General features: G+C 59.1%; 56 protein-coding genes, 1 tRNA gene and 2 pseudogenes (2 of these 59 only partly in view). 20 read left to right on the plus strand and 39 right to left on the minus strand.

Going from position 1 to position 56519, the window contains the following annotated elements; translation table 11 throughout:
• From HHJ18_RS01615 to HHJ18_RS01645, 7 genes are all read right to left on the minus strand, one after another.
• Positions 1-36 (minus strand) — tRNA-Lys (locus tag HHJ18_RS01615) (it extends 40 nt beyond the left edge of the window).
• 79 nt (positions 37-115) lie between these two features.
• The gene (locus tag HHJ18_RS01620) at positions 116-958 is read right to left on the minus strand and encodes a tRNA threonylcarbamoyladenosine dehydratase (protein ID WP_296910869.1); all 843 of its coding nucleotides are present in this window, start codon (positions 956-958) and stop codon (positions 116-118) included.
• A 22-nt stretch (positions 959-980) separates the two neighbouring features.
• A complete protein-coding gene (locus HHJ18_RS01625) occupies positions 981-2096 on the minus strand; it encodes a YeeE/YedE family protein (RefSeq protein ID WP_296910871.1) in 1116 nt (371 codons plus the stop codon).
• A gap of 38 nt (positions 2097-2134) precedes the next feature.
• A complete protein-coding gene (ybgF, locus tag HHJ18_RS01630; protein ID WP_296911884.1) occupies positions 2135-2890 on the minus strand; it encodes a tol-pal system protein YbgF in 756 nt (251 codons plus the stop codon).
• Between the two features lie 21 nt (positions 2891-2911).
• Complete coding sequence (gene pal / locus HHJ18_RS01635; protein ID WP_296910873.1) at positions 2912-3448, minus strand: peptidoglycan-associated lipoprotein Pal; 537 nt, start codon at positions 3446-3448, stop codon at positions 2912-2914.
• Positions 3449-3499: 51 nt separating this feature from the next.
• Positions 3500-4849 (minus strand): Tol-Pal system beta propeller repeat protein TolB, encoded by a 1350-nt coding sequence (gene tolB / locus HHJ18_RS01640; protein ID WP_296910875.1) that lies wholly within the window; start codon positions 4847-4849, stop codon positions 3500-3502.
• On the minus strand, positions 4800-5573 hold the full coding sequence (locus tag HHJ18_RS01645; protein ID WP_296910877.1) for a glycosyltransferase family 2 protein: 774 nt from the start codon (positions 5571-5573) through the stop codon (positions 4800-4802). Before HHJ18_RS01645 ends, tolB begins: the two co-directional genes overlap by 50 nt.
• Before the next feature lie 72 nt (positions 5574-5645).
• Here HHJ18_RS01645 and HHJ18_RS01650 point away from each other — a divergent pair, with 72 nt between their 5' ends.
• The 4 genes from HHJ18_RS01650 to HHJ18_RS01665 all read left to right on the plus strand — a co-directional run bounded on the left by HHJ18_RS01650 (position 5646) and on the right by HHJ18_RS01665 (position 10792).
• On the plus strand, positions 5646-6743 hold the full coding sequence (locus tag HHJ18_RS01650; protein ID WP_296910879.1) for a glycosyltransferase family 9 protein: 1098 nt from the start codon (positions 5646-5648) through the stop codon (positions 6741-6743).
• 54 nt (positions 6744-6797) lie between these two features.
• Entirely contained in the window at positions 6798-8084 is a 1287-nt protein-coding gene (locus tag HHJ18_RS01655) for an O-antigen ligase family protein (RefSeq protein WP_296910881.1), read from the plus strand.
• Positions 8081-9850 (plus strand): lipid A export permease/ATP-binding protein MsbA, encoded by a 1770-nt coding sequence (gene msbA, locus HHJ18_RS01660; protein ID WP_296910883.1) that lies wholly within the window; start codon positions 8081-8083, stop codon positions 9848-9850. Before HHJ18_RS01655 ends, msbA begins: the two co-directional genes overlap by 4 nt.
• A 69-nt stretch (positions 9851-9919) precedes the next feature.
• Positions 9920-10792, plus strand: coding sequence for a glycosyltransferase (locus tag HHJ18_RS01665; RefSeq protein ID WP_296910885.1), 873 nt, complete (start codon positions 9920-9922; stop codon positions 10790-10792).
• Between the two features lie 12 nt (positions 10793-10804).
• Here the strand turns inward: HHJ18_RS01665 and HHJ18_RS01670 are convergent, their stop codons facing one another.
• The 11 genes from HHJ18_RS01670 to HHJ18_RS01720 form a co-directional block, all read right to left on the minus strand.
• Positions 10805-12040: a glycosyltransferase family 4 protein gene (locus tag HHJ18_RS01670; RefSeq protein WP_296910887.1), complete on the minus strand. Its 1236-nt coding sequence runs from the start codon at positions 12038-12040 to the stop codon at positions 10805-10807.
• Positions 11995-12744: a polysaccharide deacetylase family protein gene (locus HHJ18_RS01675; RefSeq protein WP_296910889.1), complete on the minus strand. Its 750-nt coding sequence runs from the start codon at positions 12742-12744 to the stop codon at positions 11995-11997. The genes HHJ18_RS01670 and HHJ18_RS01675 overlap by 46 nt, the downstream gene beginning before the upstream one ends.
• The gene (gene rng / locus HHJ18_RS01680) at positions 12741-14240 is read right to left on the minus strand and encodes a ribonuclease G (RefSeq protein ID WP_296910891.1); all 1500 of its coding nucleotides are present in this window, start codon (positions 14238-14240) and stop codon (positions 12741-12743) included. Before rng ends, HHJ18_RS01675 begins: the two co-directional genes overlap by 4 nt.
• Before the next feature lie 38 nt (positions 14241-14278).
• The gene (locus HHJ18_RS01685) at positions 14279-14881 is read right to left on the minus strand and encodes a Maf family protein (RefSeq protein ID WP_296910893.1); all 603 of its coding nucleotides are present in this window, start codon (positions 14879-14881) and stop codon (positions 14279-14281) included.
• A 142-nt stretch (positions 14882-15023) separates the two neighbouring features.
• On the minus strand, positions 15024-15491 hold the full coding sequence (gene rlmH / locus HHJ18_RS01690) for a 23S rRNA (pseudouridine(1915)-N(3))-methyltransferase RlmH (protein WP_296910896.1): 468 nt from the start codon (positions 15489-15491) through the stop codon (positions 15024-15026).
• A complete protein-coding gene (gene rsfS, locus HHJ18_RS01695) occupies positions 15488-16318 on the minus strand; it encodes a ribosome silencing factor (protein WP_296910898.1) in 831 nt (276 codons plus the stop codon). Before rsfS ends, rlmH begins: the two co-directional genes overlap by 4 nt.
• Positions 16319-16345: 27 nt before the next feature.
• On the minus strand, positions 16346-16957 hold the full coding sequence (gene nadD / locus HHJ18_RS01700; RefSeq protein WP_296910900.1) for a nicotinate (nicotinamide) nucleotide adenylyltransferase: 612 nt from the start codon (positions 16955-16957) through the stop codon (positions 16346-16348).
• Positions 16958-16986: 29 nt separating this feature from the next.
• On the minus strand, positions 16987-17904 hold the full coding sequence (gene hemF, locus HHJ18_RS01705) for an oxygen-dependent coproporphyrinogen oxidase (protein WP_296910902.1): 918 nt from the start codon (positions 17902-17904) through the stop codon (positions 16987-16989).
• Entirely contained in the window at positions 17901-18551 is a 651-nt protein-coding gene (locus tag HHJ18_RS01710) for a 1-acyl-sn-glycerol-3-phosphate acyltransferase (protein ID WP_296910904.1), read from the minus strand. Before HHJ18_RS01710 ends, hemF begins: the two co-directional genes overlap by 4 nt.
• Positions 18551-19858, minus strand: coding sequence for a phosphoribosylamine--glycine ligase (gene purD / locus HHJ18_RS01715; RefSeq protein ID WP_296910906.1), 1308 nt, complete (start codon positions 19856-19858; stop codon positions 18551-18553). The genes HHJ18_RS01710 and purD overlap by 1 nt, the downstream gene beginning before the upstream one ends.
• 61 nt (positions 19859-19919) lie before the next feature.
• On the minus strand, positions 19920-20645 hold the full coding sequence (locus tag HHJ18_RS01720) for a YebC/PmpR family DNA-binding transcriptional regulator (RefSeq protein WP_296910908.1): 726 nt from the start codon (positions 20643-20645) through the stop codon (positions 19920-19922).
• Positions 20646-20723: 78 nt separating this feature from the next.
• Between HHJ18_RS01720 and HHJ18_RS01725 the strand changes: the two genes are divergently transcribed.
• The 11 genes and pseudogenes from HHJ18_RS01725 (at position 20724) to HHJ18_RS01775 (ending at position 32147) form a co-directional block, all read left to right on the plus strand.
• Positions 20724-22253: a helicase HerA-like C-terminal domain-containing protein gene (locus tag HHJ18_RS01725; protein WP_296910910.1), complete on the plus strand. Its 1530-nt coding sequence runs from the start codon at positions 20724-20726 to the stop codon at positions 22251-22253.
• Between the two features lie 79 nt (positions 22254-22332).
• Positions 22333-22962: a uracil phosphoribosyltransferase gene (upp, locus tag HHJ18_RS01730; RefSeq protein WP_296910913.1), complete on the plus strand. Its 630-nt coding sequence runs from the start codon at positions 22333-22335 to the stop codon at positions 22960-22962.
• Between the two features lie 2 nt (positions 22963-22964).
• Positions 22965-24200: a hypothetical protein gene (locus HHJ18_RS01735; protein ID WP_296910915.1), complete on the plus strand. Its 1236-nt coding sequence runs from the start codon at positions 22965-22967 to the stop codon at positions 24198-24200.
• Entirely contained in the window at positions 24197-25330 is a 1134-nt protein-coding gene (locus HHJ18_RS01740) for a HupE/UreJ family protein (RefSeq protein WP_296910917.1), read from the plus strand. The genes HHJ18_RS01735 and HHJ18_RS01740 overlap by 4 nt, the downstream gene beginning before the upstream one ends.
• A gap of 163 nt (positions 25331-25493) precedes the next feature.
• A complete protein-coding gene (locus tag HHJ18_RS01745; protein WP_296910919.1) occupies positions 25494-26834 on the plus strand; it encodes a GTP cyclohydrolase II in 1341 nt (446 codons plus the stop codon).
• A gap of 27 nt (positions 26835-26861) precedes the next feature.
• Positions 26862-28145: a URC4/urg3 family protein gene (locus HHJ18_RS01750; RefSeq protein WP_296910921.1), complete on the plus strand. Its 1284-nt coding sequence runs from the start codon at positions 26862-26864 to the stop codon at positions 28143-28145.
• Positions 28146-28171: 26 nt separating this feature from the next.
• Positions 28172-28813, plus strand: coding sequence for a uracil phosphoribosyltransferase (gene upp, locus HHJ18_RS01755; RefSeq protein WP_296910923.1), 642 nt, complete (start codon positions 28172-28174; stop codon positions 28811-28813).
• A 336-nt stretch (positions 28814-29149) separates the two neighbouring features.
• Positions 29150-29980, plus strand: a pseudogene (locus HHJ18_RS01760) (BMP family protein); the annotation flags it as partial.
• Between the two features lie 269 nt (positions 29981-30249).
• On the plus strand, positions 30250-30666 hold the full coding sequence (locus HHJ18_RS01765) for a hypothetical protein (protein WP_296911934.1): 417 nt from the start codon (positions 30250-30252) through the stop codon (positions 30664-30666).
• Positions 30602-30841 (plus strand): annotated as a pseudogene (locus HHJ18_RS01770) (ABC transporter permease); the annotation flags it as partial. The gene HHJ18_RS01765 and the pseudogene HHJ18_RS01770, both read left to right, overlap by 65 nt.
• A gap of 31 nt (positions 30842-30872) precedes the next feature.
• A complete protein-coding gene (locus tag HHJ18_RS01775) occupies positions 30873-32147 on the plus strand; it encodes an amidohydrolase family protein (protein ID WP_296910925.1) in 1275 nt (424 codons plus the stop codon).
• A 49-nt stretch (positions 32148-32196) separates the two neighbouring features.
• Here the strand turns inward: HHJ18_RS01775 and HHJ18_RS01780 are convergent, their stop codons facing one another.
• From HHJ18_RS01780 to HHJ18_RS01810, 7 genes are all read right to left on the minus strand, one after another.
• On the minus strand, positions 32197-32610 hold the full coding sequence (locus tag HHJ18_RS01780; RefSeq protein WP_296910927.1) for a type II toxin-antitoxin system VapC family toxin: 414 nt from the start codon (positions 32608-32610) through the stop codon (positions 32197-32199).
• Between the two features lie 5 nt (positions 32611-32615).
• Positions 32616-32873: a type II toxin-antitoxin system Phd/YefM family antitoxin gene (locus tag HHJ18_RS01785; RefSeq protein ID WP_296910929.1), complete on the minus strand. Its 258-nt coding sequence runs from the start codon at positions 32871-32873 to the stop codon at positions 32616-32618.
• Between the two features lie 78 nt (positions 32874-32951).
• Positions 32952-34283: an ATP-binding protein gene (locus tag HHJ18_RS01790; protein WP_296910931.1), complete on the minus strand. Its 1332-nt coding sequence runs from the start codon at positions 34281-34283 to the stop codon at positions 32952-32954.
• Positions 34280-34951 carry a response regulator transcription factor gene (locus tag HHJ18_RS01795; protein WP_296910933.1) on the minus strand — a complete coding sequence of 224 codons (672 nt, stop codon included), beginning with the start codon at positions 34949-34951 and terminating at the stop codon, positions 34280-34282. The genes HHJ18_RS01790 and HHJ18_RS01795 overlap by 4 nt, the downstream gene beginning before the upstream one ends.
• 26 nt (positions 34952-34977) lie before the next feature.
• Positions 34978-35214: a PepSY domain-containing protein gene (locus HHJ18_RS01800; protein ID WP_296910935.1), complete on the minus strand. Its 237-nt coding sequence runs from the start codon at positions 35212-35214 to the stop codon at positions 34978-34980.
• The gene (locus HHJ18_RS01805) at positions 35211-35828 is read right to left on the minus strand and encodes a glycine zipper 2TM domain-containing protein (RefSeq protein ID WP_296910936.1); all 618 of its coding nucleotides are present in this window, start codon (positions 35826-35828) and stop codon (positions 35211-35213) included. The genes HHJ18_RS01800 and HHJ18_RS01805 overlap by 4 nt, the downstream gene beginning before the upstream one ends.
• A gap of 185 nt (positions 35829-36013) precedes the next feature.
• A complete protein-coding gene (locus tag HHJ18_RS01810; protein ID WP_296910938.1) occupies positions 36014-36235 on the minus strand; it encodes a hypothetical protein in 222 nt (73 codons plus the stop codon).
• 242 nt (positions 36236-36477) lie between these two features.
• Between HHJ18_RS01810 and HHJ18_RS01815 the strand changes: the two genes are divergently transcribed.
• On the plus strand, positions 36478-37089 hold the full coding sequence (locus HHJ18_RS01815; RefSeq protein ID WP_296910940.1) for an acyloxyacyl hydrolase: 612 nt from the start codon (positions 36478-36480) through the stop codon (positions 37087-37089).
• 92 nt (positions 37090-37181) lie between these two features.
• Here the strand turns inward: HHJ18_RS01815 and HHJ18_RS01820 are convergent, their stop codons facing one another.
• Both HHJ18_RS01820 and HHJ18_RS01825 read right to left on the minus strand, forming a co-directional pair.
• Positions 37182-39389: a M1 family aminopeptidase gene (locus tag HHJ18_RS01820; protein ID WP_296910942.1), complete on the minus strand. Its 2208-nt coding sequence runs from the start codon at positions 39387-39389 to the stop codon at positions 37182-37184.
• Positions 39386-40339 carry a 2-dehydropantoate 2-reductase gene (locus tag HHJ18_RS01825; protein WP_296910944.1) on the minus strand — a complete coding sequence of 318 codons (954 nt, stop codon included), beginning with the start codon at positions 40337-40339 and terminating at the stop codon, positions 39386-39388. Before HHJ18_RS01825 ends, HHJ18_RS01820 begins: the two co-directional genes overlap by 4 nt.
• Positions 40340-40433: 94 nt before the next feature.
• Between HHJ18_RS01825 and HHJ18_RS01830 the strand changes: the two genes are divergently transcribed.
• Together HHJ18_RS01830 and HHJ18_RS01835 are read left to right on the plus strand one after the other, a co-directional pair.
• Positions 40434-40904 (plus strand): EVE domain-containing protein, encoded by a 471-nt coding sequence (locus HHJ18_RS01830; RefSeq protein ID WP_296910947.1) that lies wholly within the window; start codon positions 40434-40436, stop codon positions 40902-40904.
• An 81-nt stretch (positions 40905-40985) separates the two neighbouring features.
• Positions 40986-41498 carry a DUF1499 domain-containing protein gene (locus HHJ18_RS01835; RefSeq protein ID WP_296910948.1) on the plus strand — a complete coding sequence of 171 codons (513 nt, stop codon included), beginning with the start codon at positions 40986-40988 and terminating at the stop codon, positions 41496-41498.
• Between the two features lie 135 nt (positions 41499-41633).
• Here HHJ18_RS01835 and HHJ18_RS01840 read toward each other — a convergent pair whose 3' ends face one another.
• On the minus strand, positions 41634-42791 hold the full coding sequence (locus HHJ18_RS01840; RefSeq protein WP_296910950.1) for a PHB depolymerase family esterase: 1158 nt from the start codon (positions 42789-42791) through the stop codon (positions 41634-41636).
• A gap of 286 nt (positions 42792-43077) precedes the next feature.
• Between HHJ18_RS01840 and HHJ18_RS01845 the strand changes: the two genes are divergently transcribed.
• Entirely contained in the window at positions 43078-44061 is a 984-nt protein-coding gene (locus tag HHJ18_RS01845; RefSeq protein ID WP_296910952.1) for a rhodanese-related sulfurtransferase, read from the plus strand.
• Positions 44062-44082: 21 nt separating this feature from the next.
• Positions 44083-44769: a glutathione S-transferase gene (locus HHJ18_RS01850; RefSeq protein WP_296910955.1), complete on the plus strand. Its 687-nt coding sequence runs from the start codon at positions 44083-44085 to the stop codon at positions 44767-44769.
• A 199-nt stretch (positions 44770-44968) separates the two neighbouring features.
• Here the strand turns inward: HHJ18_RS01850 and HHJ18_RS01855 are convergent, their stop codons facing one another.
• The 11 genes from HHJ18_RS01855 to HHJ18_RS01905 form a co-directional block, all read right to left on the minus strand.
• Entirely contained in the window at positions 44969-46237 is a 1269-nt protein-coding gene (locus HHJ18_RS01855) for a two-component regulator propeller domain-containing protein (RefSeq protein ID WP_296910957.1), read from the minus strand.
• Between the two features lie 16 nt (positions 46238-46253).
• Positions 46254-47348 carry a two-component regulator propeller domain-containing protein gene (locus HHJ18_RS01860; protein ID WP_296910959.1) on the minus strand — a complete coding sequence of 365 codons (1095 nt, stop codon included), beginning with the start codon at positions 47346-47348 and terminating at the stop codon, positions 46254-46256.
• Positions 47345-47695, minus strand: a complete 351-nt coding sequence (locus tag HHJ18_RS01865; protein ID WP_296910961.1) for a c-type cytochrome — start codon at positions 47693-47695, stop codon at positions 47345-47347. The genes HHJ18_RS01860 and HHJ18_RS01865 overlap by 4 nt, the downstream gene beginning before the upstream one ends.
• A complete protein-coding gene (locus HHJ18_RS01870) occupies positions 47692-48276 on the minus strand; it encodes a tetratricopeptide repeat protein (RefSeq protein ID WP_296910963.1) in 585 nt (194 codons plus the stop codon). Before HHJ18_RS01870 ends, HHJ18_RS01865 begins: the two co-directional genes overlap by 4 nt.
• Positions 48277-48320: 44 nt before the next feature.
• Positions 48321-49739 (minus strand): sigma-54 dependent transcriptional regulator, encoded by a 1419-nt coding sequence (locus HHJ18_RS01875; RefSeq protein WP_296910965.1) that lies wholly within the window; start codon positions 49737-49739, stop codon positions 48321-48323.
• Entirely contained in the window at positions 49736-51331 is a 1596-nt protein-coding gene (locus HHJ18_RS01880) for an ATP-binding protein (protein WP_296910967.1), read from the minus strand. Before HHJ18_RS01880 ends, HHJ18_RS01875 begins: the two co-directional genes overlap by 4 nt.
• Entirely contained in the window at positions 51318-51830 is a 513-nt protein-coding gene (locus HHJ18_RS01885) for a TlpA disulfide reductase family protein (RefSeq protein WP_296910970.1), read from the minus strand. The genes HHJ18_RS01880 and HHJ18_RS01885 overlap by 14 nt, the downstream gene beginning before the upstream one ends.
• 82 nt (positions 51831-51912) lie before the next feature.
• On the minus strand, positions 51913-52959 hold the full coding sequence (gene ccsB, locus HHJ18_RS01890) for a c-type cytochrome biogenesis protein CcsB (protein WP_296910972.1): 1047 nt from the start codon (positions 52957-52959) through the stop codon (positions 51913-51915).
• 321 nt (positions 52960-53280) lie between these two features.
• Positions 53281-55314: a cbb3-type cytochrome c oxidase subunit I gene (locus HHJ18_RS01895; RefSeq protein ID WP_296910974.1), complete on the minus strand. Its 2034-nt coding sequence runs from the start codon at positions 55312-55314 to the stop codon at positions 53281-53283.
• A 2-nt stretch (positions 55315-55316) separates the two neighbouring features.
• Positions 55317-56129: a cytochrome c biogenesis protein CcsA gene (gene ccsA, locus HHJ18_RS01900; RefSeq protein ID WP_296910976.1), complete on the minus strand. Its 813-nt coding sequence runs from the start codon at positions 56127-56129 to the stop codon at positions 55317-55319.
• Positions 56130-56253: 124 nt separating this feature from the next.
• Positions 56254-56519, minus strand: the final stretch of a protein-coding gene (locus HHJ18_RS01905) for a cytochrome c biogenesis protein ResB (RefSeq protein WP_296910978.1). 703 nt of this gene lie beyond the right edge of the window; the window shows 266 of its 969 coding nt (coding positions 704-969); the start codon falls outside the window, past its right edge; its stop codon occupies positions 56254-56256.

Consider the following 56519-nt stretch of genomic DNA (forward strand, 5'->3'; position numbering starts at 1 on the left):
AAAAGTCCGCTGCTCTACCAACTGAGCTAAGGTCCCAAGGATTTCTCCCGAATAGTGCTGCGTTGCCTGCAGCACAGCCTCAAATTATAGCGTCATTTTTAAAGGCTTTGAAAAACTACCCGGCAATTTTGCTGAGCACCCACCCAGTGGCGCAAACGCCAAAGGTGGACGTGACGGTAACTACAGATCCATAGCCGTGACAATTAAGGCTGCCATCGCTTTGGATCAGTGTGTCGCCTGGTGCTTCCTTACCCGTTTCCTGCTTACTTTGCTGCGCATCAGGTGCACTCACGGCAGCAGGCTGTAGCACGGCTTCGCGACTGAACACACAAGCCACGCCGATCTTGCCAATGCGGGCTACGCCATGCTCTTTGCGCAGGCGATAGCGCATCTGCGCTAGCAAGGGGTCGTGCGTGACGAGGGATAAATCCTCAATGTCAACACGGTGTGCCAGTCGCTTACCGCCCGCAGCGCCGACGCTGATCAAGGTAACTTTGTTCTTTACGGCCCAGGCCGCCATGGCAGTCTTGGCCCTCACCTGATCACAGGCGTCTATGACGGCGAGTTGCGTCCAGTCGAAAGTGCTGCCCAATTCAAGAACCTCGGGCCAGTTGGCGGCATCAACAAACTCTTCGATGCATCCCACCTTGCACTCTGGGTTGATGTGGGCAATGCGTGCGCGCATGGCCTGCACTTTGGCCTGCCCCAAAGTATCGTCCAGCGCATGAACCTGTCTGTTGATATTGGATTCGGCGATGTGGTCGAGATCGACCAGCGTCAATCTGGCCACACCGCTACGCGCGGCGGCCTCCGCCGCCCAGGAACCGACGCCACCCAGCCCCACCACCACAATATGCGCAGCACGTATGCGACTGGCACCGGCCGTACCGTACAACCGCGCCAGGCCGCCGAAGCGCCGATCAAGATCGGCAGGAATGGACGCTGCGACGGATGTCATGCTGCTGCGGGAATATCGAGCTTCAGAGCGAGCGCTCAAGCCGCCAGATCTGGAATTTAAGGCCGGTGACACCGCCCGCCAATATCGCTGCCAGCGCGACAAAGCTGGTGGCACTTAAGGTCGAAATGCCGGACAAGCCCTGCCCTATCGTGCAACCCATGGCGGCCACACCGCCGACCCCCATCAGGGTGGCGCCGACCAAGTGGTTGCCGGTGTCCTGTGCATCACGAAAGCCTTCCCATCGAAAATTGCGTGACAGTAAAGCGTACAGGGCTGAGCCTGCCACGACACCAAACACCGACACAATGCCCAATGTAAGAACTTTGCTTTTGTCGCTAAAAAACATGACCCAGTCCAGGGTGTAAGCCACGGGAGAAACAAAGCTCATGGCCTCAGCTCTGCCTGAATTGGTGGCGATAAATGCTTCTTGCAGGGTTTCTGGATGCTCGGCCGCATAACCCAGCTTGGCGCTGACCCACCACATGGCCACTACCACAGCACCAATACCCAGCCCGGCAAGCAGATTGTCGAAGCGGCGAAAATCCCTGCCGCACAGGGCCCAGACGATCAGGCTTGATCCAATCAATAAGGCCAAACCCAGTCCGGCAGCGGCGGGCGCCACGCCCATGACACCGCCCAACCAGTTTGGTAGCGCAGCATTGCTGGGGAAGTCGACGGCCACACGGTCTACCGTGGCCACGCGGACCACTGCGGTGATGCCTTTGAGCGTGGCAAAAGCAGCAATACCCATGACAGCAAAAACGACGAGCGATTTGAGGCTCCCGCCACCGATGCGCACCAGTGTCTTGCTGCCACAACCGGAAGACAGCACCATGCCAAAGCCGAATATGGCGCCGCCAACCAGAGCCGAGAGCCAGATGAAACGATTAGAAGCGTACAGAGTTTTGGCGGGATCAATCAGGCCGGCTGCCGCCATGCCGAAAAATCCAATCATGGCCACACCAATCGCCATACCCCACATGCGCATACGCGTCCAGTCCCCCATGTTCACAATATCGCTGACGGCACCCATGGTGCAAAAATGGGTGCGCTGTGAAATGGCACCAAAAATTACTGAGAGGATAAAGCCAGTCCAGAGAACCTGGGTGGTTAGCGAGTTGATTCCGGAAATTTCCATGCCCCAATTTTAGGTGGGAATGGAAATCCCGGATCGGGCTACTTTAGCTTTGCCAGCCGCTCTTTGGCCACAGAGGCCGCTTCCGACTGCGGATAGGTTTTCACGAGCTCATCCAGCGTCTTGCGCGCTGACTTGACGTCCTTGAGCTCCACTTGGCAATTGGCCATCGACAACAGCGCTTCAGGCGCCCGTGCGTGGCCGGGCTCTGCTGCCACCAGACTGCGGAAATTGGTCACTGCGTCGCGATAGTTTCGCAAGGCATACTGGGCGTTGCCAAGCCAGAACAGCGACGACGATTGATAGCCGCTTTGGGGATAACGCTTCATGAAGTTCACGAAGCTTGTCTGCGCAGCAGCGAAATCGCCCTTGCGCAGGGTGGCAAGTGCAGCCTCGAATTCCTGCTTTTCAGCGGGTTCGGCAACAAATTCCTTGCCATCCAGCGCAACTTTGCCGGGCTCAAACTTTCGCAGACGTTCGTCAACGCCTTGCGTCAGATCCTTCTGGGTACGCTGAATGTCGGCAACGCCTTTCGCAAGCTGTTCGTTTTGCCCACGCAGGTTAGCCATCTCGTTGCGCTGCGCCTCAATCTGGTTGGACAGGTCGAGCATGCTGCGGCGCAGCTGGGCATTGTCGTCGTTGGCCCTTCTCAGGTCATCGGCTATGCGCTGTTGCGACGCGTCGAGCTTTTGCCGCAAATCGAGCACAGCCCGGCGCGCCTCGTCGTCTTCAAACAGGGCGGCCTGTGCGCTAAATGCGAGCACGCAGGCCGCAACTGCCGCAGCAGTCTTGAACATATTCACGGTTCAGCTCCTGGCTTAACGGTAGTAAATTTCAGCCCGGCGATTTTTGGCCATCGACTCTTCATCCGAACCGGAGGCGGCGGGCTTTTCTTTCCCGAAACTCACGGCTTCCACTTGAGCATCTGCGACGCCCAGCAATCCTAGCGCACGGCGCACGGCTTCGGAGCGCTTTTGACCGAGTGCCAGGTTGTACTCACGCCCACCGCGTTCGTCCGTATGACCTTCGATTGCCATTTTGCGGGCCTTGTTGGAAGTCAGGTATTTCGCATGCGCCTCAATGACCCCCTGGAATTCGGGCTTGACCACGTAGCTGTCGAAATCAAAATAAACGACTTTGGCCGTGTTGACGGGTCCTGCTGCGGAATCGTCCGTGGCGCCAATCTGCACCGGTGCTACGCCGCGGGCACCAGCCCCTGCCGCAGGGTCCGTTTGTTTTGCCCCGGCTGTTCTGTCTTCCACCGGAACATCATCAAGCTTGACGCCAGAGCTGCAAGCCGCCAGTGTGGCAGCAAGGACAAGGGAGGAGACGATAGAGAAAAGGACGCGCTTCATTGATTACCTCAGTTAGAAAATTAAAAAAATTTGATGAATTCAAAAGTGGTTTTACCGCTGAAAGGGGCCCCAATCGGGTTCGCGGATGTCACCGCTGGCGCCAGACAATCTGGCCTTGATCTTGCCGTCCAGGGTAGTAGTCATGAGTGTTTCTTTGCCTTGCTGATTGGTGGCATAAACAATAAGGCGGCTATTGGGCGCGAAACTCGGGCTCTCATCGCCTGCGGTATCGGTAATCGGTGTAACTTTTCCGCCGGCAAGTTCCATAACGTGCAGCTTGAATGCGCCGCCTACCCTTGAAACATAGGCAAGCCATCGCCCATCGGGGCTGACTGCGGGGGAGATGTTGTAGCTCCCCGTAAACGTCACCCTTTCGGGGTTACCTCCCGTAGGACTCATGCGGTATATCTGCGGAGAACCGCCACGATCACTCACGAAATAGATGGTTTTTCCATCAGCCGAATAGGTCGGTTCGGTGTCGATGCTGGAGGACTGCGTCAGCCTCTTGGGGTCGCCGCCATTGAGGCCAATGGCATAAATTTGCGACCCACCGTCCCGGGTCAGTGTGGCGACCAGCTGTTTCCCGTCGGGCGACCAAGCAGGCGCACTGTTGGAGCCCCTAAAATTGGCAAGCAGCCGCCGTTTGCCCGTCGCAACATCGTGCGCATAGATGACAGGCTTGCGAGATTCGAAAGAGACATATGCCAGCTGGGAACCATTGGGCGACCATGAAGGCGAAATGATGGGTTCCGGGCTGGTAAGTGCCGATTGGGCACCTTCACCATCAGAGTCTGCTACCCAGAGGTTAAAGCGCGTGCCGACCTTTGTCACGTAGGCGATACGTGTGGAGAAAATGCCTTTTTCGCCGGTCAACTTCTCATACACAAAGTCAGAAATGCGGTGCGCCGACAACCGCAAATCCGCCTGAGTCACGGTGAAGCTTTGGCCACCCAAGTCCAGCCCGCGCACAATATCCCAAAGGCGAAGCCGCACATCAAAGCGCCCGTCGGCGAGAGGTGAAACGCTTCCGGTCACCATCGCGTCCGCCCCTTTTTGCCGCCAAGCGGCAATATCCGGGCGGGTGCTTTCATCTGCCACAACACCGGCAGTATCGACTGCGCGAAACATGCCGCTACGTTCAAGATCAGCCTTGACAATAGAGCCAATTTTTTGGGGCGACTGGGCTTCTCCGCGAAAGGTGGCAATGGCAATAGGCAACTGCGTCATGCCCACGCCCGAGACCTCTACGCGAAATTGTGCAATGGCATAGCCCGCAGAACTGGCGAACAATCCCACACCCGCCAAGCCCTTGAGAGTGGCGCGACGCTTCAGCGAAGTCTGAGAGAAAAAATTACTTGTCATGTTCACGGCCCAAACAATACAACTCAAAATATTTGCCAAATGCTGATTGGGCCTGCATGGTACACACTGCAAAGCCCATAGCGCCATCTAAAAAACCCAACTGCAACACATAGCTGCGTACAAAAGCAGTGAAGGCGGACAACGCAGCGCGCGCAATGGAGGTCTTTTGCCCACGCGCATGCCGTTGGCGAGCCCAGTCCTTGCTGTAGCGCTGGAGCTTGCGCCAATAGTGTTCAGGGGTCGGATAACTGTAGTGCAAAAGCGGATGATTCAAACGGACAACAGTGGTGTTGGCGCCAATGAGCTGTAATTTTTCGTGCACAAGATCGTCGCTAAAGCGCGCCTCGCCACGCTTAAACAACCTGAGCACGTAGTCAGGTGTCCAGCCGCAGTGCCGAATCCATACGCCGCAAAATTGGGTCAAGCGTGGTATCTCAAATGCGATGCTTCCGCTTGTTATTTTAGCCTTTTCTAGGGCATCAAAAATCTCCAGGGCCAATTCAGGCGTGACGCGCTCATCAGCATCAATCGACAGTATCCATTCACCGGTCGCAGCGTCAATGGCACGATTCTTCTGCACGCCAAAGCCTAGCCAATCCGTCGTCTGCAAAACCGCAACGTTAAGATCGCGAGCAATTTTGACGGTGTTGTCCGTGCTGCCATGTTCCAAGACAACGCACTCGTCTGCCCAAGACACTGACTTGACGCAAGCCTCGAGATTTGACGCTTCATTGCACACGATCAATACGGCTGAAATCTTCATGAAACAATATCCACTCCATAGTTCATTAACGCATTTAGAGCGCGGGGATATCTTAAGGTGACACAAAAAATCATGATCGCTTACGCAACCTGGTTAAAAAAACAAGCCTTGATTTCCGTCACACAGCCGTTGTCTTGCGGGGTGGAAAGCAACGAAGTTGACTACACAAATGAGGTAGGGTACAAGAAACTCGGATGGCGCCATTTTCGCCGCACATTGGTATTTGCGTTGTCCGGTCAGCATGAGCATCTGAGCCATCGCATAGAGCGGAACTGGAGAAAGGGCCTATGGCTTTACAAGGGCATTCCGCAAATAGGCGACTCGCTGATGGATCTGGCACCTCGCAGCCTATTGCATCAACAGGGATTTTGCATTGACCTCTTCACAGATAGTCACCTCGCAAGCTTATACCGTGGCGATCCCTGGTTCAATCGCGTGCATGACGATCCCCGGGCGATTACAAATCAGCATTACGATTTTGTCATTGTGCCGAGTCACAAGGGCAGATCATTAAAGACTAAGTCTCTTTTGCTGCCAAATCACCCGTGGGTTTCGATGCACGGGTTTTACACCGGCCCGGACTTTCACCGCGCAAAATTTGCGACTCAACGCATCATTGATCTTCTTGGGTATGAAGCAAGCGAGCAAGACTTTGCCCTACATCAGGACCAAAAGCTGGCGCCCCTTGCCGGGCCGCCAGCGGCGCGCAGCACGATCAAGAAAATCGCGTTCGCTTTTGGAGGAGTTCATACGTCACGCACTTTTCAGCGCTGGGGGCAACTAGCCAAAGCATTGCTAAATGAACGAACGGAGAAAATTGAATTCACCTTGTTAGGGTCAAGTAACGCGGTAGATGCGGCCCAAATGTTCATGAACGAGTTCGCGGAAGCCTTTCAAACATTCAATCAGGTCAACAAGACTAGCCTTGCAGAATGTCGAGAGCTGATCCATCAGCAGGATTTATTCATTGCAGCCGATGGAGGCCTGATGCATTTGGGTGCAACGACGGCAACCAGGCTGGTGTCACTTTTCAATTCGGAGATCAGTCCGCACTGGCGGCTTTCAGGTGCGCATCTTCGGTCCGCCCTGCAGTCAGCAACCCGCGATGTGAGCGATATTCCGGTTAACGCAATCGTGAAGGCTGCAAGGAATGCGCTGACTGACTGCTGAACCAGATCGCGGGGACGCTCGGTGTACGCCCATGGATTCACCGATAATGCGGGCTTGTTATCCAGCACCCTTGCAACTATTTTGCCAAAAAAGACAATCAATTTCCGGCTAGCTATTATCTGCATGGCGACGGCTTCTGTTGGGTTGTCGATGGCGATCATCAGCCTATCCAAACTCTTGTTGCTACTTTGCGGCTTGGCTATTTTGGTGTTCGCCCAACGCGATCCCACGGCAGGAAAATCCCTGAATCAAGCGTACACACCGGTTGCGGTGCTATTCACCCTACTCGCTTTTTCTGCCAGTCTTTTCTGGACAGTGGCACCGCTGGCCGACGCCTTGGGCTCTGTGGCCAAATACGGCAAGCTGCTCGCGATTGTTTTGATGATGGCCCTTATTCGTGATCGGCGCGAGGCCATGTATGCGCTGGGAACATTTGTTGCTGCACAGCTGTTTCTCGTAGCAAGCTCATGGATGCTCTTCGCTCATCTGCCCGTACCATGGGCCACATCCAACATGGCGCTGACAGAGTACGCTGTGTTCTCAAGCTACCTTGACCAGGGCATCATAAGCAGCGTGTTCGCTGCAATCTGTTGGCATTTTCGCAGCTTGGCCCCAGGGCGTTTTGGCCAGCACCTTGCGATTTTTTTGGCTTTCACTTCTTTGGGGAATGTGTTTTTTGTATTGAGCGGACGTAGCGGGCACATCGTTGCGATTGCATTGCTGTCCATTGCCATCATGTGGGAACTCCCGAAGCGATACCGCTCCGCCGTTATCCTGCTGCCTTTCCTGCTGGTTCTGATTTTGTTTTTCAGCTCGCCGAAGATACGCGAGCGATTGACACAGGTCAGGACTGAAGTTCAATCGTATTCAACCCAGGTACAGCCCACGACATCATCAGGCATCCGACTGGGTCTCTGGCGCAGATCGATCCAGAGCATTGCCCAGCATCCGTTTACAGGGTCAGGTGTCGGCAGTTGGAGCAGTGAATACAACCGGCTTCAACGCGAGAACAATCCGGCCCACAAAGATATTGACGGCAATTGGAACCCTCATCAGGAATACCTGCTTTGGGGCGTACAACTTGGCATTCCAGGCATCCTCATTCTTTGTAGTCTGATGCTCGCAGTGCTTCACGACACCCTGAGGATGGAAAAACCGTATGCGCGGGCCGCCCAATCCGCCCTGCTGGCCCTGGCCATAGCCTGCCTTTTCAATTCGAGCATCTACGACGCGTTGATTGGTGATTTTTTCTGCGTACTGATTGGCTTGCTGTTGGCTCTTGGCCTTCACAAGAACGCAAGGCCGACTATTGCAACGCCTCAACAAGAGTGCCCCACATGAAGCACCCGGCAAAAACAGCTGCCATTAGACCAGCAGCAAGGCAGACCCTGCTTCGCAGAATTTCCCGGGTTTGGCCGTATTTCAGCGGATCGCGGTCAGGCTGGGCGGTTGCGATAGGCGCGACGATCGTAGCCTCGGCAACCGAGCCCTTTCTTCCCGCACTGCTCAAGCCGCTACTGGACCGTGGCTTCCAAAGGGATTCATTTAACGTCTGGCTGGTTCCACTGGCCCTGATGCTGCTGTTTACCGTCCGGGGACTTTCCGGATTTTTGGCGCAGTTTGCACTAGCAAAGGTTACCAACGACGGTTTGTTGAGACTGCGCAAGGCTATGTTTGGCAAGCTGTTAAGTGCCCGGCTAACTTTATTTTCAGACCAAAGCTCCAGCGCCATCGCCAATACCGTGGTCTATGAAGTATTCAACGGCTCCTCACTGTTGATGAATGCCATCATCAAACTCGCGCGGGACGTGCTTACGCTCTTGGCGCTGATCGGCTATTTAGTCTATTTGAACTGGAAGCTGACGCTGATCGTCGCGCTATTGTTTCCTGCGGTAGCCTCGGTAATTCAGGTTCTATCCAAGCGCCTGTACCGCCTGACCAAGGAAAGCCAGACCGCCACAGACGATTTGGCCTATGTGGTGGAAGAAAACGTCTTGGCCCACCGGGATGTTCGACTGCATGGCGCTCAAGCCAGCCAAGCCAGTCGCTTCAACGTCCTGAGCGATTCCCTGCGCCTCCTCTCAATGAAATCCACCGCAGCCTATGCAGGCATGAGCGCGATCACTCAAGTGCTGGCGGCCATCGCGCTGTCGGCCGTGATTTCCATTGCTTTGTTGCAGAGTGCTGAAAACACCACAACCGTGGGTGGCTTTGTGGCCTTCGTCACCGCGATGCTGCTGCTGATTTCGCCCGTCAAGAGCCTGTCGGACGCGGCCACGCCGGTCATCCGGGGGCTGGCCGCACTTGAGCGCGGCCTTGACCTCATGGATCTGACCCCGGACGAAACCGGTGGCACTTTCATCAAAACCAGGGCGCGCGGTGATATTAAGTTTTCAAAGGTCAGCGTCGTCTACAAAACCGATGCCACGCCCGCGCTCCAGCAGTTCAACCTCTCTATCAAGGCAGGGGAAACACTCGCGTTGGTCGGGGCTTCGGGCTCCGGAAAAACAACCTTGGTGAATCTACTGCCCAGATTTACCGAAATGACTGCAGGCACTATTTACCTGGACGGTCAGGAGATTAGAACGTGGGACCTTGCATCGCTGCGCTCGCAGTTTGCATTTGTGAGCCAACATGTGGTGATGCTCAACAGCAGCATCGCCGAGAACGTAGCGTTGGGCCAGCCGATTGATCTTAACCGAGTAAAAGAATGTCTTACAGCCGCCAATCTGGCTACGTTACTCTCTGAACTACCCCATGGCCTGGACACCGTGCTGGGCCACAACGCCATGCAACTATCCGGCGGCCAGCGCCAGCGGCTTGCAATCGCACGTGCCCTGTACAAAGACGCGCCCATTCTTGTTTTGGATGAAGCCACATCGGCGCTAGATACCGAATCCGAGCTGGCCGTGCAGGAAGCAATCAAACGGCTCACCTTTAACCGTACGTCGCTGGTGATTGCACATCGTCTTTCCACCGTTCAGCATGCGGACCGCATCATCATGATGGAGTCCGGCGAAATAATTGAATCTGGTACGCACACGGAATTGCTGGATAAAAATGGTGCTTATGCACACCTTTACCGGCTTGGTTTTCAGTCTGCCTAGCTTTTGGTCATTCCGCCGCTGTTACGCGATTTCAGCTTTAAAAATTAACGCCTGAAGGTCTATATTCAGATGAGTGCATCAATCAGTGGCTTCACCTTCATACGCAACGGCGTAGACCTAGGTTTTCCATTCGAGGCGTCCATCCGCTCCCTGCTACCACTGGTCGATGAGATGGTTGTGGCGGTTGGGCAAGGCTCCGATGACACCTTGGATCGCGTACGGGCCATTGCAGACCCCAAAATAAGAATCATAGAAACTCTGTGGAATGAACGCATGGCTGATCGCGGCTTTGTCTATGCGCAGCAAAAAATGATCGCACAGTACTCATGCACAGGTGACTGGGCTTTTTATCTGGAGGGCGATGAAGTCGTGCATGAAACCGAACTGGCCGCCATACGTGCCAGTGTCGAAAGGCATCACGCCAATCCCGCCGTGGAAGCGCTGGTATTTGATTACCATCATTTTTACGGGTCACCTCAGTGGACCTCTATCAGCCCTGGCTGGTACCGCCGCGAATGCCGCTTGATCCGGAACACCATCCGCAGCTACGCGCCTGATGGCCAATACTGGCTGGTCACCAGCGAGCACAAACGAGGTCGCAATCCTCACGCAGCACTTGCCGGCGCGCATATCTACCACTACGGCTGGATACGCCGAAACGAAGAGATGCAAAAAAAACTCGATACCGTCAGCAAATACTGGGGAGAAGCGAAGGCCGCGCAAATCACGTATAGCCAGTTTGACCGGCGCGCCCTGGCACCGTTTACGGGCACGCATCCACAGGCCGTGCAGGCATGGCTGGCGACCGAGGCCGAGCAGATTCTAAATATAGATCCGAGCTACAAGCCAACGCCCAAAGAAAACAAATATCACTTCATGCGGCAGGTTGAAACGCTGACGGGGCTGGATTTCAGCCGGGAGCATTTTAAACTGGTGGCCTGAAGCCATAGGCGGCTAAAGCGCGCTAGCAGCATTCTTCGCCTCAACCACAGAAAAATATATGGCCTCCTGCTTCAAGGCAATTTCGCGCCATTGATAGTTTTCGGCAAAGTCTATCGCCCCCCGCACTAGCTGGTCCTGAAGAGCTTGGTGTCCTAACAGTTGCTCAAGAACATGGGTTAAATGACTGACATCTTTGGGATCATCCAGAATAAGCGCGTTGACACCGTGCGTCAGCAACCCTGATATGCCGCAATATTTGAGCCCACTGACAACCACCGGCAAGCCATGCGCCATGGCTTCCAGAACCACCATCGCAAAGGTGTCTTCCAAGGTCGGATGCACCAGGCAATTAGAGGCTTCGTATGCGAGGCCAACATCTTTAAGCGGTCCCAGGAAAAAGACACGTTCAGCCAGCCTTAAAGCTTCTGCTTGCGCGCGAAACTCCGAAATATGCGAGGAGTTTCCCACCACTGCCAGCATCACATCTGAAGGCAACTGAGCTAACGCCTGCAGCAGGATCTCAAGGCCTTTCTTGCGGTAATCGTTGGCAACAAATAGCAGACACGCGCCAGCTGTAGGCAAGCCCAATTGCTCCCTCGCCCGGCTTCTTCGCAGCTTTGTGACTGGCAATTCCGGCATCGTGATTCCCGGCGTGATGACCGAAACCATTTCCCTGCAGCCCGGATAGGTGCTTGCCATGATGGACCGCAAGCTCTCAGAAGTCACGACCACCTGCAGACCGTGGCTTGCGGCATATCGCAAGCGCTCCAGACCTAGATACACCAGCAGACGCGGACTGGTCACAACCTTGATCCACCGCGACATCAGGCGCCAGCCGGTGCGCGCACGAAACAGGTTGTATTTGACCGGCAAGACGTGAACCGTCTGGACGTCACCATGCCAGGTGTTTTCGTGGGAGTGCACCACGTCAAAACCACGTCGCGTGGCCCACCAGGTGGCCGTGGAAAACCACAGCTGGTTGATCCAGCGCGGCTTCCGAAACGGCGCAGAAACCTTGTGATAGGTGACCCCCGGCCAGGCGTGTTCAATCTCCTGCGAAAACACGTGCATATCGTGCCTGGCGGCCAACTGTTCAACCAACGCGATGGAATAGCGCTCTGCACCTCCACCTGTAGAAGAAAAGGTCCGATTGAAAACAGCGATGCGCAGTTTGCGCTGAACTGAGCTTGAGGCAGGCGGGCTCACCTTTTTCGGCGATCTTCGTAGCGGGTTGCGATTTTGAGCCAAAAAACCGGCAGTGTAGTCGAGCGCAACACGGGCACCCGCGGCAATTGCAGCATGTCTGTCTGTGCATGGCAGCGACCGCGCTGGGTCGTGGTCGCGGTCACAAAGCCCAATTCACCGGCCATTGCGACGTGCTTAGATTCATAGTTCCCATACGGGTAGCAAAAATGGTGGACTGGCTGACCCAGTAAGGACTCGAGCTCGGTTTTCCCCAGCGTCATTTCAACACGGCAACCAGCAGCATCCATGACTATCAGATCCACGTGCCGGCGGGTATGCGACCCAATTTCTTGCCCTGCCGACACCCATTGGCGAATCTCTGATTCGTTCATTAACTGCGTTTGTGCAATACCGATACCTTGATCCCACACATTGGTGAGACCTAAAAGCCCACTTACCGCGTAGCAAGTGGACGAAAAACCCTGCATGACAAGCGCCGGCAAGGCATGGGCGAGGTTGTTCCGATACCCGTCATCAAAGGTAATGCCGACAACTTTTCCGCTCCGTTCCCCACGCAAGTATGGCTGCAAACCACTCATAGACAAGCCGGTGTAGCCCAGCCGTTTTAGCCATGCCATCTGCCGCGCAAAAGCCCCCGGTGCCACATACAAGCTTCTAAAAGGGCTGCCCTTGGCGGGTGCTTCAGCGATCTGGTGGTACACCAGAATGGGGATGGGCCGCCGGTTGGCGGTGTTCCTCGTCGTCATAACAAAACAATATCGTACTGTTCCTGCGCCATAGCGGCTTCGGACTGCAGGGAAATAGGCTTGCCTATGAAGTCACTCAAACTCGCCAGGTGCAAACTTTCCTCATCCAGAAAAAGCTCGATAACTTTGGGCGAGGCCACGACGCGAAATTCACGAGGATTGAACTGACGAGCCTCGCGCAAAATCTCCCGCAAAATGTCATACGTCACGCTGCGCGCCGTCTTGACCACACCTTTTCCGCTGCAAGCACTGCAAGGTTCGCACAACTGGTGAGCCAACGACTCCCGGGTTCGCTTGCGCGTCATTTCCAGTAAACCAAGTGCCGAAAATCCGTTCACCGTAGTTTTAATGCGGTCCCGTGCCAGCTGCTTCTGGAACTCCACCAGCACCGCGTCTCGGTGGTTTTCCTTGATCATGTCGATAAAATCGATGATCACGATGCCGCCGAGATTGCGCAACCTAAGTTGCCGGGCAATCGCCTGAGCGGCTTCCACATTGGTTTTGAAAATAGTGTCGTCGAAATTCCGGGCACCGACAAATCCACCAGTATTCACGTCGATGGTGGTCAAGGCTTCTGTCTGATCGATGATCAGATACCCGCCCGATTTAAGGTCTACCCGTCGCCCTAGCGCCTTGGCAATTTCCTCATCAACGTTGTTGAGGTCAAAAATGGGTCGCTCACCGCTATAAAGCTGAAGTTTTTGCACGGTTGCGGGCATGAACTCCACCGCAAAGGCTTGCAGTTTTTTAAACTGATCGCGGGAATCGATGCGAATGGTTTGCGTGCCCTCCATCACCACGTCTCGCAACACGCGCTGCAACAGGCTCAGGTCCTGGTGCAGCACCGAAGCTGGCGGTAACCGCAGCGCAGCGTCCTTGATGCGTGACCAGGTTTTGCGCAGGTAGGCAATGTCTTCTGTCAGTTCGGCATCGGTGGCTTCTTCCCCGTTGGTACGAAGAATGAAGCCCCCCCCCAGCTCTCCTGCCAGTGCCTGCACGCGCTGGCGTAAATCTTCGCGCTGGCGTGGTGGAATTTTTTGCGATACGCCGACGTGATTGTCCTGAGGTAAAAAAACCAGCAGACGGCCAGCAATGCTAATTTGCGCCGTCAACCGCGCACCCTTGGTTCCAATCGAATCCTTCAGCACCTGCACCATCACGGCCTGCCCTTCAAACAGCTGCTTCTCAATGGGATGAAGCGATGCCGGGGTTGCCCGTGCAGATCCCACTGTGAGCGGTGCACCGGCGTCCGCATGCCGGTTGTTGATGCTGCTCATCAGGTCGGCGACGTGCAGAAAAGCGGCCCGATCCAGGCCAATGTCAATGAAGGCCGACTGCATACCCGGCAGCACCCGCGCCACTTTTCCCAGATAAACATTGCCAACCAGGCCGCGCTCCAGCGTGCGTTCGACATGCAATTCCTGCACGGCACCCTGTTCAATCACGGCAACCCGGGTTTCCTGGGGAGACCAATTTATCAGGATATCTTGTTGCATTAATTTTTCTATGATTTGGCAGCGGTGTGGGTTCAAAACTAGATTTTTAAACCGGCCGCCCGCAGCAGCAACGCCGTTTCCCGAAGCGGAAGGCCCATGATGCCACTGTAACTGCCACTGATGCGACTGATATGCACTGCCACCCTGCCCTGCACCGCATAAGCACCGGCCTTGCCCATGGGCTCGCCGGTAGCCACATAATCGCGGATCTGCGCGGCAGTCATGGCATCGAAACTCACACGAGAAACACTGAGTGCCTCAAAACGACGCCGACCACACTGTATCGCCACTGCACTCAGAACGCGATGCGTGACGCCCGCCAGTTCGTGCAACATTTTTGCTGCTCCCACGGCATTGTCTGGTTTGCCGTAAATAGTGCGCCCCAGCGCTACAGTGGTATCCGAACACAAAACAGGCGCGGATGGCAGATTTCGGCGCTTCAGGCGCGCCGTGGCCGCGTCTAGTTTGAGGCCCGTGACCCGCCTGACATACGCGGAAGGGGCCTCGTTTTTCAGCATAACTTCCAGTGCTTCAGTATCTTCGTCAGCGTCGAGCAACAACAACTCATAGCGAACGCCAACCTGCTCAAGCAACTGCCGACGCCTCGGGCTTTGCGAGGCAAGATAAATAAACTGAGACATAAATGATCAGGCGACCGGAGGCGCCGGAGCAAATGATCTTGCACGCGTGGCAGCCCGCTCCGTTGACCGGCCGCCTGTAAGGGAAACAGCCCCATCGAAGAGCAGCACAGTACGCGAAGCGACAAGCTTGGAGGTTATACAGCTACTCACGATGGTACGGATGGTTGATCGTGATGCTCCAGGCCCGGTAAAGTTGCTCGATCAACAGCACACGCACCATGGCATGGGGCAGCGTCAGGTCTGACAGTCGCAGGCGTTCGTGCGCGGCTTGCTTGAATCCGGCATCGAGCCCGTCCGGCCCGCCAATCACGATGGCGACATCGTCGCCTGACAGTTGCCAGCTCTTGAGTTTTTTGGCAAGTGCCAGGGTGGTGAGCGCGGTACCGCGTTCATCAAGCGCGACTATCCGGCAACCCCGCGTGATGGCTCCTTCAATGCGCCCACGTTCAGCCGCCAGCAGGTTATCAAGGGCTTTGGATGCGCGCGGCTCGGTTTTAACGGCCTTCAGCTCTACCTTCAGTTCGGGCGGGAAGCGCTTTGCGTAATCGTCATAAGCCGTCTGCGCCCAGTCGGGCACCTTCTGGCCGACGGCTACGATCGTTAGCCTCATTGGCTCCGGGGCGCGGCTTTTTTGGCGGCGGGCTTCCTGGCCGCTGATTTGGCAGCTGTTTTAGCTGCGGTTTTCGCGGCCACCTTCTTGGCAGCTACCTTTTTAGCGACCGGTACTTTGACGATAGGCGTCTTGGCGGCAGGCCGGGCGGCTGATTTTGCTGGTGCGGTTTTAGCAGTAACCCTGGCGCTTGTCCTGTGTGGCTTTTCAGCCGGCTCAACGGCGGGCGCTGTCGCATTGCGCTTAGCGGTCCAATCGTTGGTTTTACCCACCCGGCCCACGTAGCTGGAGTCGGTAACGTGAGCGAGCACCTTTACGGGATCTTTAGCTGGCGCTTTTACCGACTTTCGGACTCCAGCTTTCACAGCCGGCTTCCGTTTTGCTGCAGGTTCAGCGGCTACCTTGACTTCAGGTCTGGAGGCCTTGACCAGCGGTGCGGGCGCACCCAATTTGAGTTTGACGGGTTTGTCACCCCAAAGCTCCTCAAGGTGGTAGTACTGGCGAATCGTCGGCTGCATGATGTGGGCAACCGCGGCGCCGCAGTCCACGATGATCCATTCGCCGTTGGCCTCACCTTCAATGCGGGGTTTGGCAAAGCCGGCATCCCGCACTGCATCGCGCACACTGGCGGCGAGGGCTTTGGTCTGACGATTGGAAGTTCCTGAAGCGATGATCACGCGCTCAAAAAGAGAGGTAATGTGCTCTGTGTCAAACACCTGGATATCCTGTGCCTTGACATCCTCCAAGCCATCGATGATGGCGCGCTGCAATTTCTGCACATCTTTCTTATCTGCGGTGCTGGTAGTTTTGACAGTGGTGGAGGTCATGCAGTGTTTGCTTCAGTGAGGTAGGAATTAACGGGAACTGTACAGCTGGTGCAGTGAAATATAACGCGCAACCGGCTCGGGGACCAGCGAAGCGATGGCTTCGGCGGTGGCGACACCTGATGCCATCATCTGGCGAATCTGGGTGGCGCTCACAGGCATCAGGGGTAGCTGGAGCTTGAAAAAGTGCTTGCTGTACTCTGGGTAAGCTTCAAACTGGGCTTGCGCCAGCGTGGACTGTGCACGATCAGCTATACAAATTATAGCAAGCTCAAGAATCTCCTCCCACCGGTTCCATTGCCTGAAAGCCGCAAACTGGTCAGCGCCAATGAACAGGTAGAGCCGGGCCTGAGGGTTCTCGGCTTGCAGGGCCCGCAGTGTGTCAATCGTGAAGGTTGGCCCAGCCCGTTGAAGCTCACGGTCATCCACCACGACCCGCAGCATATCTTCAAACGCCAGTCGGGTCATGGCGAGCCGATGACGCGGTGCTATCAATTCTCTAGATTTATGCCAGGCCTGCCCGGTCGGAATGATGTACAGCGCGTCCAGTCCGAACTGCTTCAACGCTGCCTTGGCCAGCGCAAGGTGCGCGTTATGCGGCGGGTCAAATGCACCGCCGAAGACGCCAATCCGTGCACCCACACGTTGGACGTCTGGGGATGCCGCGGCAGTCAAACCCAGTCCCGCTTGATCAAAAACTCTTTGTAAAGCCGCTCTTCGGGTGATCCGGCTTCAATCTGGCGCCGGTAAGCCCAGCTCGCAAGCGGAGGCATCGACATCAGGATAGATTCCGTGCGCCCGCCCGACTGCAGGCCAAAGTGCGTGCCGCGGTCCCAGACCAGGTTGAACTCGACATAGCGGCCCCGCCGGTAAAGCTGAAAGTCGCGCTCATGCTCGCCATAAGGCGTATTTTTGCGCTTTTCCACGATCGGCAGGTAGGCCTGCAAAAACGAATCTGCCACGCTTTGCATCATGGCAAAGCTCCGGTCCTGGCCCAACTCCTGAAAATCGTCAAAAAACACCCCACCTATGCCGCGCGGCTCCTGACGATGCTTCAGGTAAAAATACTCGTCGCACCACTGCTTGAAGCGTGGGTACTTGTCACTACCGAAGGGTACCAACGCATCTTTGCAGACTTGATGGAAATGCACCGCATCTTCATTGAAACCGTAATAAGGCGTTAAGTCCATGCCGCCGCCAAACCAGCAGACGGGCTCGCCGGCACCGGCTACAGGCGTGGCCGCCAGCATGCGTACATTCATGTGCACAGTTGGTACATAGGGATTGCGCGGATGAAACACCAGCGAAACACCGATGGCCTCAAAGGGCGCCCCCGCCAACTCGGGCCGGTGCTGGGTGGCCGAGGCAGGAAGCTTGAAGCCGCGTACATGCGAAAACCCGCAACCGGCTCGCTCAAACACCTGACCCTGTTCCAAAATGAGGGTGATCCCGTTGCCCTGAAGCGGCTCTCCAGCTTCTTTTTGCCATGCGTCGGCCACAAAAGAGTTGCCGTCAAGCTCGCCCACAGCGCCGGTAATGCGCTCCTGCAGCCCGAGTAAAAAGGTGCGAACGTGTGATAGATCGATCATGGTAGTTTGGTCACTATAGCGACTCGGGGAATGCGGCCGTCAAGCAGGCTTACAGGTGCAGCACCGCCGGGCGTGAAGCCCCGACACTCGCCCAGCGCTTCGGCAATGCGTGCCATATCTTCAGTTTCCCGGCCCGTGAGGCGCAAAAACTCACAAAGCACCAGTTGCTTGCGCGAGTAATCGAGCGCGGCGAGCCCCACCGGCACATCCGCCTGCAGCGCCAACCGGTAGAAGCCGCTGCGCCAGCCCGCTGTACGTTTGCGCGTACCTTCGGGAGACAAAGCGAGCCAGAAGTACTGCCCACTGGATTTTTTCTGTTTCATGATGAGCGTCATCTGCTCGACCACGCCTTGGGGCGCCGTGCGGCTGACCGGCACACCGCCTAGCCAGCGCAACCACCCACCAAACAGCGGAATGCGAAACAACGCATCCTTGCCCCAGAATTGCACTGGCATTCCCAGCGACCATTTAATGAGCACGGCAATCACGAAATCCCAGTTGGAGGTATGCGGGTAGATCACCAACACTCCCTGCAACGCCGGCAGCCCTTGAAACACCGCACGCCAACCGAGACCACGCAGCAGCGCTTTAGCCACCCGGCTACCCTGAAACTGCACGGGATGGCGCGGCGCGAAATCCATCATCATCAGGATTTGACAGCCCGGTACCCAATGTCCTTGCGGTATTGCACGCCATCAAAGTCAATTCCCTGGGCCACTTCATAGGCCCGCTGCTGCGCCGCCTTGACGGTACTGCCCAATGCCGTGACACACAGCACGCGGCCGCCCGCGGTCACGCTGATACGTTCTTGTTTAAGCGTTGCAGCATGGAACACCACGGCGTCTTCAGCAGCCTTGGGCAAGCCATGAATGACATCACCCTTGCGCGGCGCGAGCGGGTAACCGAGCGCGGCCATCACGACGCCCAAGGCCGGGCGCCGGTCCCACTCCAGTTCAATATGCTCCAGGCCACCCGATGTGGCCGCCATCATCACCTCGAACAAATCTGTTTTCAGCCGCAACATGATGGGCTGGGTTTCCGGGTCACCCATGCGGCAATTGAACTCCAGCGTCTTGGGCCTTCCCTTCGCGTCGATCATTAGGCCGGCGTACAAAAAACCGGTGTAAGTGATGCCGTCTTTTTCCATGCCCTTGATGGTGGGCAGAATGATCTCGCGCATGGCGCGCGCATGCACTTCGGGCGTCACCACCGGGGCCGGTGAATATGCGCCCATGCCGCCAGTGTTCGGGCCCTGGTCGCCATCGAGCAGGCGCTTGTGGTCCTGGCTGGTGGCCATCGCCACTACGTTTTTACCGTCGCACATGACGATGAAGCTGGCCTCCTCGCCTTGTAAGAATTCCTCAATGACAACGCGCGGCAGGGCCTTGCCGTCTTCACCTTCGTTGTGCTTCACACCCAGCACGTTGTGGTCAGGACTGGTGGCCAGCATGAACTCGATGGCTTCGTGCGCCTCATGCAGCGTCATAGCAACCACCACGCCTTTGCCCGCCGCCAAGCCATCGGCCTTAACCACGATGGGTGCGCCCTTTTCATCAACGTAGGCATGCGCGGCCACCGCATCGGTAAAGGTTTCGTAGTCTGCCGTCGGAATTTGGTGGCGCTTCATGAAGGCCTTGGAAAAGGCCTTGGAGCTTTCCAGCTGCGCCGCCGCCTTGGTCGGGCCAAATACCCGCAGGCCATGCTTGCGAAATTCATCGACGATGCCGGCAGCCAGCGGCTGCTCCGGGCCCACCACCGTCAGTGCTATCTTTTCTGTAGCTGCCCACGCCAGTAGCGCCTGGATATCCGTGATATCGACGTTCTCAAGCCGAGGGTCCAACGCGGTTCCACCGTTGCCGGGCGCGACATAAACCGCCTGCACCTTGGGCGATTGCGCCAGTTTCCACGCCAGCGCGTGTTCCCGGCCACCGCCGCCCACTACTAAAACTTTCATGCTGCAGCTTTCATGGTTGTGCTCTTAATCTTGGGTAGCCAGTGCTGCGCTTGGAAAACAATCATTCGGAAAGCGCTGCGTTGTGAAAGACTTCCTGCGTGTCGTCCAGGTCTTCCAGCACATCCAGCAGCCTTTGCATCTTCTGGGAATCTTCAGGCGTCAGCTCCACCGTGTTGTCGGCCCGCATGGTGACTTCAGCCAGTTCGGGCTTCAGCCCCGCAGCTTCTAGCGCTTTCTTGACGGCTTCAAATCCGGTGTAAGGCGTCAGCACTTCTATGGCGCCATCGTCATGCGTGATCACATCGTCGGCACCCGCATCGAGCGCCACTTCCATGACTTTATCTTCACTGGTGCCGGGGGCAAAAATCATCTGGCCGCAGTGTTTAAACTGAAACACCACGGAACCTTCGGCGCCCATGTGGCCGCCGTGCTTGGAAAAGGCATGGCGCACTTCGGCAACGGTACGCACCTTGTTGTCGGTCATGCAGTCGACCAGAATGGCGGCCCCGCTGACGCCATAGCCTTCATAGCGGATTTCCTCGTAGTGAACGCCTTCCAGGTTGCCCGTGGCCTTGTCAATATTGCGCTTGACGTTGTCGGCCGGCATGTTGGCCGCCTTGGCTTTGTCCACCGCCAGGCGCAGGCGCGGGTTGGTGTCCAGGTCGCCACCGCCCAGGCGTGCGGCCACCATGATCTCGCGGATCACACGCGTCCAGACCTTGCCGCGCTTGTCGTCCTGACGCCCCTTGCGGTGTTGAATATTTGCCCATTTACTATGTCCAGCCACGACAGACTCCCTTATTCGACGGATTAATTGATTTAATCTACAGCCTGTATTTTACTTTTTCACCTACAGGACACCCAGATGGCCGAAACCTCAATTCCTTCGTTGCTGATCGCCCGGAACGCTTCCACGCAGTGTGAACTGTTGCCCGCGCTGGCCAATCGTCATGGTTTGATCACGGGTGCCACAGGCACCGGCAAGACCGTCACCTTGCAGACACTGGCTGAAAATTTCTCAAAAATTGGCGTACCCGTCTTCATGGCCGACGTCAAGGGCGACCTGACGGGCATCAGCCAGGCCGGCAGCATGGGCGAAAAAATGGCCGCCATCCTGAAAGAGCGGAGCCTCGACACGCCCGAATCCCTCGCCTGCCCGGTCACGCTGTGGGACGTGTTTGGCGAGCAGGGGCACCCGGTGCGCGCCACCGTGTCCGACATGGGCCCGCTGTTGCTGGGCCGCATGCTTAACCTCAACGAGACCCAGGCTGGCGTGCTCAACCTGGTGTTCAAGATCGCCGATGACAACGGCATGCTGCTGCTTGACCTGAAAGACCTGCGCGCCATGCTGCAGTCCGTGGGCGACAACGCCAGCGAGTTCACCACCAAATACGGCAACGTCAGCGCCGCCAGCGTGGGTGCCATCCAGCGCGGGCTGATGCAGATCGAAAGCCAGGGCGGCGACCAATTTTTTGGCGAGCCCATGCTCAACATCGACGATTTCATGCAGACTGACAGCGCCGGCCATGGCGTCGTCAACATCCTCAGCGCCGACAAGCTGATGAATTCGCCGCGGCTGTACGCCACCTTTCTGCTGTGGATGCTGTCCGAGCTGTTTGAGCAGTTGCCCGAAATTGGCGACCCTGAAAAACCCAAGCTGGTGTTCTTTTTTGACGAAGCGCATTTGCTGTTCAACGAAGCGCCCAAGGCGCTGATTGAGCGCATCGAGCTGGTGGTGCGGCTGGTGCGCTCCAAGGGAGTGGGGGTTTATTTCGTCACGCAAAACCCCCTCGACATCCCCGATTCGGTGCTGGCCCAACTGGGCAACCGGGTGCAGCACGCGCTGCGCGCCTACACCCCGCGCGACCAGAAAGCCGTCAAAGCCACCGCCCAAACCATGCGGCAAAAGCCCGGGCTCGACATAGAGACCGCCATCACAGAACTGGCAGTCGGCGAAGCCCTCATCAGCCTGCTAGACGCCAAAGGCCGGCCCAGCGTCACCGAGCGGGTTTACGTACTGCCGCCGGGCAGCCAGATCGGTCCCATCACGTCCCAGCAACGCCAATCGCTGCGGCAGAACTCCTTGGTGGCCGGTACCTATGAGAAGGACGTCGACCGGGATTCGGCTTACGAAATGCTCAAGGGGCGCGCGGACGCAGCGGCCACTGCAGCAGCGCAGGCCCCCAACGGCGGCGCTGCTGGCCAGGCCGAATCGGGCGGTATGCTGGGCGGGCTTAACGACATGCTGTTTGGCAGCACCGGCCCACGCGGCGCCAAACACGACGGCCTGGCTCAAAGCATGGCCAAGTCGGCGGTCCGCACCATGGGCTCCGCCGTGGGAAGGGAAATCATACGCGGCGTACTGGGCAGCATCTTTGGCGGCAAAAAACGATAAACCACAACGCGGGCGGCCGAAGGTCTGCTGCGAGACCCTCAACACCCGACACTAACCACACAAGGAAAACCCTTAAGTTATGAGCAACGTTCACCTGATCAACCACCCGCTGGTGCAGCACAAACTGACACTGATGCGCCGCAAAGACGCCTCCACCAACACCTTTCGCACATTGCTCAATGAACTGAGCAGCTTGATGGCCTATGAAGTGACGCGCGACATGCCGCTGCAGGATGTTGAAGTCGAAACCCCGCTGGAAACCATGACCGGCAAGGTAATTGACGGCAAAAAGCTGGTGTTTGTTTCCATCCTGCGCGCCGGCAACGGCATTTTGGAAGGCATGCTCAGCGTGGTGCCGGGCGCCCGGGTCGGCCATGTAGGCCTGTACCGCGACCCGAAGACGCTGGAACCGGTGGAGTATTACTTCAAGATGCCGCAGGAAATGGCAGAACGCGACATCGTCATCGTCGACCCCATGCTTGCCACCGGCAACTCGGCTATCGCCGCCGTCAACCGGCTCAAAAAGCTCAAGCCCAAATCCATCAAGTTTGTCTGCCTGTTGACCTGCCCCGAAGGCATCGCTGCCTTGCAAAAAGCCCATCCGGACGTAGCCATCTACACCGCAGCGATTGACCGCCAGCTCAACGAACACGGCTACATACTGCCGGGCCTGGGCGATGCCGGCGACCGCATCTTTGGCACCAAATAAGCATGTTTTGCCTTGACGCACGACCACTGGCCGTGGCATTGCTGCTGGCCTGCGCTTGGCCCGCCCATGCCGCGCCTTACACCCCCCAAAGCGACAGTGAGGTGGTGGAGCGCCTGCCTCTGACCAGCGACCCGTCGGTGCGGCGCGTTGAATCGCTGCGCAGGCAACTCGCCGCGCGGCCCGAAGACACCACGCTGCGGGTAGAAATTGCCCGCCGCTATTTCGAGCTGGCCATGGCCCAGGGCGACCCGCGCTTTGTCGGCTATGCCTCGTCAGCCATCGCGCCGCTGGCGGCCACGCCCCCAGCCAAAGCTGAAGACAGCGCCGGCTACTGGCTGGTGCGCGGACAAATCCAGCAGTTCAGCCATGATTTTGAAGCCGCCCTGATCAGCCTGGCCAAGGCCAGCCAGCTGGCACCCTCGTCACCCGATCCTTTGTCCTGGCGCATCGCGATTTTCATGGTGCAAGCGCGCTACGCCGAGGCGCTGGCCGAAGCCGAGCGGCTCACTCCACTGGCCGAGCCGCTGCTGGGCCTGGGCTGGAAAGCCTATGTTGGCGCCACCACGGGCCAGCTGGAAGCCGCTTTTCAGGAGGTGGCCAACGCCATCAAGCCTGCCACCAGCAACGCGGCCAGCGCCGCCAACACCGCGCCCACGCCGGCCCCCGAATTGCTGCTGTGGCAATACACCCGGCTGGCCGACATGGCCTGGCGGCTGCAGCGCATTGAGCTGGCTGAGGACTATTTCAAAAGCGCGCTCAAGCTCGGCCTGACCGATCAGTACCTGCTCGGCGCGTACGCCGACTTTCTGCTGGCGCGCCAGCGTCCGGCCGAAGTGCTCAAGCTGCTGGCCGGCTGGGAGCGATCTGACATCCTGCTGCTGCGGCTGGCACTGGCTGGCCGTGCCGCTGGCGACGGGCGGGCGGCCGATTGGGCAGCGCAATTGCGCGACCGCTTCCAGGCCGCTGAACAACGCGGCGACCGGCTGCACGAACAGGAAGCCGCGCGCTTTGAACTGGATATTGAGCGCAACACCGCCAAAGCGCTGGCGCTTGCAAGCCGAAACTACCAAATCCAGAAGGAGCCGCGCGATGCCGAAATCCTGCTGCGTGCCGCGCTGGCGGCGAAGCAGCCCAAGGCAGCCCAGCCGGCACTCGACTGGTTGCGCAGCAGTCGCCATGAAGACCCCTTGATCGTCAAGCTGGTAGAGCAGCTCGCGGCGCAGGGGGCGACTCGATGAAGCGCTGGCTACTTTTTATCGCGCTGCTGCCTGTGCTGATGTTTCAAGCTCCAGCCTGGGCTCACAAACCCAGCGACAGCTACCTGACGCTGCGCGCCACCGCCGGCAGCGGCGACATCGCGGTGCGCTGGGACATCGCCCTGCGCGACCTGGACTATGTGCTCCAGCTCGACCGCAACGGCAATGGCGAGATCAGCTGGGGCGAGGTGCGCCAGCGCAGCGAAGACATTACGCGGCTGGCCACCAGCCGGCTGCAACTGAGCTCGGCCGACCAGCCTTGCACCTGGACCACCGCCGGCCCCCTGATGCTGGACAAACACAGCGACGGCAGCTACGCGGTACTCAGCCTCACGGCGCAGTGCGCCAGCCTGTCCAGCGCGCTCAAAGCACGTTATTCGCTGCTGTTCGATGTCGATCCGTCGCACCGCGGTCTGGTTCAATGGATTGGCCCAGGCAGCGAGAGCCCCCAGGCGCTCGTCTTCGGGACCGAGTCGGCTGAGCAGACGCTTGCGCTGCAAGCGCAGGGTCCCTGGCAGACACTGCGTCAATACCTGGTCGACGGCGTCTGGCACATCTGGATTGGCTATGACCACATCCTGTTCCTGCTGGCCCTGCTGCTGCCTGCGGTGCTGGTACGCCGGCAGGGCCAGTGGGAGGGTGCCCCGCGCTTTTCGGGCGCGGCCAGGGAAGTGGTCAAGGTCGTCACCGCTTTCACGCTGGCGCATTCCATCACGCTAAGCCTGGCCGCGCTGGGCGTCATCAGCCTGCCCTCGCGCCTGGTGGAGTCCGCCATCGCCGCCTCGGTGGTGCTGGCGGCGCTCAACAACCTGCGCGGCACGATAGAGGGTAGGCGCTGGGTCATGGCCTTTGTGTTCGGCCTGCTGCATGGTTTCGGCTTTGCCTCGGTGCTGGCCGACCTGGGACTGCCGCAGGGGGCGCTGGCGCTGGCGCTGGTGGGTTTCAACGTCGGCGTGGAATTGGGTCAACTGGCCATCGTCGCCATCTTCCTGCCAGTGGCGTTTGCGCTGCGCGGCACCGGGTTCTACCGGTTCGGTGTGCTGAAAGTCGGCTCGCTGCTGGTGGCGCTGCTGGCGAGCTGGTGGCTGGCCCAGCGGCTGTTTAACCTGTAGGCGGGCGGCGGTGAAAGGCTAGCGAACAGCTAGCCCTTCGTTACTGACAGCTGCCGCTCACGCGGGCAGCCTGTCGGCTGTCGCAAATTAGTGACCCATCGCCCACAATCGGCTTGTCAAGCCCGGGGTTCATCGCTACATTGGATTTTTTAAAGGATCTGCAATGTCTGCTGACGCTGTCTCGAAACCTTTTGATGCGGCGCCCGAATCACCCAGCTTGGCGGGCGCGCTGCCCACCTCCACCTCCACCGCCATCCTTGCTGCCGAGGCCAGCCAGCACATTCGCCTGACATCCCATGCCAGTGGCCATGGGGCGCTGCCTATTCATTGGGCGGCTGCCACGGCGATAGAGCGGGGCCCGGTGGTGGGCACCACCACCCGACGCAGTCACCGCAACGTGATTGGCACGCACAGCGGCTCTTACAGCGTGTACCGGGCGCTCGCGGTGGCCTCGGGCGCGCTGTCGCGCCAGCACAAGGCGGACCTGACCAACACCTCGCCGACCGACATCATCGGCCCCTACCCGCAATGGAGCGAGCCTGGCCGCATCGTCGCCATGGACCCTTGGGGAGCTGCGGTGGCCGATGTGTTCGCAAACGAGCTGGCTGCCGGCTATGACATTCGCCCGACGATTGCGGTGACCCGGGCGCATGTGATCCTGCCCGAGGTGATAGAGGCACTGCAGTCGGGCCGGCTGAAAGCCGACGGCAAATTCTTGACTGCGGGTGGTGCCGCCATGGTCACCAAAGTGGCGGTGGAGCCCGTGTGGTTCCTGCCAGAGGTCGCCAGACGCTTTGGCTGCAGCGAGGCCAACTTGCGCCGCGTGCTGTTCGAAGAAACCGGCGGCATGTACCCCGAACTGGTCACACGCAGTGACCTGGAAGTGTTTTTGCCACCGATAGGCGGTTTGACGGCCTACATTTTTGGCAAGCCGCGCGACCTGGCCAACCCCGACGTCGAACTGACCGCCCGCGTGCACGACGAATGCAACGGTTCGGACGTTTTTGGCTCTGACATCTGCACCTGCCGCCCCTACCTGACGCACGCGATTGAAGAATGCATTCAGGGCGCGCAGCGTGGCGGCGTGGGTTTGGTGTGCTACTTTCGAAAAGAAGGCCGGGCGCTGGGCGAAGTCACCAAATTCCTGGTTTACAACGCGCGTAAACGGCAGGTGGGCGGCGATTCAGCTGACCAGTATTTCATCCGCACCGAATGCGTGGCAGGGGTGCAGGACATGCGCTTTCAGGAGCTCATGCCCGACGTGCTGAACTGGCTCGGTATACGCAAAATTCATCGTCTGGTGTCCATGAGCAATATGAAATACGACGCCATCACCCGAGCGGGCATTGAAGTGGTCAAACGCGTCAACATTCCCGACGCCCTGATTCCGGCAGATGCGCGGGTAGAGATGGACGCCAAGATGGCCGCTGGGTATTTCACGCCGGGTGCCGTGCCTGAGCCGGATGAGCTGAAGAAACCCAAGGGACGTGGCCTTGATGTCTGAAAGCCTGCTCCCTGGGGGCCGGTTGCTATGAATATAATAGCTAGCAGCGCCCGATTGACGGCTTCTGTGGCCGATTTGCGCTCTACCCACACGATACGTTCGCGTGCCGCGGCCTTGCTTGAACGGGCGCGCCGCAACGAGTCAGCCTGGTTTGTCGTCAACGACGGCGCCATGGTCAACACCGCAGCGCTGGTGGCCAAGGTGACCCGCGCCCGTTACCCCGACCTGAAGATCCCGTACCACAGCCGCTGGCGACATTTTGCAGCCGGCGGCGTTGACCGGGCCGGCCAGCTCGACCGGGCACTGGAGAAAGCTTGCGGCACTGTCTCGGTGGCTGAGCGGGCGCGCGCCCGGATTGACCTGGCGCTGGTCAGCGTGCTGCTCGATGCTGGTGCCGGCCCCGATTGGCGCTACCGGGAGCCGCCACTGGGTCAACAGCCCGGGCACGAGTACAGCCGCTCAGAAGGCCTCGGCGTGGCCAGCTTTCACGCCTTCATGGCTGGCCTTTTTTCCAGCAACCCCGCGCAGCCCCTGCAAGCCGACGCGCGCGGATTGCAGAGGCTCACGGCCGGGCAACTCGGCGATGCTTTTCAGGTGAGCGAAAGCAACCCGCTGGTTGGGCTGGATGGGCGCGCGGCACTGTTGCGCCGCCTGGGTCAGGCGCTGAAGGACCAGCCCGAGACCTTCGGCGAGCCGGGCCGACCCGGTCATCTGTTTGATCTGCTGACGCAAGAGCAAAGCGGGCCCGCCGTGATCCGGGCGCATGCCCTGCTGTCGGTACTGCTAACCGGCCTCGCCCCCATCTGGCCTGCGCAAAACGCTATGAAAAATGTAGCACTCGGTGACTGCTGGCGGCACCCCGCGGCGGGCGACAGCGAGCTGCCAGGCAGTGACAGCCATGGCTGGATGCCGTTTCACAAGCTGTCGCAGTGGCTGACTTACTCGCTGCTGGAGCCGTTTGAATGGGCCGGTGTGCGGGTTGATGGGCTGGACGAACTGACCGGGCTGCCCGAATACCGAAACGGCGGCCTGTTTCTCGACGCGGGCGTGCTGCGCCTGAAAGATGCTTCGCAAACAGAGCGCTTGCACGCGCCCGGCGCTGAGCTGATTGTCGAGTGGCGGGCCCTGACAGTTGCGCTGCTCGACGAGCTGGCGCCAATGGTCCGCGCGCAATTGCGGCTAAGCCTTGGACAGATGCCGCTGGCCTGCGTTCTTGAGGGCGGCACCTGGGCCGCGGGCCGTGCACTGGCGCAGCAATTGCGCGAAGGCAGGCCGCCTCTGAACATCCAGAGTGATGGCACGGTTTTCTGAAAATTCAACAACAAGCGGCCGACAAAATGACCACCTTTCCAGAAAACCTCCACCTTATTGACCACCCGCTGGTGCAGCACAAGCTCACGCTGATGCGCCGAAAAGACGCCTCGTCCAACACCTTTCGCACCCTGCTCAATGAGGTCAGCATGCTGATGGCCTATGAAGTCACGCGCGACATGCCGATGCAGGACATCGAGATTGAAACGCCGCTGGAGACCATGACGGCCAGAGTCATTGACGGCAAGAAACTGGTCTTTGTCTCCATCCTGCGCGCCGGCAACGGCATTTTGGGAGGCATGCTAAGCGTGGTGCCGGGCGCCCGCGTAGGCCATGTCGGCCTGTACCGCGACCCAAAAACGCTGACCGCCATCGAGTACTACTTCAAGATGCCGCACGACATGCACGAGCGCGATGTCATCGTGGTTGACCCGATGCTGGCCACCGGCAACTCGGCAATTGCCGCCGTGGAGCGAATCAAGGAGCTCAATCCGAAATCTATCAAGTTCGTCTGCCTGCTGACCTGCCCCGAAGGCATCGCCGCCCTGCACAAAGCCCATCCGGACGTGCCCCTCTACACCGCGGCGATAGACCGCCAGCTCGATGAACACGGCTACATCCTGCCCGGCCTGGGCGACGCGGGGGACCGTATTTTTGGAACTAAATGACCCCCACGGTCGCGCACTGCGTGTCGCTTCCTGCCCCCCGAGGGGGCTGTGTGCCGCGGCTCCAAGCCTGCGATGCAGTCTTGGAGGGCACGCAGAAGGGCTGCGTCTCGCAGCCCGGCGCCTGCGGTCTGGCGAAGCCAGTCCCGCGGCCCTTGCTTGAAAAATCGGGGAGCTGCGAGCTCTTGAATTTTTGCTAAATTTTTCTATCTGTCAGACCAACGCCTGAACATGAACCGGAGAACGCCGTGCATCAGACTCTCAAGCGCCGCAAACTCGTCCTGCTCGCCGCCGCGATGGCCGTGCCCTGCCCGGCCCGGCGCTCGCGCTGACAAAAACCAAGGTCGCGGCGAGATCGAATACAAGGCCAGCGATAACGTCGCCAACGCCGACTACGAGCCCGTCATGCGCGAATACGCCACCGCCGGCAATGCACTCATCGTGGGGAAAGCTTTTGCGGTTGAAGCGGCGGCACGCAAGGTCGCTAAAGATTTTTCGAAGGTGTCTTTTTTGTTGGGCTCATCGGGCAAGGTGCAGGCGCCCAACCTGGCGGTGTTTGACAACTACATCCAGAAGCCAGCATATTTGACCGGCATGGTGGCGGGCGGCATGACCAAGACCAACAAGATCGGCATGGTCGGCGGTTTCCCGATTCCCGAAGTCAACCGCCTGATGAACGCCTTCATGGCCGGCGCGAAGGAAACCAACCCCAACGTGGAGTTCAGCGTGAGCTTCATCAACAGCTGATTTGACCCGCCCAAAGCCAAGGAAGCCGCGTTCGACATGATAGACAAGGGTGCCGACGTGATGTACGCCGAACGCTTTGGCGTCAGCGACGCGGCCAAGGAAAAAGGCAAGCTGGCGATTGGCAACGTGATCAACACCCAGGACAAGTACCCCGACACCGTGGTCGCCTCGGCGCTGTGGCGCATGGAGCCCAGCATAGACCGCGCCCTCAAGCTGGTGAAAGACGGCAAGTTCACGGCCGAAGACTACGGCCCTTACTCGATGATGAAACACAAAGGCTCCGAACTGGCAACGTTGGGCACTTTCGAGATGAAGGTTCCGGCGGAGGTGCTGGCCAAGGTCAAGGCCAAAGAGAAGGCGATTCTGGACGGCAAATTCAGCGTCAAGGTGGACGACAGCCAGCCCAAGTCAAGCTCCAGATAATGGGCTCCCACGCTTGCCACTGCGTGTGCTGCGCTGCCCCCCGAGGGGGCTGTGCTTGCTTAGGGCGGCCCGGCGCAGCGCACGGCGGCCCCCACACTTGCCACTGCGTGTGCTGCGCGAGGCCTTGCAGGCCGCGGCTCGCGAGACGCTTCGCCTCTGTCGCCTGTCCAACCCTGCACAAGCAGGCTTGGAGCCGCAGGCTCCAGCCCCTCCGGAGCTGTGCTTGCTCGGGGCGCCCTCCCCGCAGCGCGAGTGACCCTGTCCTTGTCTTGTCCGGCATCAGCAAGCACTTTGGCGCCCTGGTGGCCAACGACGACATCTCGCTGCAGCTGCAGGCGGGTGAGGTGCTGGCACCGCTGGGCGAGAGGCCGGCAAATCGACCCTGGTGTCCATCCTGTTTGGGCAATACCGGCGGATCTGGCGCCAGCGCACGCCATGAAATTCAAACAAAAAAGGCCTGTAGCCCAATCAGGACGGGCGCAAGCAGCTATTTATTTTATAGCAAGCGACACGTATTTTACAAGGGCTGCGAGGCTTTTGCGATGACCGAGCTGCTCGACATCCTGGCCAATCCGCAGTTCTGGAGCGCCGTGCTGCGCATCGCCCCGCCACTACTCCTGGGTGGTGTTTGCCTCGTGGCGCCCCGGCAAGGCGCTGCTGGGCGCCCTTCTCTTTGCTTTTTTTGACGCCTTGCAGCTGCGGCTGCAAACGTCGGGCATCGCTAACTCGTCGTTTCAGGTGCCCTACCAGCTGTATTTGATGCTGCCTTATGTGCTGTCCATCCTGGCGTTAGTGCTTGCCGCGCGCAAAGCCGCCTACCCGCAGGCGCTGATGAAACCTTATCGCAAGGGCGAGCGTTAAGCTTGCGCCATCCACCCCAGGAGGTTTCCCCATGCTGGACTTACTGATCAAGAACGCCACCCTGCCCGACGGCAGAACCAATATGGCCGTCGCCGTGCAGGACGGCCGCATCACAGCCGCAGTGCCCGGCCTGGACGCGCCGGCCCATGAAACGCTGGACGCCGGCGGCTACCTGCTGAGCCCGCATTTTGTCGACCCACATTTCCACATGGACGCCACGCTGAGCTACGGCCTGCCGCGCGTGAATGAGTCCGGCACGCTGCTCGAAGGCATCGCGCTGTGGGGCGAGCTCAAGCCACTGCTGACGCCCGAGGCGCTGATCGAGCGCGCCCTGACCTACTGCGACTGGGCCGTGGCCAAGGGCCTGCTGGCCATCCGCAGCCATGTCGACACCAGCGACCCGAGCCTGCTGGCGGTGGATGCGCTGCTGGAGGTGAAGAAACAAGTCGCACCCTATATCGATCTGCAGCTGGTGGCTTTTCCGCAAGACGGTGTTCTAAGGATAAAGGGCGGCGTGGAGAATCTGAAACGCGCGCTGGACAAGGGGGTGGATGTCGTCGGCGGCATCCCGCACTTTGAACGCACCATGGCCGAGGGCGCCGCCAGCGTGAAGCTGCTGTGCGAGATCGCGGCCGAGCGCGGCTTGCTGGTGGACATGCACTGCGACGAATCAGACGACCCGCTGTCGCGCCACATAGAGACGCTGGCTTTTGAGGCCCAGCGCCTGAGCCTGCAGGGCCGCGTCAACGGCTCACACTGTACGTCGATGCACAGCATGGACAACTACTACGTAAGCAAGCTGATTCCCCTCATAGCCGAATCACAGGTCAGCGTGATCGCCAACCCGTTGATCAACATCACGCTGCAGGGCCGGCACGACAGCTACCCCAAGCGGCGCGGCATGACCCGCGTGCCCGAGCTGATGGCCGCCGGCGTCAACGTCGCTTTCGGCCACGACTGCGTGATGGACCCCTGGTACGGCATGGGCAGCGGCGACATGCTGGAAGTGGCGCATATGGGCCTGCATGTGGCGCAGATGACCAGCCAGAAAGGCATACGAGCCTGTTTCGACGCAGTGACAACCAACGCAGCGAAGGTGATGCATCTGCAGGGCTACGGGCTGGAGGCGGGCTGCGATGCGAGCTTTGTGCTGCTGCAGGCGCGCGACCCGGTTGAGGCGATCCGGCTGCGGGCCAATCGCTTGAAGGTTTGGAGGAAAGGGACGCTTCTGGCCGAGACTGCGGAGGTGGTGGCGCGGTTGAATCTGCTGGAGCGGCCAGAAAAAGTCAATTTTATGCGCCGCTAAGCTGCTCCTGAGCCGCTTTTTTGCCAGAGCGATTCAGACCTCCAGGAGGTCAGCCAAGCGCATTCTCAAACGGGTTAAAAATCTCAACACCAAAATCGGATAAGTCCGCAACATTGCGCGTCACCACCTTCAGTTGATGGCGAATGGCCGTTGCGGCAATCATCGCGTCCTCATACAAGGTGTCAGAGCGCCGGTGCATGAGCTTTGCCCAGTGGCGAAAGCTTGCAGCATCCATCGGCAGCACGTTGTAAGACGCGGCCACCAAGTCGGCCCATTGCTCTATCTCCGCAGCCTTGGCCGCATCCTGATCGCGTGTGAGCTCAATGCCCGCCTGAATCTCGCCAAGGCTTACAGCCGAAATGTGCAGGTCGCTGTCAGCCACAGACTGAAACCACGCCAGTACTGCGCCATGCGGCCTGGGGCGACGCAGTTCAGAAATAACGTTCGTATCCAGCAAGTACATGGCGCTTAGCCCAGCGCCATAACCTGCCGCCGGCGGGCAGAACCACGTGGTGGCACCAGAAATTCGGTGCGGGCAGCATCCGATAAAAGCAACTCCTTCAGCGACGGCCTGGCAGCAGACTGCAAGCGCCGCCACTCTGCAGCTGGCACCAACACAGCCGCCTCAGCACCCCGGCGCGTCACCATCTGCGGCCCTTCGGCCAGGCAGGCATCAAGGAATTCACTGAAACGTGCTTTTGCGTGTTGTACTGGCCATGTGTTCATTGAAATACCCCTTATTTAACTAGTCATCTGTCTAGTCATTTTAATATAAACCGCAATAGGTTACTGCGGCTTGCCCCCTCAAGGCGCAGGCAACTTAATCTCCACCCGCCCGCCGCCCATCGAGCCGCGCGAAAGCTTCAGCTCCCCCTGGTGGCTGGCCACCAGGTCGCTCACCACCGCCAGCCCGACGCCGTGCCCGGGCACGCGCTCGTCGCCCCGCACATGCAGCCGCAGGACGGACTCGGTGTCGCTGAAGCCGGGGCCGTCGTCTTCGATGCGGATGCACAAGCGCCGTGTTTCGCGCCACACGCGCACCAAAACCCGGCTCTGCGCCCACTTGGCCGCGTTGTCCAGCAGGTTACCCAGCATCTCGAACAGGTCGCCCTCGTCGATGCGCCAGGCCAGCTCTAGCGGGCACTCGATGCTGAAGTCCAAGGCCTTTTCGGCATAGACCTTGGCCAGCGCGTCGCGAATGCGCTCCACGATCGGCGCCAGCGGAAGCGGCGGCGCAAAGCGCGCGGCGCCGCCCGCGATGGCGCGCCCCAGCTGGTGCTGCACGATGTCGTCCATGCGGTTCACCTGCTGGGCCACGGTGGCTGGCAGTTGGGCCGGCTCGGCCAGGGCGCTGCGCAGCACGGCCAGCGGCGTTTTCAGGCTGTGGGCCAGAAAGCTCAGTGCGTCGCGCTGCCGGGTCTGGCGCACGCGCTCTTGCTGGATCAAGGTGTTCAGGTTGTCCGTGAGGCCGGAGATTTCGGTGGGGTAGCGGCCCTCAATGCGCGATTGCCCGCCCTCTTCGATGCGCCGGATCTCGCTGGCCACCTGCCGCAGCGGCGCCAGGCCCCAGCGCAGCAGCCACAGCTGGGCCAGCAACAGCAATACGGCGGCGCCGCCCAGCCAGAGCCACAGCGTGCGTGTGAAGGCGCCGACCTCGCGGTCAAAGGCCGCGCGGTCTTCCAGTACCGTAAGCACCAGCGGCGCCTCACGCGCGGAGGCCTTCCAAGTGACGGCGTAGCTGACCGACAGGAAGGACCCGCTAATCCCCTCCACCGTTTCGTTACGCCACTGACCGGCTTGCAGGCTGCGCTGGAACGGCGGCTGTTGGCCCAAGGTGGAAGCCGACTGCCATTGCTTCCCCCACGACACGTTGTAGATGCCGGCATACAGGCCGGAACCCGGCAGCGAGAGGCGCGGCTCGGCAAACCCCGGCGGCATCACCAGCGCCCCGCCGGCATCGAGTTCGGCCGCTGCCAGCAGCAGGTAGATGGTGCTCTGCAGCCGGCCGAAATAGGCCGCCCGCACACTTTCAGCATTGGCACGCTGCACCGCCAGCCCTGCGCCCGTTAAAAAGGCCAGCAGCACCAAGGCGGCACCCAGCAGGAGCCGGGCACGGATGGAGGTGCCGGCCCTCATTCCAGGGTGAACCGGTAGCCCCGTCCGCGCACGGTCTCGATCGGACCGAGGCTGCCTTCCGGGTCAAGCTTGCGCCGCAGCCGGCCCACCAGCACCTCCAGCACGTTGCTGTCGCGGTCTTCGCCGTGCGGGTACAGGTAGTCCGACAGCGCCTGCCGGGTGACGATGGCCGGGCGCTGACGCACCAGGGTTTCGAGCAGGCGGTACTCAAAGGCCGTAAGCTCCAGCGCCGCGCCATTAAGCCGCACCGCCTGCGCCGTCAGGTCAATGCTGAGGGGGCCGAGCATTAGCACGTCGGACGCGGTCTTAAGCGAGCGCCGCAGCAAGGCCTTAAGACGCGCCGCCAGCTCCGGGTATTCGAAAGGCTTGACCAGGTAGTCGTCGGCGCCGGCTTCCAGGCCGACCACCTTGTCTTGCCAGCTGCCGCGCGCGGTGAGGATCAGGATGGGCAGGGCGCTCCCGTCCTGGCGCAGGTGCTGCACGATGGTCAGCCCATTCAGCTTCGGCAGTCCCAAGTCAACGATGGCCAGATCGACCGGGTACTCGCGCGCCAGGAACAGGCCCTCTTCGCCGTCTTTGGCCTGGTCAACCCGGTAGCCATCGGCCTCCAGCTGGCGGGCCAGGGTGAGCCGCAGCGCGGCATCGTCCTCGATCAGCAACAGGCGCATGAGATTTGGGCTGCCGCAAGCCGGCCTTAGCGGACCTGGCCGGTGGCAACGTCCACCTGGATCACGCGGACTTCACCCGCTGGCGTAACCACCTTGACGCGCCAGACCGGTTGGCCCGAAGACTCGGACTTCTCGACCGACAACACGCGGCCACCACTGGCCTGCTGGGCCACCGTGGCCGCGTCGTCGCGGCTCAGGTCGGCCCAAGCCAGGTTGGATGCCAGCAGCAAGGTGGCGCAGAGCAGTTTGGCAAATGCGTTCATCGGTTGTAGGCACCATAGTACTCGCGACCGCCACGGTCATCGCGCTTGCCCTGGTATTCGCGTGCGCCCTGATAACCCTGGTAATCGCCCCCCGCCGGCTCTACCGGGGCCACCGAAACGCGCACGGGCAGGGTGCGGCCCGGGTTCTCGCGGGTCACCGTGCTGTAGACCTGACCGCGGTACTCGTACTCGACCTGGTAGCCCGTGAGCCGTGACTGCACGTCATTGACGGTGCGACAGTTCTGCACCTGGCGCTGCTGCTGCTGCGCTGCCTGTTGGTAGCCGCCCCAGCCGTTCTGGTTAGCAAAGTGCTCGCCGGTCAGCGCGCCGACCACGGCACCGACGGCGGTGGCGGCGTCGCGGCCGCGGCCCCCGCCGACCTGGTTGCCCAGCAACGCGCCGGCCACACCGCCAATCGCCAGCCCGCCGTAATTGCGCGAAGCCGGCACGGCTTGCTGCTCGGTTACCCACTGGCTGGTGCACTCGTTGCGCGGCACGGAGATGCTCTCGTGCTGTGGGGTGACATTGCGCACGCGGGCAGTGTCGTTGAAGGTCTGGGCCTGGACGCCCGCTGCCAGCAGCGTGGTCAGGCAAAGAATGGCAGAACGTTTCATGGAGAGCTCCTTGGTTGATGTGATACAGAGCTTACGAAGGAGTGGGTGAATGGAAGCTGAACGAAATCGATAAAAGGTTGTTTTCTGCTTTTTGTGCAGGCGCACCCGGCTTGAGTGCCCCGAGAGCGTCAGGCTGCTCTGCGAGATCGCGCCGTTGGCCAAGTCCGATTCAGACTCTCCAGAAGTCAGCTACGGCAGATTCGAACGGGTGACTCAGATGGGTTTAGCAACTGAACGCCAAAAGCAGAAAAATCTGCGCCTTTGCACGTGACCACCGCCAGCTGATGTCGAACTGCCGTCGCTGCGATCATCGCATCCTCATACAAGGTGTCGGCGCGGCGGTGCATGGCGTTTTTATTCAAGGCTTTACTGGAAAGCTGCCGTGCGTCGCCGGCGACCGGCACCACGCTTTGCCACCTTGGGCTCCGACTGCATGATGCGCTCCGATGGCGAGTTAAGCATCTTGCTTCCAATTTCAACGCCTGGTTTTGGTTAAGAATTCCTGCATGCGTCAGGCCAGGGACCTGGTTGACCCGGCCAGCCTGGCCCCCGCTCACCGGAAGGAGCTTAAAGCTTTCCTGGCTGCCATCGATGCAAACGACAATGTGCAGAATATGTTTTGTCGGCTTGGCGGAGTAAGGAAACTTTGATGCAAAAAATCTCGTGGCACCCAGCGTTTTGGCTTTTGCTCGCCTTGCTGGGAGGCTTCCAACAAGTTCAGGCCCAAGAGGTTCAGGCCCGGCACCCCGCAGACCATTGGGAGTTCGCAGTGGAGACGGGTTACCTGAGAAAGATTAGAAACAACTCACCGCTCGACTACCGCATCGTCCCGACGCAGGCGGTCTGGCGCAGCCCCCCGCTGTTCGATCTGTGGCGAGGCGAAAGTGGCGCCAGGTTGACAGTGCGCAATCGGCTGGCGCTGGTGGCTGAGACATTTGTCAGAGGGCCGGAGGACTACTATGTCGCGTTTGCCGGTTCGCCAACCTTCGAGCTGTGGTCGGCCGACCAGAAAACCGCGCTTTTCTATGAAATAGGCGGCGGCGTTGGCCTGTTGAATTCAAAGGGCGTGCCGGGCGGGCAAGGGCAGGATCTGGCTTTCAACTGGTTCACCCAACTGGGTCTGCGCCGTCAACTGAGCAACAAGCTGGGCCTGACGGGCGGCGTCTATTTCACGCACCATTCCAATCTCGGCATGACTGACCCCAATCCAGGCATTGACGTGCTGGGCGTCAATTTCGGTGTGGTCTGGCAGCTCGATTGATGGCGAGATGCAACTACCTTGCCTGGGTCGTTTTTAACGCCATAGGTCGAACGCCGGCATGCTGCGTTGAGGTGCAACCGGGCCGCTCGCAATCAACGTGACCGGACGACCTTCCCGGCATTGAGCCGCAAGTTCTGCGCAGGCACCGGCCATGCGCCTTGCTCGATGACACGCCCGTCCTGAAACAAAAGCCAGCTCTGCCGCCCATAGTGCGGCAGCGAGCGCTGCAGCGTGCCGAGTAAGTCCGGGCTGTCAGCCATCACGAAGGCGAAGGTCCTGCCGCTTGGCGCACGCGCGGTCCATGCCTGGGCGGACCCCTTGAGCGGCCGCTGCCCAACTGGATTGGCCGGGTTCGCCTGCAGTAGAACATCAGGCAATCCGCCAATGCCCAAGCGAGGCAGCAAACGACGGATGCTGTTCGCGTCTCCAATAACAAGGGTCGGCAGCGCCGATGCAGACAGCAATTCCGCCTCGCGCACCTCGCGGGCCTGCGCGTCCAGCAGTCGGGCCGCCAGAGCCGTGGCTGGAACCTTCCACTGGAGTGCCTGGTTGGCGAGAAACAGCTTTGGTCGCGGAGAAATAAAGATCTCCCTGAAAATCGGCGGCACCGTCGCAGGGTCCAGCCGGCGCCACAGCCGCAACTCGGGATCGAGCTCGACCTGCGCCGCGTCTGGCGCAGCGTGTATTGAAGCCAGGTCGACCACTGTTTCCCAATCCCGCACACGCACACCGATATCACGGCTTGCACCAGAGGCCGGGCGCACGCGCAAAGGCACGAGCATGTCAAACACCCCACCCTGCTGAATCAGGCGAAAGCTGCCTTTGGAGTCGGTATTGCGGCGTGGCGCAAGGACCAGTTGGGCCGATGATGGCCGATGCACCCATTGCGCGAAAAAGCGCGACAAGTCTCGCCCGGCGGCCAGTGAAAACGCCGCTTCGAGATCTTTCCAGCTGGCGGCCTTGAAGCGCTGTCCTTGCCAGAACAGGCGAATTGCCTTGTCGAACGCCGCTGCTCCGATCTCATCGCGCAGCATGAAAAACAGCATGGCCGATTTGGAGTACCCGACGACGGAGGAGATGCCGTGCTGGCGTGATTTGAAGTCCGCCAGCGCTGTCTCATCGGGCGCTGCAATGGCCGTCAGGTCCCTGAGCCAATTAAGCCGCATCTCGCGGGCGGACGGTTCGGACTGGTCCTCGCGGAAGGCGTAATCGGCCATGAAGGTCGTCAGCCCCTCGGACCAGTTGCCGCTGGACCATTCGGGATACACGCCATTGCCCCACCAGTTGTGCAAGACCTCATGACCGAGTGAGGTGGCACGAATGAATGGCAGGCGCAAGACGTCGCGTCCGAGGTAGGTCAGGCTGGGCATGCCAAGGCCGTGCGACAGCGGGCTGGAGACCACGCTGAAATCGTCGAAAGGATAGTCGCCGATGAGGCGGCTGTAGCGCTGGATGTAGCGGGCGCTGTCCTGCAAGTAGCCGCCGGCCAGGCCAGCAAGCTCGGCATGAAACCAGGTCCGGACCGTCACGATTTTGCCGTTGTCCAGCGCAACGGATTGTTGCGCCACCTCGTAAGGTCCGGCCATGATCCAGACACCTTCAGCAGGCTGCGCAAACTCGTACTCTGCGACGGTGCGCGCGCCGATTTCACTCACGCGCTGCTGGCTGCCCGGTGCGAGCCCCTTCTGGCCTGTTGGCAGCGACAACTTGAGCGTGTACGTGAAGGGCACGCCCGGGTCGGGATACCAGCCCGCGCCGGGCGACAGGTAACTGCCCTCGGGTGAAGCAAACAGCGCGGCCTGAACCGAGGCGTCGCGCTGATCGCTTTTGGGAAGGGCCGGCAAGGTCCCCGAATACGCCATGCTGAAATGTTGCGGTGTTTCGGGTGCTGAGGCCTGGGGCGGTGACGGCTTTCTCCCGGAATCCGTCGACCCGGCAACGGACATTGCCACGCCGTTCAACGTGACACTGGAAACCCTGAATAGCGGGTTCAGCTGCAGCTGCGGCGGCCCTGCGGCCGTTGTCAATTCCGCCCTGGCGTTGAAGGCCCGGGTGTCGGGGTCGAGCGTAACTTCCAAATCAAGGTGCGGCGGCGCGGCGTGGGCACTGTGAAACAAGACCAGCAGCGCAAATCCCGCCAACCACTTCATGCAGTCCGCCCAGTTCAGCACGCGCCACGCTCCCCATGCTTGCGCCTGCAGGGCAGACCGCTGTGCCGGTGTGGCCGAAGCCGTGGCGTCAACGCTGGCGTGACCTTCAGCAACTTCGCTGAAGTCGAAATTTGGGTGGTTCAGAGTCATTGGGAGGAATGGGAAGGCTTTCCCTCCATCAACTTCACCAACGCCCATAGCACCCGATTTGCCGGCGTCGCAATACCCAGCGCCTTGCCGCGCCGCACGATCAGGCCATTGAGGTAATCAATCTCGCTGCGTTTGCCGCGCGCCAGATCTTGTGCGGTGGATGAAAACTGACTGGGCATGCTGGCGGCGAGCTTGGCCACGGACGCATGCACATCGCCCGCCACCTGCACGCCATCGGCCTGGGCCACGGCCAGGCATTCGGCCACCACGTCGCGCATCACGTCCTTGATGCCCTCGCCTGCCACCGTCTTGCCATAAGGCAGCTGGGCAATGGCCGAGACGGCGTTGTAGGCGCAGTTGAGGATCAGCTTGGCCCACAACTCGCCGCGCACGTTGTCTGAAATTTCGGTGGGCACGGCGGCGGCGATCAGCGCCTGCGCGACGGCTTCGCTGGCGCTTGAAGGCTCGATCACCAGTTCGCCGCGGCCATGGTGTTTGACGTGTCCAGGGCCGGCCATTTCAGTGGCAACGTAAACCACGGCGGCAGCCACCGCGTGCTCCGGCAGCACGGTGCGCAGCCGGTCGGCGTTGTCCACGCCGTTTTGCAGGCACAGCACCAGCGCATCGGACGCGAGGTGCGGCCGCAGCAGCGCGCCGGCGGCTTCGGTATCAAGCGACTTGACGCAGAACAGCACCAGCTTGGCGCCCTGCACCGCGGCCGGCTCGCTGCTGGCAGCCAGGCACACGCGTTCGTCGAAGGTTGTGGTCTGCATGCGCAGGCCGTCTTTAGCTATGGCTTCGACATGCAGGGGCCGCGCTATCAGCACCACCTCATGCCTGGCGCGCGCCAGCATGCCGCCGAAGTAACAACCGACGGCGCCTGCGCCCATGACGGCGACCTTGAAACTCATTTTTGCTGCGTGCGGTTCGGTGAGCGGGATGCCGACCATGGTGGACCTCTCGTGGGTGGAACAGAAAAAGCCATTTTAGGGAGGGCGGAAGAAGCGCGTGCAATGTGGGCCCGACGCTGGCAAACTTGAGACGATGAACTACTGGCTGATGAAATCCGAGCCCAAAGAATGCTCGGTGGACGATGCGCTCGCCGCGCCCGATGCCACGGTGCCCTGGACAGGCGTGCGCAACTACCAGGCCCGCAACTTTATGAAGGGCGCCATGCACGTAGGCGACGGCGTGCTTTTCTACCACTCAAGCTGTGACCAGCCGGGCATCGTAGGCATCGCACGCGTGGCTTCCACGCCCTACCCCGACCCGACCCAGTTCGACCCGAAGTCGCCCTACTTCGATCCGGCTTCAAAACCCGACGCGCCGCGCTGGTTGCTGGTGGACGTGCAACTGCTGCGCAAGATCCCCACCTTGAGCTTGCCCGCGCTACGCGCCCGGCCCGAGCTGGCCGATCTGCTGGTGCTGAAAAAGGGCAATCGCCTGTCCATCACGCCAGTAGAGCCGCGCCACTGGCAAGCCATCACGGGAAGTCGCTCATGTGGGCTTGTTTGAACGCTGACGTTCATGCTTAAAATTGGTCTTGACCCATATGGAATCGGCGCGGGTAGCTATTAATTCAGGAGTAGTTCAGCCATGAAAATCATCGGATACGTTGCCCTGCTGGCGCTTGTGCTGGTTGTCGTTATTTTTGCCGCCGGCCAGCTCGGCTTTCTGCGCGGCCAGCCGCCACCTGGGCTGGGCGTGCAGCAAGACCGGCTCAAAACGCCGTCCCTGACGCCCAATAGCGTCTCCAGCCAGGCCGGACTCTATCCCGACCATCCGCAGCGCAGCTACGCCGAAGTGACGCCGTTCAAGTTCGTGGGCGATGGCAAGGCAGCCCTGCACAGTCTGGCCGCGTTGCTGGAGGCCAACGAGGGCTGCGTGCTGGTCAAGCGCGAACCTGACTACCTGTACGCGCAATGCACGACTCGCTGGCTGAAATTCACCGACGACGTGGAGTTCTTTCTGGACAAAGCGGCCGCTGTGATTCACGTCCGCTCGGCCAGCCGACTGGGCCAGAAAGACCTTGGCGTCAACCGGGCGCGGGTGGAGGCCTTGCGCGCACGCTTTGAGCAGAACGCCACCACCAATCTGCTACAAAAATAATAGCTGCTTGCGCCCGTAGCTATTGGGCTAGAGGCATATTCGATCACTTTTTTACCTACGGATGCTCAAAAACGCAACCTCAGCATTCGGCGGCAGCATCGCGACGTTGCGAGCTATGCCGGAACACGGGCCCTGTCAGGGCTTGGGCACTAGCGCAATTCGCCGGTGCAGCGCAAAAAAAGTCCACATCAGCAGCGTCGCGTCAGGGCCTTCCCGCGCGCTGAAGGCCAGCCGCTCGTCCCCGCCGCTCCAGGCGTGGCCCAGCGCATCAATCTGGCAGCGCAGCAGCTGTGGTTTTCTGCCGGCATAGTAGCTGGTGGTCTGGTAGCCGTGACGCGGGCTGCGCCCACCCCTGCGCGCCGCATAGCTGCGGCGCACCGGCTGGTCGCGGGTGATGAAGGCGGCATTGATGATTTCGAACTGCCGGGTCAGCTGCTCGGCATTGATGCGCCGCACCACCGCATCGCGCTCGCCGTGGATCAGTACCGCCGGCATGCCGGGGAATTGCGGCAGCGCTTCGGCAAAGGCAGTCGCCTCACTGTGCGCCCGGCCAGAGCCCTGCTGCATGGCGCGAAAAGCGCTCATCGGCGAGTCGCTGGTGCCAAACACCGGCGTCGAGTGCAGCCCCACTGCGGCAATCATGTGGGGGTAGCGCAGCGCCACGATGGTGGCCAGCGCCGCGCCGGCCGACAGCCCCGTCACATAAGTGCGAGACGCATCCAAGCCGTGCTTGCCCTGGACCTGCGCAATCATGGCGGCAATCAGTCCGGCCTCGCCCTGCCCCTGTTGCGTGGCGCGCTGGTACCAGTGCCAGCAGCGGTGTGAATCGCTGGCCACGGATTGCTGTGGATACAGCACGGCAAAGCCCTTGCGTTCGGCCAGTTCGTTCATGCGCGTGGCGGCGGCAAAATCGGTTGCTGTCTGCTGGCAGCCGTGCAGCATGACCACCAGCGGGCGCGGCGTTGGGGCTTTGCCCGCAGGCTGGTAGAGCCAGTACAGCAGGCGCCGCGCGGGCGCCAGCTGGCCTGCGCCGGGCACGGAAAAGTACGATTTTTGCCAGCTCCCGGGCAAGCCAGGGACGGGGGGCACCGGCTTGGCTACCACTTGGCGGCTGCGCTTGACCGCTTTGGGCGCTGCGGTTTTGACTGGCTTGGCACGCCGCACTGGCGCCGCGCGCACGGCCTTGGGCAGCAGGCTTTTGATAAGCTTGCGGCCGCGCGCCTGCTGCGTCTTCTGGACTTTGCTCAGGCGCCGCACGCTCTTGAGCCACAGGCTGCTCAGGCTCTTGGCCATGGCGCGGAGCACGGGGTGGGAGTGGGAGTGGACGATGTCATGGGGGGGGGCGCCATGCCTGCGTAGGACGGTGCCAAGACTAACTTTTGATGACTGGAAATAAGCATAACTCATTTTGCTGCACTGCAACAAATTCACCTGAACACACGCGGGAAACTTAAAATCTGGTGTTTCTGGCGAGACTCCCCAGCTATTGTCCTCAGCGGCTCGCGCTTGGCGGTCAAGCCGTTACGATTGAGACTGCGGGCTTTTTGCCCGCCACCCTCTTCACCTGTCCCTTCATCCCATGCCTGACTTCCTGACCGCCGCACTGTACAAATTCGTCGAGCTGCCCGACTTTGCCGAACTGCAGGCGCCGCTGCTGGCGTGCTGTGAAGCGCACGGCGTGAAAGGCACGCTGCTGCTGGCGTCGGAGGGCATTAACGGCACCATCGCTGGACGCGTTGACGGCGTGTATGCCGTACTGGCATTTCTGCGCCGCGACCCACGCCTGGCTTCGCTGGAGCACAAAGAGGCCTCTACCAAGCTGCTACCGTTTTACCGCATGAAAGTACGCCTCAAACGCGAAATCGTCACCCTGGGCGTGCCCGGCGTGCACCCCGCCCTCATGGCGGGCCAGTACGTCAAGCCGGCCGACTGGAACCAGTTGCTCGACGACCCGGGCGTGGTGCTGGTCGACACGCGCAACGACTACGAAGTGGCCATCGGCACGTTTAAAGGAGCGGTCAACCCGGCCACCCGCAGCTTTTCAGAGCTGCCTGGCTGGGTTGAGCGCGAAATGCGTGAGGGCGGCAAGCTGGCTGCGGCTAACGGCCAAAAGCCCAAGGTGGCGATGTTCTGCACCGGCGGCATTCGATGCGAAAAATCCACGGCGTTCTTGCGGGCGCAGGGCTTTGAGGAGGTCTACCACCTCGAAGGCGGCATCCTGAAATACCTGGAAACCGTGCCCCAGGCGCAAAGCCGCTGGCAGGGCGAATGTTTTGTATTTGATGAGCGCGTATCGGTCGGCCAGGGGCTGAGCGCGGGCCACTACACGCTGTGCCGCTCTTGTCGCGACCCCTTGAGCGAGAAGGACCGAGCCTCGGCGTTGTTTGAATTGGGCGTCAGTTGCGCACGCTGCCATGCTACGACCACCGAGCAGCAAAAGCGCGGATACCGGGAGCGCCAGCGCCAGGTCGGGCTGGCAGAGGCGCGCGAGCAGGGCCATATCGGCATGCGCGCAGCGACCGAGGCGGCGCCCCAAGCAGCGACTCCAGACAGCGCCGATTGACAGCACCGATCAAGCGACAACGTGCCGGCCAGCCTGCCCATCCTGTATTCCTTTCGGCGCTGCCCGTATGCCATGCGGGCGCGTCTGGCGCTGGCAGTTAGCGGCGTGGTCTGCGAGTTGCGCGAAGTGATGTTGCGAAGCAAGCCACAGGGGCTGCTGGAGGCTTCGCCCAAAGGCACGGTGCCGGTACTGATCACGCGGCACGGTCAAGTGCTGGACCAAAGCCTGGACATCATGCGCTGGGCGTTGGAGCAGCATGATCCCGACCACTGGCTGATGCCAGAGCTTGGCTCACTGCCAGACATGCAGGCGTTGATCGCCGAATGTGATGGCGGTTTCAAGCGACAGCTGGACCGCTACAAATACCCCGGACGCTTTGCGAGTGAACGTGTCGACGAAACCATCGAACAGAACGGGTGCACAGCTGCGCAGTTTCAGCGCACCGAAGGCGCGCGCTTTCTGGCACAGCTCGATGCGCAGCTGGCCAAGACAAGCCACCTTTTCGGCGAGCGCGCGGCGTGGGCGGACATGGCGGTTGCGCCGTTTGTGCGACAGTTTGCGCAAACCGACCAAGCCTGGTTTGACCAGCAGCCCTGGCCAGACCTGCAGCGCTGGCTGACGAACTGGCTGGCGTCCGATCTGTATAGCTGCACGATGGACAAGTATCCGCCCTGGGTGCCGGGTGCGGCGGCGGTTCGCTTTCCTTGAGCACGCGATGGCTTAATTCCGTTTCCAGAACATTGGTTAACGCGAAGGCGAAACGACTACAGCACAGACGTTCGGCTAAACGAAGCCGACAAAGTGTACGAACGATCTGAAAATGAAATAAGGGATTCGCTCAGCTTTTGCTGATCAATCCTGAATAGAACCGGGTCAGCAAAAGCGGCGAGACTCCAGCGCTATCACGCTATTTTGGCGGCGCCTTCAAATGGGCGACACCACCGAAACTGCCGATCCACTGATCACCAGCCGGGCCGGTCGCCATCGAAAATACATTGTCTGAAAACAGGCCCTGCTCGGTCGTCATGACAGTGAATTTATCGCCGTCCATGCGAGCCAAACCGGCGTTTGTGCCAACCCACAGTTTTCCCTTGGGGTCCTGATGCAGCATGAACACGTGGTTGCCCGGCAAGCCTTCGGCCACCGTGTAATTGCGCCAGGTCTTGCCATCGAAGCGCGCCAGCCCGCCGCCCCAGGTACCGGCCCAGACCACGCCGTCGTTATCGACCTGCAAGGCAACAATATAGTTGGGGTTGTAGGCGACCGTGATGCCTTTCAGTCCCATCTCCTCTTTTTGCTTGGCATGGTGCTCCGAAACCTGAGCCGGATCAGTGTTGAACTTGATGTCGTCCTTCACCTTTTCAAACGGTGCACCGAGGCCTTTGGCGTGGTTCCAGTTGTCCCACTTGTTGTCTTTATAGCGTGCCAGACCGCCTTCGGTGGCCAACCATATTTCGCCATTCTTACCTTCGGCCACGCCATAGACCCAATCGTTGGGCAAACCGTTTTTGGTGTTTTCGACGGTATATAGATCCCATTTTGAGCGGTCTTTGAGCGCGCCGCCGCGTATCCGGTTGACGCCTGACCAGGTCGCCACCCAGACGTCGCCGTTCTTGACCGTCAGCGCACCGTATACAAAGGCATCGCCCAGGCCGTCTGGAATGTTGTAGTTTTCCCAGGTGTCTTTGACTGGATCGTACAAAGACATGCCGCCGCCATAAGTTCCGGCCAGTATCTTGTCGCCCAGTTTACTGACGTGGAAGATGCCGTTTGACAATAAGCCGTTGCGGGCATCGAACAAGCGATAGTTATCGGTACTGGTGTCATAACGAATTACGCCGCCAGAGGTGCCAACCCACAGCACTTTTTCCTCCAGAAACATGGACTTGACATTGCGGTTGCCGACTCTGAAATGGGTGAACTTGGCGTTTGGGTCAACCTGCACCTTGCCAGCCTGCGCTGGTGGCGCGTTCGCGCCCGCGCTCGCACTGGCATTGGCTTGGGGATGCGATGGCGGCGTCTGCGCGCCAGCTTTGAGTTGCCCAGCGACCGGCAACTGCATCGCCGATTCCGGCGCCTTTTGCGTCTGTTTCATGCCGCTGTAATAGGCCGCGCCCACCAAAGCCGCCACACCAACCACACTGGCCGCGATAATACTTGCCGATTTTGTGTTCATTTTCGCCATGTTCTTCCTATTTACCTTTTGATTGACCCACATGCGCGACGCCGCGCCGGGTTCCGGCCCAGATGTCCCCGTTAGGGCCAACCGCGACGGCATATACGTTGTTGTCGAGCAGTCCGGTCGTGCTGTCGATGCTGGTCCAGGTTTTGCCGTCGTAACGACTCAGTCCTTTGTTGGTACCAAACCAAAATACGCCCTTGGCATCCTGCGCGATGCTGTACACGATGTCGCCGGCCAAGCCATCCTTGACCGTGAAATTTTTCCATGTCTTGCCGTCGAAGCGGCTGACTCCGCCACCCCAAGTGCCAGCCCAGACCGATTGATCCTGCGCCACCTGAATCGAAAACACATAGTTGGGGTTGTAAGACGGTGCTCCGTCTTTCGAAGCCATTCCAAGGTCATGGCGTGAACGTGTTCCCAACCCGGTATTCGGGCTGGCCAGCAACTTGTTGGGGTTGCCCGCTCCCAAGCCATCCTTGTGCGTCCATGACTTCCAGGTCTTGCCGTCCAACATGGAGACACCGCCCTCGGTGCCAAACCACACACGGTCCTTGGCATCAACGCCAAGACCGTACACCCACTCATTGATAAGCTCTTTGACATAGGTCTTGAATTTCAGATTCTTCATGTCGACCACATTGGCGCCGGCCCAGGTACCTATCCACAAATCGCCATTCTTCTGGCTGGCAAATGAGTAAATCCAATAATCGGCTAGGCCGTGCATCGGGAAATAGGTTTTCCATTTGCCGTCGCGGTAGCGCGATACGCCACCCGCATTGGTGCCAAACCACTTGTAGCCTTCGTGGTCAATGCCGATGGCGAACACGTATTCGTTGGCCAGCCCGCTGTCGCGGTTAAAAGTCTGTCGCAGCTTGCCGGAATTCACATCTATTTCGTGAACCCCCTTGGATGTTCCCACCCACAGGGCGTTGGTTTTTTGCTCGACTGTCAGAGCGCGGACATAGACGTTGTCGCCAACGTCAAAAGTCTCAATCACATTGAGCGGCGTCACGCTGTCGGCCTTTTTTCCTTGCTGCGCATGAGTGACATGAGCGGACGTTGCAAGCAGTGCGCTTAACAATAAGTATTTAAACGAACGGATCAATGCAAGGTCCTCATGTAGGCGATGACATCCATGATGTCGCGGTCGGACAGAATGCCCCGGAAGGCAGGCATGGCGTTTTTGCCGGAGCGAATGGCGTTAAGCAGGGTGAAATCGGGGCGCATCATGCCGTCGCCCAGACCTAAATTGGGGGCGCCCGGAATCACGCTTTTGCCGGTTGCGCCGTGACAAGTCACACAGTTGGTTGTATACAGCTGCCTGCCTTTAAAGGTGTCGGCGGCATGCAGCGCGCCACCCGCCGTCAGCAACACGTATCCGATCACCGCCGCGCCGGCTAGCCGCCCCGCTCCGGGCATTGTGCTGGCCCGGCCTTTCATATCTGGTTTCATTTACCGTTTACCTTTTTCGGTTTGCCCTGAGTGCTCACAGGATCTTTTTTGTAGGTTGGAGAAAGCGCGACCAACTTTGCTTCCCATGCATCGGCTTGCGCTGCATCGGGAGTCACACCCAGGCCACCAACTCTGTAAGCTCCCATCATCACCATCATCGCGGGCAGATGGTTCTTTTCGGCAGCGAGCAAAATATGCGATCGCGCTTCCACCAAATCCTTTTTCACCCCTTCGCCTTTGGCGTACATCTGTCCCAATCCATATTCACCGGCGGCATCACCCTGCGCAGCGGCCTTGCGGTACCACTCAACAGCTTCTGCATCCTCCTCGGATTTATCGAGGACATCGCCGAGCCAGACTTGCGCCGGCGCGTAACCCGCGTTGGCGGCCTTTCGCCACAAAGCTATTGAAGCGACCAGATCACCTCGGTTAAATTCCTTGACGGCCTGTTCGTTGTCTTGCTCCGGCCCAGCCATCGCCAAAGGCGCGACAAGCCCCAACATCAGCGTCAGCGCACCCAACAGTAGCCATTTGTTGTGCATGCCATGCTTCGTGCCAGTTTGCTTTTTGCTAGTTTTCATATGCTTCTCCATTCCGATTCAAACGATCTCGCTTGACCACCGGGTCAAGCCTGACGAGGGTCGTCTTGTAGCGCTGCGCTGACCTGCAACAGTCCCAACGTTTCATACTCTTCCAATTTCCGGTAAAGACTGGACAAACCAATTCCCAGCTTTTGCGCCGCTATTCGCCTGTCACCGTCGGCATCACTGATAGCCTTTCCAATTAGCGCACTTTCAAAGCTTCTCACCTGCTCGCGCAAGTTGTTGCCCGAATCCAGCGGCGTCGTGACCGTCGTTCCCACGCCCTTGCCCTTGGCAATCTGCGGCGGAAGATCGGCGCAAGTCACGTGTCCGTCGTCCGCCAGGATCAGCGCACGATCAATCACATTTTCCATTTCCCGTACGTTGCCCGGCCATTCATAAGCTGCAAGAAGCTCTTCCACTTCAGGATCGATCAGAATCGGAGCGCCTTCGAGCAAACGCTTGGCACCTCTTTGAAGCAAGAATCGCACCAATCCGGGGATATCTTGCCGCCGCTCGCGCAATGGGGGCGCATGGATCTGAAAGACGCTCAAACGGAAATACAGATCCTCGCGAAACTTGCCTTCGGCGACCATCTGCGCCAAATTGCGATTGGTCGCCGCCACGATACGTACGTCGGCGCGCTTGGCCTGCTCACTCCCCACCGGCCGGATCGACTTCTCCTCAATGACATGCAATAGCTTGACCTGCAGCTGCAGCGGCAACTCACCAATCTCGTCAAGAAAAATGGTTCCCTTGTCAGCCTCCAGAAAAAGTCCCTTCCTGGCCCTGTCGGCGCCGGTGAATGCGCCCTTGGTATGACCAAATAATTCGCTTTCCATGAGGTTCTCTGGCAGCGCACCGCAATTGACCGGAATGAAGGCCTCGCTGGCCCGGGGACTCTGCTGATGAATACGCCGCGCAATAACGCCCTTGCCCGTGCCACTTTCGCCTGTTATAAGAACGGTGCTGTCTGTCGGCGAGACTTTGTCTATCAATCGCTCCAGATCGCGCATAGGCGCTGACGCGAAGCCGAACAAATCCTTTTTCTTACCTAACACCAGGCTCCGCAAAACACGATTTTCGGCACGCAAACCGCGCAGGTCCGCTATTTTCACGAGCCGGTGCAAAACTTCCTCGTTTCGCACCGGCTTAATCATGTAATCGGCAGCGCCGGCCTGAATGGCTTCGATCGCGGTATCGACCGACGCAAACGCAGTCATCATGATGAAACTTGTGTCGATGCCGGCAGCGCGCGCGCGCCTCACCAGCTCGATGCCACTGATGTCTGGCATTTTGATATCGCAAATTGCGACATCAATATCACCTTTGGAGAGCAACTCGAAGGCGTTCAACCCGTTCGATGCCTGCAGCACGTTGTAGCCTGCCCGGCTTAAATGCGCTGTCAATATCTGTCGGATCGCCGGCTCATCATCAATCACCATGACGTCCATCGATTTCATATGGAGTTCGCTTGGTTGTAGGCAGTTTCAGACAAAGGGAAAAAAACTTGCACCCGGGTTCCCACACCAGGTGTCGACTCAATCTCGATGGTGCCGCCATGTTTTTTCATAATGGAGTAACACAGGGACAGCCCCAAGCCAGTACCCTTGCCCGCCGGCTTGGTCGTGAAGAAAGCTTCAAACACGCGCACCAAGGTGGCCTGGTCCATGCCATGGCCGTTGTCTTCAACTTTCATGACGATCCGTTCCAAGTCGCAACGTGTCGAAATGGTGATTGCCGCCGCGCGTCCCTGCATGCCGTCCAGCGCATCCATGGCGTTGATGAGAAGGTTCATGATGAGTTGAGTCAATTGGTCGGCGACACCATAAATAGCCGGTAACTGCGGGTCAAGGTCGAGCTTCAGTGCCACGCGCTGAAGACGTTTGTCGTAGCGAATCAAGCTGCTTGTGCTGCGCAATTGGCCATTCAAGTCCAGGAACTGCGGTTCAACAGCCTGCGGCGATGCGAACTCCGAGATCTCCCGCGTAATGGCGGTCAGGCGCTGCGTCTGCGCATAAATCAGGTCAGGCCTGCATTCGTGGCAGGCCTTCAGCTTCTCCATTTTGCGTTCGGCCATCTCTTGCGCAATGCCCGAAATAGCGGCGATCGGATTGCCAATTTCGTGCGCCACACCGGCCGCAAGAGTGCCGATTGCCGCCATCTTTTCTTGATGGAAATACTTTTGTCGTTCCACCATGAGCTCCTTTTCGCGCGTATCCAAAGCACGCTCCATCCCATTGACGGCTGATATCAGTTGCCCGACCTCGTCATGACGCGTGACTGGAATCGGCGCACCTCGATAGCCTTTCACAATGTCCAGCGCTCTGGCTTGCAAAGTCCGCAAATCGTCTGTCAATCGCCGGAAAAAGAGCCCAATAATTGCGCCCAGCAAAGCCAGGCCCAACATGCCCAGCATGAATGTAGTGATAGCCACCGAATCGCTATGGGTGCGGTAACGTTCCGACAATTGCTTGCGCCGGTCTTGCGATTGTTCGGTCATCGCCCCAACCGAATTTTTTATCTTGATCAATTCCACCACCAGACGATTCAGGTTGTTTCTGGACGGGTCCTGGCGCGCATCGTCCCAGGCAGCATTCATGTTCACCAAACTCAGTTCTAATTTCGGCAAGCGGCTGACAAGCTCTGCGTGGCGACTCAGAATTGATTGCTGATGCATTGCGATGCGTTGCAGTCCAGCACCGCGATCTGGCGCGTCAAAATTAGCAAATATCGCCATCACTGTGTGGAATGTCGAAACATCCACTTGCTTCAACAGGCCTTCGGCTTCGAGTGTTTGTTGAATTTCATCAAAATCACGAAGCAATAATTCTTTTTGGTGATAAATGAATGCATCTACTATGAGCGTGTAAATCATCAGCGCCGCAAAAACTATCAGGCCTTTGGTGCGAATCGACAAATTGAAACGGGACGGCTTGCGCGAAGCAGGAAGCATCTGGGTTGGTAGATCTGGCGTCGGCGTTCCCGAGGCCGATTTGGCCAGCTCTGCAGAATTAGTAACGGGGACGATTTTTATGAATTTAATTGCGGACATTGCTACCCCGCTCAGTTCGATAAATATCCTCCAGCAAGGCTAACATCTCCGGACTGCTCCAGTCTTGCAGACCAGTAACGCGCCGCACCAAAGTACCGTCTGGCGCAATCAGAAAAGTCTCTGGATAAACCCTTAGCCCAAGCTGCTTGGACATTTTTCCGTTCGGGTCAAAAAAGTTGCTGAAAGTGACGCCGCCTTGCGCAAGGAACTCGGTTGCCAACAGAGCGTCGCGGTCGGTAGACAAACCTATCACCGAGAAGCGTTTCGGATCGAGCGTCTGACTCAAGCGTTGCAGGCTGGGCATCTCCTTGCGGCACGGCGGACACCAAGTGGCCCAAACATTGAGCACCAACACCTTCCCCTGGAAAGCCGGTGTATTGGCGTTTTCGCCCAGCACGTAATTCAACATGAACGATGGAAATGCCTGCCCTTCCACCAACTGAGGAGCTACGGATTCCGGCCTTTTACACCCAGCAACCGACATCAACAATACAGCCATGATGGACAGGGCTATTCGCTGCGATTTCCTTCGCACAGGAGCCTCCAATATAGCGCCAAAGCAGCGACAAAACCTGACCATCTCAATGCGCGCCCAGGATTGCATCGGGGAGCCACAAGCTCAATTGATCATATGAATGCAAGCCTGAAAATATCAAATTAACGCCGAAGAAACAAAATACGGTTACGGCAAATCCGATGATTGCCCACCACGCCGCGCGCATGCCACTCCAGTGATTGACGTAGCGCAAGTAAAAATAAAACGCATAGGTTAACCAGACAACCAGTGCCCACGTTTCCTTGGGGTCCCATGCCCAAAATCGTCCCCAGACCTCGTAGGCCGAAACGGCGCCCAGGATGGTTGCAAACGTAAACAGCGGAAATCCCACCAAGATTGCCTGATGTATCAACCGGTCAATCTTCCACAAATCCGGCAACGATCGCATCGCAAATCCTTCAGTAACACCGTGGCGCTCGGCACGATGACGCAGCAAGTACACCCCACCCAATAGCGCGGCAACAGCAAACGCGCCATAGCCAAGGAAATTGGTCAAGACATGCGCATGGATCCAGTAACTCTTGAATAATGGCACCTGATAGTCAGGAGCCGCCTGGTCATTGGAGACCAGCCAAATCTCGAACAACACCGCGCTAACAACAATGGGCATGACAAAAGCGCCTGCCGAACGGGTCCTATAAACCTTCTCCATGACGAGATAGATCACTACGGTAATAGCGCTGAACAGCGACATAACTTCGTACAAACCAGCAATCGGCGCCTGACCTACCGGATGCACGTAGAAAGCTTCAACCCTGCGCACCAGCATACCCAGCGTGAGGCAGATTGCACCGACTGTAGCGAAGCCCGATGCCCAGCGCCCGACCCTTTCAGAAGTGAAGCGAAGATGGCTTAAATAAAGGATGGTAGAACCAATCAGCAGCAAATTGGCATAACTAACCAACTGATAGGAAACTAATCGTTCAAACGGCATGCCCAAGCGGGAAGTTCTTGTTGCCAAATACTCCACCAAAATCATGAGACCCAAGGCAACAACAGCCAATCCAATCCAGAACACCACAGCGGGCATGGAACGGGCCTGCCCCCCATCACGTAAGCGTTCTGTATTCATGACCTGGTTTCCTCCTAGCCCTTGCAATGGCTGATTCTGCGGCACGGGCTCTTTATCTCGTCCCGACGCGATCCGGGCGACGTTCGCAGTTGACATCCGATTTCCACGCAGACCGTGCCAGTCGGCATCGACGGCGCGTGAAGAATTAGGTTACTTCACCGCGTTTTGCGAGGCGGTTAATCGCTCGATGCCAGGCCTGTGAAAGACGTTGGGCGGCACTGTTGACCTAAACAAGTTGGAAATCATGCAATTTTTACGCCAACGTTACGTTTATTCGTACTTATTGTTGAGCTTGCGTCACATTGTTTGCCAAGAATTCCATCAGGGTGACTTTTTCTCGGTAATGGGACGGGGGACCGGGATTTTCTCAATTGCGGGAAGTGACTTATTGGTGAGCACTGTGGCCACCGACCCTTGTTTTTTCAAGTCCTCTTCCCATTCCCAAATTGCTGCATTGGCCTTGCGCAAATACGGATCGTCTGACTTGCTCAAATGTACGTAACTGCGCATTGCGCCCAACGCACCTTGCAAATCGCGCAAGCCTTCAAGCGCAACTGCCAGGCCAAAATACGCATTAAGTTGATCCCGCTTCAAGGCAGTGGCATTTTCAAACGATGTCCTGGCCATGTCGTAACGCTGCAAACCCAACAAGGCGAATCCCATGTTGACATGCGCTTCCGGCATCTTCGGGGCCAATTCGAGCACCCGATGCAATTGACTTGCCGCGGCGTCGTACTGCTTTAAATTGAGTGAGGCAACACCCTGAGAGAAAAGATGATCAATTTCGGACTTGCTTTTCAGTGTGGCCGGACCGATTGCATCTTTGCGCGGATCCGCGCCCTGCGCCGTAACGACGCCGCCACTGTCGGCTGGCCAATAAGCTAGCAGGGTGCCAAGCGTTACAGTCAATGCGGCCGTGAGCGCGATGGCCGACCACCGCACATCGCGCCGGTCCCGGCGTAGCGGTGTTGGCCGCGCCTTGGCTCGCAGGCTGCGCAAAATATTCAAGACAAACAGCGCAGCCCCGCTGATAGCCAGAAAGCCGCCCAGCCCGGCCAGGCTCATGGCTGCAAAATACGCCGGGTACTGAACGATGACATCAACATGCAAGGTTTTGCGCGGCACGCCAAGCCAACCCGACCAGGCAAGAGCCAGTGCCAGAATTACCAAGCCTGAGCCGTACAACACTGGCTGCCAGCGAACCAGACGCCCTTGATAGCCAACCAGCCCGAACGCCGGCAACAACTGGTAGCCGAGCGCCATATAGGCTAGGGTTACCGCGCCGACGGTGCCGTGGTAATGAGCGGGCACCATGGTCGTGTCGTTACGAATCATCGCGCCCAAAACGCATCCTAGCAAGAACAGCAGAATCGACATCAACAACGCTGGCGCTTGCGGCGCCGACCAAACGGCGCGCCCCGCCCGCTTGAGCTGCAGCAACAGGCGCAGCGCCAGCAGCGCGGCTGCTGGCCAGACGCCCAGAGCCATTAGCAGCGTGAAGGCACGCCGAAAATCAGGGCTGTCAATGGGATAGGCGAGGTAAATGAAAGGCACGACCAGAACCGGCGCAGCGGCCAGCACCAGCAGGCCAGCCAGCCACCGGCGCGGCGCAATAGGTTGCTCCAGTACCTGCTCGCCCAGAACGGTCCAGACACTCATCAGCAAGATCACATGGAGGAACTGCAGGACGTGGCCCGGACCCCACGCCAAAATCTCAAATGCCGCTTGGCTGGGCGGCCACTGCGCCTTGGCGATGGAGGTGATCAATGCGCCCAGCGCTGCCGCTGCGACAAGCAGTGACAGCAATGCGCCCAGACGCCAGGCCGGTGCTTCTTTTAATCGGCGCACCATGCCGCGCAAAGAAGCTACGCCGCACAGCGCAACAGCGGCAAGAAACAGCAACAGACCCGTGAGAAACATCGGATGATTGAGAACCGGCACGTAGTTGGCCAGCACCGGCGCGGCGGCGCCAAAAAATAGCGGTGTCACCATCGAGGCCAGTCCCGCCGCTGCCAGCGCCAGAACAGCCCAGCGTAAAGGGCTCGCCGCAACGCCAGCTGCCAGCGACCAAAAGCCGGAAGCGCACGCTAGAAACCAGACCACCACCGCGAGGCTGACATGAAGCACCAGGGCTCGGCCAAACAATTCGCCAGAAGTGGCGACTGTTCCGAACAAGGGTGTGCGCGCGGCAATCAGCAGCACGGCACACAGTGTCGAGAGCGCGAGTGCGCTCAACGCCAGCAGCAGCCAGCCCCCCGCCACGCCGCGCACATCGGGATGCACCCTTAGCGCGGACGGCCTATCTGTATCAGTGCCGCGAAAACCTGGCCGGTCGTATTGGGTTGCTGCAGGCATTTTCAAAACGTCCCTTGATGGGGTCGATCCGACAGAAATGGCACACCGAAAAACGTCAAAAAAGCAATGACAAACACTGCAAACGCCATCACCGACGACAGCCGGGGCGATGGCTTGTACGTCATGCGCAGATGCAATGCGAGTGCCAGCAACAGCCAAGTGATGAAGGCCCAGGTTTCAAGTGGATCCCAAGCCCAATAGCGCCCCCATGCGTCCTGCGCCCAAATAGCGCCGGCCACCAGCATCAAGCCGTTGAATATCAGCGCCAGCGCCATGAAGCGATAGGCCAGGTCATCAAGCCGCTTGTCTTCGGGCAGACGCAGAAACCAGGACGAGCCCGAAGCCGTGCGTCGCATCTGGATCACACCTGCCAGTCCAACCGCCACCAGCATCGAGCCCAGAAAAACTTTACCCAAGCCGACATGAATATACAACCAGGGCGTGCGAAACGTGCGCGGAAAATGCACTTCGCCAGGGCTCGACAGCATCAGCCAACCCATCATCACAAACAGTATGGGCATGACCACTGCCGCCGATGGCCGGATCGACGGAATACGCCAATAGGTGATGACGAACACCAGTACCAAACTCCAGATATTGCTCGACAGTATCTCGAACATGGAGACGAACGGCCCCTGCCCCAGCCGCTCCCAGCGGATCAGCAGTGCTGCGGTATGCAGCAACCAGCCGAACGCAATCAGCGCCAGCACGACTCGCTCCGGACACCTTTTCAGCACCACCGCGCCTATCGCCAGCGAGCCGCCCAGCACATAACAGATGATGGCTGCCCACAAGGTTCTCAGTTCAAGTTCCATTTAGTCTTTCCTGACGGGATGCTTTACTTTAAATTTATACAATTTTAGCCTCTAACGCTTATGCAGTATGCGTATCCCGCTATCAATTTAAGAGCTAATCGGCAAAATACATGCGCCATTCGGATTAATTTCTTTCTGTATTCCAGGGTGTTGACTCAAATTTGCGCCAAAAGTGCCAAGACAGACTCAGCACGCCAACCGCGCAGGCTGCCAGCATCCATGAAATGGTCCAGTCGTAAAAGAAACGGTATCCCATCCAGGTGCGCAGTTCCCGATACTCCAGCGTTCCATCGGCCAATGCGATGCGCTCACCGGGCTGCATTTCCCAGCGCGTTCCCTGATAACGCACGACAATTTTTCGCTGGTCCGGCAACTGAAAGCGCGAGGCGC

The organism is Polaromonas sp. (assembly GCF_012927455.1).
Taxonomy (GTDB): domain Bacteria; phylum Pseudomonadota; class Gammaproteobacteria; order Burkholderiales; family Burkholderiaceae_C; genus Polaromonas.

Bases quoted from the DNA above. Each gene is read 5' to 3' on its own strand.
- HHJ18_RS01800 (WP_296910935.1), bottom strand. From the start codon at position 35,214: ATGAACGCATTTGCCAAACTGCTCTGCGCCACCTTGCTGCTGGCATCC.
- HHJ18_RS01805 (WP_296910936.1), bottom strand. From the start codon at position 35,828: ATGAAACGTTCTGCCATTCTTTGCCTGACCACGCTGCTGGCAGCGGGC.
- rsfS (WP_296910898.1), bottom strand. From the start codon at position 16,318: ATGACCTCCACCACTGTCAAAACTACCAGCACCGCAGATAAGAAAGAT.
- hemF (WP_296910902.1), bottom strand. From the start codon at position 17,904: ATGATCGATCTATCACACGTTCGCACCTTTTTACTCGGGCTGCAGGAG.
- HHJ18_RS01825 (WP_296910944.1), bottom strand. From the start codon at position 40,339: ATGGTCGGCATCCCGCTCACCGAACCGCACGCAGCAAAAATGAGTTTC.
- HHJ18_RS01795 (WP_296910933.1), bottom strand. From the start codon at position 34,951: ATGCGCCTGTTGCTGATCGAGGACGATGCCGCGCTGCGGCTCACCCTG.
- HHJ18_RS01620 (WP_296910869.1), bottom strand. From the start codon at position 958: ATGACATCCGTCGCAGCGTCCATTCCTGCCGATCTTGATCGGCGCTTC.
- msbA (WP_296910883.1), top strand. From the start codon at position 8,081: ATGAAGCACCCGGCAAAAACAGCTGCCATTAGACCAGCAGCAAGGCAG.
- ybgF (WP_296911884.1), bottom strand. From the start codon at position 2,890: ATGTTCAAGACTGCTGCGGCAGTTGCGGCCTGCGTGCTCGCATTTAGC.
- HHJ18_RS01870 (WP_296910963.1), bottom strand. From the start codon at position 48,276: ATGAAAACTAGCAAAAAGCAAACTGGCACGAAGCATGGCATGCACAAC.
- HHJ18_RS01780 (WP_296910927.1), bottom strand. From the start codon at position 32,610: ATGTACTTGCTGGATACGAACGTTATTTCTGAACTGCGTCGCCCCAGG.
- HHJ18_RS01790 (WP_296910931.1), bottom strand. From the start codon at position 34,283: ATGAGGGCCGGCACCTCCATCCGTGCCCGGCTCCTGCTGGGTGCCGCC.
- HHJ18_RS01855 (WP_296910957.1), bottom strand. From the start codon at position 46,237: ATGAACACAAAATCGGCAAGTATTATCGCGGCCAGTGTGGTTGGTGTG.
- rng (WP_296910891.1), bottom strand. From the start codon at position 14,240: ATGCAACAAGATATCCTGATAAATTGGTCTCCCCAGGAAACCCGGGTT.
- HHJ18_RS01735 (WP_296910915.1), top strand. From the start codon at position 22,965: ATGTTTTGCCTTGACGCACGACCACTGGCCGTGGCATTGCTGCTGGCC.
- HHJ18_RS01785 (WP_296910929.1), bottom strand. From the start codon at position 32,873: ATGAACACATGGCCAGTACAACACGCAAAAGCACGTTTCAGTGAATTC.
- rlmH (WP_296910896.1), bottom strand. From the start codon at position 15,491: ATGAGGCTAACGATCGTAGCCGTCGGCCAGAAGGTGCCCGACTGGGCG.
- HHJ18_RS01865 (WP_296910961.1), bottom strand. From the start codon at position 47,695: ATGAAACCAGATATGAAAGGCCGGGCCAGCACAATGCCCGGAGCGGGG.
- HHJ18_RS01745 (WP_296910919.1), top strand. From the start codon at position 25,494: ATGTCTGCTGACGCTGTCTCGAAACCTTTTGATGCGGCGCCCGAATCA.
- HHJ18_RS01775 (WP_296910925.1), top strand. From the start codon at position 30,873: ATGCTGGACTTACTGATCAAGAACGCCACCCTGCCCGACGGCAGAACC.
- HHJ18_RS01725 (WP_296910910.1), top strand. From the start codon at position 20,724: ATGGCCGAAACCTCAATTCCTTCGTTGCTGATCGCCCGGAACGCTTCC.
- HHJ18_RS01835 (WP_296910948.1), top strand. From the start codon at position 40,986: ATGAAAATCATCGGATACGTTGCCCTGCTGGCGCTTGTGCTGGTTGTC.
- HHJ18_RS01665 (WP_296910885.1), top strand. From the start codon at position 9,920: ATGAGTGCATCAATCAGTGGCTTCACCTTCATACGCAACGGCGTAGAC.
- HHJ18_RS01815 (WP_296910940.1), top strand. From the start codon at position 36,478: ATGCAAAAAATCTCGTGGCACCCAGCGTTTTGGCTTTTGCTCGCCTTG.
- HHJ18_RS01685 (WP_296910893.1), bottom strand. From the start codon at position 14,881: ATGTCTCAGTTTATTTATCTTGCCTCGCAAAGCCCGAGGCGTCGGCAG.
- HHJ18_RS01845 (WP_296910952.1), top strand. From the start codon at position 43,078: ATGCCTGACTTCCTGACCGCCGCACTGTACAAATTCGTCGAGCTGCCC.
- HHJ18_RS01750 (WP_296910921.1), top strand. From the start codon at position 26,862: ATGAATATAATAGCTAGCAGCGCCCGATTGACGGCTTCTGTGGCCGAT.
- HHJ18_RS01875 (WP_296910965.1), bottom strand. From the start codon at position 49,739: ATGAAATCGATGGACGTCATGGTGATTGATGATGAGCCGGCGATCCGA.
- HHJ18_RS01820 (WP_296910942.1), bottom strand. From the start codon at position 39,389: ATGACTCTGAACCACCCAAATTTCGACTTCAGCGAAGTTGCTGAAGGT.
- HHJ18_RS01675 (WP_296910889.1), bottom strand. From the start codon at position 12,744: ATGACGACGAGGAACACCGCCAACCGGCGGCCCATCCCCATTCTGGTG.
- HHJ18_RS01880 (WP_296910967.1), bottom strand. From the start codon at position 51,331: ATGTCCGCAATTAAATTCATAAAAATCGTCCCCGTTACTAATTCTGCA.
- pal (WP_296910873.1), bottom strand. From the start codon at position 3,448: ATGAAGCGCGTCCTTTTCTCTATCGTCTCCTCCCTTGTCCTTGCTGCC.
- HHJ18_RS01625 (WP_296910871.1), bottom strand. From the start codon at position 2,096: ATGGAAATTTCCGGAATCAACTCGCTAACCACCCAGGTTCTCTGGACT.
- HHJ18_RS01830 (WP_296910947.1), top strand. From the start codon at position 40,434: ATGAACTACTGGCTGATGAAATCCGAGCCCAAAGAATGCTCGGTGGAC.
- ccsB (WP_296910972.1), bottom strand. From the start codon at position 52,959: ATGAATACAGAACGCTTACGTGATGGGGGGCAGGCCCGTTCCATGCCC.
- HHJ18_RS01710 (WP_296910904.1), bottom strand. From the start codon at position 18,551: ATGATGATGGATTTCGCGCCGCGCCATCCCGTGCAGTTTCAGGGTAGC.
- upp (WP_296910923.1), top strand. From the start codon at position 28,172: ATGACCACCTTTCCAGAAAACCTCCACCTTATTGACCACCCGCTGGTG.
- HHJ18_RS01740 (WP_296910917.1), top strand. From the start codon at position 24,197: ATGAAGCGCTGGCTACTTTTTATCGCGCTGCTGCCTGTGCTGATGTTT.
- HHJ18_RS01840 (WP_296910950.1), bottom strand. From the start codon at position 42,791: ATGGCCAAGAGCCTGAGCAGCCTGTGGCTCAAGAGCGTGCGGCGCCTG.
- HHJ18_RS01645 (WP_296910877.1), bottom strand. From the start codon at position 5,573: ATGAAGATTTCAGCCGTATTGATCGTGTGCAATGAAGCGTCAAATCTC.
- ccsA (WP_296910976.1), bottom strand. From the start codon at position 56,129: ATGGAACTTGAACTGAGAACCTTGTGGGCAGCCATCATCTGTTATGTG.
- upp (WP_296910913.1), top strand. From the start codon at position 22,333: ATGAGCAACGTTCACCTGATCAACCACCCGCTGGTGCAGCACAAACTG.
- HHJ18_RS01885 (WP_296910970.1), bottom strand. From the start codon at position 51,830: ATGGCTGTATTGTTGATGTCGGTTGCTGGGTGTAAAAGGCCGGAATCC.
- HHJ18_RS01895 (WP_296910974.1), bottom strand. From the start codon at position 55,314: ATGCCTGCAGCAACCCAATACGACCGGCCAGGTTTTCGCGGCACTGAT.
- purD (WP_296910906.1), bottom strand. From the start codon at position 19,858: ATGAAAGTTTTAGTAGTGGGCGGCGGTGGCCGGGAACACGCGCTGGCG.
- HHJ18_RS01650 (WP_296910879.1), top strand. From the start codon at position 5,646: ATGATCGCTTACGCAACCTGGTTAAAAAAACAAGCCTTGATTTCCGTC.